Source organism: Mesomycoplasma hyorhinis ATCC 17981 (assembly GCF_000383515.1).
Taxonomy (GTDB): Bacteria; Bacillota_I; Bacilli_A; order Mycoplasmatales; family Metamycoplasmataceae; genus Mesomycoplasma; species Mesomycoplasma hyorhinis.
On sequence record NZ_KB911491.1, the window covers coordinates 1 to 41,183 of the forward strand.

The 41,183-nt window shown below is 25.7% G+C and carries 38 protein-coding genes, 1 tRNA gene and 1 pseudogene; 11 read left to right on the top strand and 29 right to left on the bottom strand.

What is annotated here, in order from left to right; genetic code table 4:
• A partial coding sequence (locus F801_RS0102060; protein ID WP_020104574.1) for an IS3 family transposase occupies nucleotides 1–194 on the top strand: 194 nt, incomplete at its 5' end.
• Between the two features lie 58 nt (nucleotides 195–252).
• Here the strand turns inward: F801_RS0102060 and F801_RS0102065 are convergent.
• From F801_RS0102065 to F801_RS0102085, 5 genes are all read right to left on the bottom strand, one after another.
• Nucleotides 253–867: a signal peptidase II gene (locus F801_RS0102065; protein WP_020104575.1), complete on the bottom strand. Its 615-nt coding sequence runs from the start codon at nucleotides 865–867 to the stop codon at nucleotides 253–255.
• Nucleotides 857–3,535, bottom strand: coding sequence for an isoleucine--tRNA ligase (gene ileS, locus F801_RS0102070; protein ID WP_027332472.1), 2,679 nt, complete (start codon nucleotides 3,533–3,535; stop codon nucleotides 857–859). Before ileS ends, F801_RS0102065 begins: the two co-directional genes overlap by 11 nt.
• Nucleotides 3,536–3,544: 9 nt before the next feature.
• On the bottom strand, nucleotides 3,545–6,211 hold the full coding sequence (locus tag F801_RS0102075; RefSeq protein WP_020104576.1) for a DNA topoisomerase IV subunit A: 2,667 nt from the start codon (nucleotides 6,209–6,211) through the stop codon (nucleotides 3,545–3,547).
• Nucleotides 6,195–8,144: a DNA gyrase/topoisomerase IV subunit B gene (locus tag F801_RS0102080; protein WP_014335397.1), complete on the bottom strand. Its 1,950-nt coding sequence runs from the start codon at nucleotides 8,142–8,144 to the stop codon at nucleotides 6,195–6,197. The genes F801_RS0102075 and F801_RS0102080 overlap by 17 nt, the downstream gene beginning before the upstream one ends.
• A 165-nt stretch (nucleotides 8,145–8,309) precedes the next feature.
• A complete protein-coding gene (locus F801_RS0102085) occupies nucleotides 8,310–8,645 on the bottom strand; it encodes a hypothetical protein (protein ID WP_013301964.1) in 336 nt (111 codons plus the stop codon).
• Between the two features lie 77 nt (nucleotides 8,646–8,722).
• Here F801_RS0102085 and F801_RS0102090 point away from each other — a divergent pair, with 77 nt between their 5' ends.
• Nucleotides 8,723–10,408: a GIY-YIG nuclease family protein gene (locus F801_RS0102090; protein WP_014335396.1), complete on the top strand. Its 1,686-nt coding sequence runs from the start codon at nucleotides 8,723–8,725 to the stop codon at nucleotides 10,406–10,408.
• Nucleotides 10,409–10,550: 142 nt separating this feature from the next.
• Here F801_RS0102090 and F801_RS0102095 read toward each other — a convergent pair whose 3' ends face one another.
• The 5 genes and pseudogenes from F801_RS0102095 to rplM all read right to left on the bottom strand — a co-directional run bounded on the left by F801_RS0102095 (nucleotide 10,551) and on the right by rplM (nucleotide 13,415).
• Nucleotides 10,551–11,117 (bottom strand): hypothetical protein, encoded by a 567-nt coding sequence (locus F801_RS0102095; RefSeq protein WP_014335395.1) that lies wholly within the window; start codon nucleotides 11,115–11,117, stop codon nucleotides 10,551–10,553.
• Nucleotides 11,118–11,160: 43 nt separating this feature from the next.
• Nucleotides 11,161–12,143 (bottom strand): annotated as a pseudogene (gene asnA, locus F801_RS04515) (aspartate--ammonia ligase).
• Nucleotides 12,144–12,456: 313 nt separating this feature from the next.
• Nucleotides 12,457–12,533, bottom strand: a tRNA-Ile gene (locus tag F801_RS0102110).
• 43 nt (nucleotides 12,534–12,576) lie between these two features.
• On the bottom strand, nucleotides 12,577–12,975 hold the full coding sequence (gene rpsI, locus F801_RS0102115) for a 30S ribosomal protein S9 (protein ID WP_013301960.1): 399 nt from the start codon (nucleotides 12,973–12,975) through the stop codon (nucleotides 12,577–12,579).
• Nucleotides 12,976–12,977: 2 nt separating this feature from the next.
• Complete coding sequence (gene rplM / locus F801_RS0102120) at nucleotides 12,978–13,415, bottom strand: 50S ribosomal protein L13 (RefSeq protein WP_013301959.1); 438 nt, start codon at nucleotides 13,413–13,415, stop codon at nucleotides 12,978–12,980.
• Nucleotides 13,416–13,592: 177 nt separating this feature from the next.
• Here rplM and F801_RS0102125 point away from each other — a divergent pair, with 177 nt between their 5' ends.
• Genes F801_RS0102125 through F801_RS0102135 form a run of 3 tightly spaced genes read left to right on the top strand, consistent with a single transcriptional unit; the run spans nucleotide 13,593 to nucleotide 16,696 of the window.
• Nucleotides 13,593–14,831 carry an ABC transporter ATP-binding protein gene (locus F801_RS0102125; RefSeq protein WP_013301958.1) on the top strand — a complete coding sequence of 413 codons (1,239 nt, stop codon included), beginning with the start codon at nucleotides 13,593–13,595 and terminating at the stop codon, nucleotides 14,829–14,831.
• Nucleotide 14,832: 1 nt separating this feature from the next.
• A complete protein-coding gene (locus tag F801_RS0102130) occupies nucleotides 14,833–15,858 on the top strand; it encodes a carbohydrate ABC transporter permease (RefSeq protein WP_014582617.1) in 1,026 nt (341 codons plus the stop codon).
• Nucleotides 15,842–16,696, top strand: coding sequence for an ABC transporter permease subunit (locus F801_RS0102135; protein ID WP_014335392.1), 855 nt, complete (start codon nucleotides 15,842–15,844; stop codon nucleotides 16,694–16,696). The genes F801_RS0102130 and F801_RS0102135 overlap by 17 nt, the downstream gene beginning before the upstream one ends.
• On the opposite strand, the gene rsmA is transcribed toward F801_RS0102135, so the two are convergent.
• The 6 genes from rsmA to msrA all read right to left on the bottom strand — a co-directional run bounded on the left by rsmA (nucleotide 16,683) and on the right by msrA (nucleotide 22,210).
• Nucleotides 16,683–17,456, bottom strand: coding sequence for a 16S rRNA (adenine(1518)-N(6)/adenine(1519)-N(6))-dimethyltransferase RsmA (rsmA, locus tag F801_RS0102140; protein WP_013301955.1), 774 nt, complete (start codon nucleotides 17,454–17,456; stop codon nucleotides 16,683–16,685). The genes F801_RS0102135 and rsmA overlap by 14 nt on opposite strands.
• Entirely contained in the window at nucleotides 17,437–18,714 is a 1,278-nt protein-coding gene (locus tag F801_RS0102145; RefSeq protein ID WP_014335391.1) for a TatD family hydrolase, read from the bottom strand. The genes rsmA and F801_RS0102145 overlap by 20 nt, the downstream gene beginning before the upstream one ends.
• A 1-nt stretch (nucleotide 18,715) precedes the next feature.
• On the bottom strand, nucleotides 18,716–19,330 hold the full coding sequence (rsmG, locus tag F801_RS0102150; protein ID WP_015084023.1) for a 16S rRNA (guanine(527)-N(7))-methyltransferase RsmG: 615 nt from the start codon (nucleotides 19,328–19,330) through the stop codon (nucleotides 18,716–18,718).
• Nucleotides 19,330–20,310: a ribose-phosphate pyrophosphokinase gene (locus F801_RS0102155; RefSeq protein WP_014335389.1), complete on the bottom strand. Its 981-nt coding sequence runs from the start codon at nucleotides 20,308–20,310 to the stop codon at nucleotides 19,330–19,332. The genes rsmG and F801_RS0102155 overlap by 1 nt, the downstream gene beginning before the upstream one ends.
• A gap of 137 nt (nucleotides 20,311–20,447) precedes the next feature.
• Nucleotides 20,448–21,704 carry a tyrosine--tRNA ligase gene (gene tyrS / locus F801_RS0102160; protein ID WP_020104577.1) on the bottom strand — a complete coding sequence of 419 codons (1,257 nt, stop codon included), beginning with the start codon at nucleotides 21,702–21,704 and terminating at the stop codon, nucleotides 20,448–20,450.
• Between the two features lie 8 nt (nucleotides 21,705–21,712).
• Nucleotides 21,713–22,210 carry a peptide-methionine (S)-S-oxide reductase MsrA gene (gene msrA / locus F801_RS0102165; RefSeq protein WP_014335388.1) on the bottom strand — a complete coding sequence of 166 codons (498 nt, stop codon included), beginning with the start codon at nucleotides 22,208–22,210 and terminating at the stop codon, nucleotides 21,713–21,715.
• A 150-nt stretch (nucleotides 22,211–22,360) separates the two neighbouring features.
• Between msrA and gyrA the strand changes: the two genes are divergently transcribed.
• The 3 genes from gyrA to F801_RS0102180 all read left to right on the top strand — a co-directional run bounded on the left by gyrA (nucleotide 22,361) and on the right by F801_RS0102180 (nucleotide 27,017).
• Complete coding sequence (gene gyrA / locus F801_RS0102170; RefSeq protein ID WP_020104578.1) at nucleotides 22,361–24,994, top strand: DNA gyrase subunit A; 2,634 nt, start codon at nucleotides 22,361–22,363, stop codon at nucleotides 24,992–24,994.
• Between the two features lie 105 nt (nucleotides 24,995–25,099).
• Nucleotides 25,100–25,771 (top strand): sugar-phosphate nucleotidyltransferase, encoded by a 672-nt coding sequence (locus F801_RS0102175; RefSeq protein WP_020104579.1) that lies wholly within the window; start codon nucleotides 25,100–25,102, stop codon nucleotides 25,769–25,771.
• Nucleotides 25,752–27,017 carry an HNH endonuclease gene (locus F801_RS0102180; protein ID WP_014335385.1) on the top strand — a complete coding sequence of 422 codons (1,266 nt, stop codon included), beginning with the start codon at nucleotides 25,752–25,754 and terminating at the stop codon, nucleotides 27,015–27,017. The genes F801_RS0102175 and F801_RS0102180 overlap by 20 nt, the downstream gene beginning before the upstream one ends.
• On the opposite strand, the gene ligA is transcribed toward F801_RS0102180, so the two are convergent.
• From ligA to F801_RS0102240, 12 genes are all read right to left on the bottom strand, one after another.
• Nucleotides 27,006–29,027, bottom strand: coding sequence for an NAD-dependent DNA ligase LigA (gene ligA, locus F801_RS0102185; RefSeq protein ID WP_020104580.1), 2,022 nt, complete (start codon nucleotides 29,025–29,027; stop codon nucleotides 27,006–27,008). The two genes, F801_RS0102180 and ligA, sit on opposite strands and share 12 nt — an antisense overlap.
• A 21-nt stretch (nucleotides 29,028–29,048) precedes the next feature.
• Nucleotides 29,049–30,008 (bottom strand): energy-coupling factor transporter transmembrane component T family protein, encoded by a 960-nt coding sequence (locus F801_RS0102190; protein WP_013301945.1) that lies wholly within the window; start codon nucleotides 30,006–30,008, stop codon nucleotides 29,049–29,051.
• Entirely contained in the window at nucleotides 29,998–30,912 is a 915-nt protein-coding gene (locus F801_RS0102195) for an ATP-binding cassette domain-containing protein (RefSeq protein ID WP_014335383.1), read from the bottom strand. The genes F801_RS0102190 and F801_RS0102195 overlap by 11 nt, the downstream gene beginning before the upstream one ends.
• Nucleotides 30,903–31,703 (bottom strand): energy-coupling factor transporter ATPase, encoded by an 801-nt coding sequence (locus F801_RS0102200; protein ID WP_013301943.1) that lies wholly within the window; start codon nucleotides 31,701–31,703, stop codon nucleotides 30,903–30,905. The genes F801_RS0102195 and F801_RS0102200 overlap by 10 nt, the downstream gene beginning before the upstream one ends.
• 16 nt (nucleotides 31,704–31,719) lie before the next feature.
• Nucleotides 31,720–32,268 (bottom strand): hypoxanthine phosphoribosyltransferase, encoded by a 549-nt coding sequence (hpt, locus tag F801_RS0102205; protein WP_013301942.1) that lies wholly within the window; start codon nucleotides 32,266–32,268, stop codon nucleotides 31,720–31,722.
• A 64-nt stretch (nucleotides 32,269–32,332) separates the two neighbouring features.
• The gene (rsmI, locus tag F801_RS0102210; protein WP_014335382.1) at nucleotides 32,333–33,070 is read right to left on the bottom strand and encodes a 16S rRNA (cytidine(1402)-2'-O)-methyltransferase; all 738 of its coding nucleotides are present in this window, start codon (nucleotides 33,068–33,070) and stop codon (nucleotides 32,333–32,335) included.
• A gap of 1 nt (nucleotide 33,071) precedes the next feature.
• Nucleotides 33,072–33,965 carry an AAA family ATPase gene (locus F801_RS0102215; protein ID WP_014335381.1) on the bottom strand — a complete coding sequence of 298 codons (894 nt, stop codon included), beginning with the start codon at nucleotides 33,963–33,965 and terminating at the stop codon, nucleotides 33,072–33,074.
• Nucleotides 33,944–34,591 (bottom strand): dTMP kinase, encoded by a 648-nt coding sequence (gene tmk / locus F801_RS0102220; protein ID WP_015084018.1) that lies wholly within the window; start codon nucleotides 34,589–34,591, stop codon nucleotides 33,944–33,946. The genes F801_RS0102215 and tmk overlap by 22 nt, the downstream gene beginning before the upstream one ends.
• A gap of 16 nt (nucleotides 34,592–34,607) precedes the next feature.
• A complete protein-coding gene (locus tag F801_RS0102225) occupies nucleotides 34,608–35,180 on the bottom strand; it encodes a toprim domain-containing protein (RefSeq protein ID WP_020104581.1) in 573 nt (190 codons plus the stop codon).
• A complete protein-coding gene (locus F801_RS0102230) occupies nucleotides 35,180–35,467 on the bottom strand; it encodes a YbaB/EbfC family nucleoid-associated protein (RefSeq protein WP_013301937.1) in 288 nt (95 codons plus the stop codon). The genes F801_RS0102225 and F801_RS0102230 overlap by 1 nt, the downstream gene beginning before the upstream one ends.
• 24 nt (nucleotides 35,468–35,491) lie before the next feature.
• A complete protein-coding gene (gene dnaX / locus F801_RS0102235; RefSeq protein WP_020104582.1) occupies nucleotides 35,492–37,630 on the bottom strand; it encodes a DNA polymerase III subunit gamma/tau in 2,139 nt (712 codons plus the stop codon).
• Nucleotide 37,631: 1 nt separating this feature from the next.
• Nucleotides 37,632–38,489, bottom strand: a complete 858-nt coding sequence (locus F801_RS0102240) for a DegV family protein (protein ID WP_013301935.1) — start codon at nucleotides 38,487–38,489, stop codon at nucleotides 37,632–37,634.
• A gap of 109 nt (nucleotides 38,490–38,598) precedes the next feature.
• On the opposite strand from F801_RS0102240, the gene F801_RS0102245 reads away from it, so the two are divergent.
• The 3 genes from F801_RS0102245 to F801_RS0102255 are packed head-to-tail and all read left to right on the top strand — an operon-like array spanning nucleotide 38,599 to nucleotide 40,730.
• The gene (locus F801_RS0102245; protein ID WP_020104584.1) at nucleotides 38,599–38,913 is read left to right on the top strand and encodes a hypothetical protein; all 315 of its coding nucleotides are present in this window, start codon (nucleotides 38,599–38,601) and stop codon (nucleotides 38,911–38,913) included.
• A gap of 19 nt (nucleotides 38,914–38,932) precedes the next feature.
• Nucleotides 38,933–39,922, top strand: a complete 990-nt coding sequence (locus tag F801_RS0102250; RefSeq protein WP_020104585.1) for a lipoate--protein ligase — start codon at nucleotides 38,933–38,935, stop codon at nucleotides 39,920–39,922.
• Nucleotides 39,923–39,926: 4 nt separating this feature from the next.
• Nucleotides 39,927–40,730, top strand: coding sequence for an alpha/beta fold hydrolase (locus tag F801_RS0102255; RefSeq protein WP_020104586.1), 804 nt, complete (start codon nucleotides 39,927–39,929; stop codon nucleotides 40,728–40,730).
• 77 nt (nucleotides 40,731–40,807) lie between these two features.
• Here the strand turns inward: F801_RS0102255 and F801_RS0102260 are convergent.
• Nucleotides 40,808–41,183 (bottom strand): IS3 family transposase (locus F801_RS0102260; RefSeq protein ID WP_020104587.1); only part of this gene is annotated, 376 nt, incomplete at its 5' end.

Consider the following 41,183-nt stretch of genomic DNA (forward strand, 5'->3'; position numbering starts at 1 on the left):
TTATTGAATCGTTTTTTGGAACATTAAAAAGAGAATGTTTTTATTGTCGCGAAAAAGAATTTTTAACTTTTAAACAATTTCACAAAGCAATTGCAAATTATATTTATTATTACAATTACAAACGAATTAAAGATAAAATAAAATGAATGTCTCCCATTAAATTTAGGGAAACATTCATTTCAAATTATAATTAATTAAAACACTCAAAAATTTTTTCAAGAAAAGGGTATCACCTCAAATTGCTACATTTTTTTAATTTTGATTTTTGTTTTCTTCATTAATTGAAGTTTTGTGTTTTTGATTTTTATATCATTTATTCACAGTGGGTCAACAAATTTCAAATACCATAATGACCACCATTCCAATAGGACCTGAAATTATAAATATATCTGCAAAATTAAAGGTTCCTTTGTCACGATAAGGAATGAAAATGATATCTTTAACTCCATTTTGATAAAGTAATCTATCTAATTCATTTCCAATATTTCCAGCTAGTAAAATAATCATAAAAGCTGCAAAAAAGTAATTTTTAGAAAGCAAGACACTAATGATTAGAATAAATAACAAAAGAAAAGAAAAAATATGAATAATTGTAAATCCAAAAACCTTAGCTAGTCCTGAAGTTACTCCTCTGTGAAGCAATGGTCTAAATCCAATTCAACCGTGATTAATTACAAGTTTTTCATCCGGTGCATATTCATTAAAATCTTCGTGTTTAAAAATTAAATTTTTAGTTAACTGATCTATTAGCAATAAAATTAATAAAAAGACAAATAAGAAGATTGCATTGTATAGAATCCGTTTTTTGGGAACTCTAGTTAAAATTGTTTTAACAAAATTCTTTATTTTTACAGAACTAATTTTCATTTATTAAATCCTTAATTACCAAATAACATCTTTGACAAACATCTTTTTTAATATATTTTGCTTCAAAATGATTTCAACAACGTAAACATTTAACTGAATTAAATGGTTCAACTTTATCTTTGTTAGCAAAGTGAACTTTTCCAACCATTAATAAGCTTTTAAGATCTAATGATTTTATAAACTCAGAATCTGTTTTTATATGGATGAATGCTTCGTTTGTTCTTTTGATTACTCCTTCTTTAATTTTTTGTTCAATTAGTTGATAGATTCGATCTTTAACAGTGAAAAATTCCTTCCATTTTTCCTCAATTTTTTCATCAAATGCTTCTTTTTTAAAGAAAGTTTCTAAATGAACTGATTCTTTTTTATTATCTGATTTTATATATGAATAAATTTCTTCTGTTGTTGTTGGTAAGATAGGAGCTAAGGAAATAGTAAGTACATTTAATAAGTTATATAAGTTATATTGGAATTGTCTACGATTTGGATTATCGAGTTTATCTGTATATAAAGAATCTTTTGCTATTGATAAGTAAAAGTTTGAAAAATCAATAATAAAATTGTTTGCTTCTTTAATAATTTTTACAAATCTAAAGTTATCGTAATTATCAATAATTGTGTTTTTAAATTTTTTAATTTTATTATCAATATATTGATGAACTGATTCTAGTTGCAGATTTGGATTGTGTTTGTAATCTTCTAAATTAGTAATTAAAAACTTAATTGTATTTCTAATTTTTCTATAAATTTCTACATTTTGTTCAAAAATGTCTTTTGAATAAACAACGTCATTAAAATATTCACTATTACTTACTCAAAGACGCAAAATGTCAGCTCCATATGTTTTAATTAAATCTAAAGGACTAACTCCATTTCCTTTGGATTTAGACATTTTGTTTCCGTTTTGATCCACAATAAATCCATGCGATAACAACCTTCGATAAGGAGCTTTGTTGTAGTAAATATAACTATTAATTAATGATGAATTAAATCAACCACGGTATTGATCAGAACCTTCTAAGTACAAGTCAAAAGGAAGCTCTGTTTTATCTACTTTTACACTAATTGATGTAGAACCTGAATCAAATCAAACATCCATAATGTCGTTTTCTTTTGTTCATCCCAAGTTTCTGTATTCTTCTGGAAGAAGCTCATCTACTTCTTTTTCGTATCAAACATCGGTTCCGTATTGTTTTACTAAATTAATAACATAATCAAATAATTCAGGTTTATCTAAAACAGGATTTTTATTTTCATCATAGAAAACAATAATTGGCACTCCTCATGATCTTTGTCTTGAAATGGTTCAATCTTGTCTATTTTCAATCATTGTCTGAAGTCTTCTTTTTATTCATTCTTGAGGAAAAATAACTTCTTCACTAGCTTTTAGAATTTCGGATTTTATTTTTTCAATAGCAACAAATCATTGAGGAGTTCCACGATAAATAACAGGTTTATTGGTTCTTCAATCATGTGGATATGAGTGTTTAAGTATGGAAAATTTTAGTAATTTTCCTTCTTTTTCTAAATCTTGTCCAATTTCTTTATTAGCATCTAAATAAAATAAACCTTCATATTTTCTTGCTAATTCATTTAAAGTTCCATCATCATTAACATGCATCACATGTTCTAAACCTGTTTTTTTAGAAATCCAAAAATCGTCCTCACCAAATAGTGGTGCTATGTGAACTAAACCAGAACCTGAAGTAACAGTAACGTGATGTCCTTGAACAACTTTTCCTTCTTTTTCCTTCATAATTGGTCTGATATATTTAACATCAACAAGTTTTTCACCTAAAAAAGTATCTACAATTTCAAAGTGATCTCAGTTAAAATCTTGAGCTAATTTCTCAACTAATTCTGTGGCTACAACAAAAAATTTGTCTTGATGTTTTACTTTTGAATATTCAAATTTTTCTCCAACTGCAACTCCTGAGTTTGCAATTAAAGTTCAAGGTGTTGTTGTTCAAATTACTAAATAATCACCTTTAGTTACTTTAGAATTTCCTTGTGAAATTTCAAAAGCTACATAAATTGAAGGTGAACGATGATCTAGATACTCAATTTCTGCTTCAGCTAATGCAGATTGGCTAGTTGGTGATCAATAAACTGGTTTTAAACCTCTATAAACTAAACCTTTTTGTACCATTACTTTAAATAGTTCTAACTGTTTTGCTTCAAATGTTGGCGCATTTGTTTGATAAATAGTACTAAAATCGGTTAATAAATTAAGTTGTTCAAATTGTTTTTTTTGTGATTCAATTTGTTCATTAGCGTAATTATTAGCTTGTTTTCTAAGTTCTAAAACAGATAATGATTTATGAGAAATATTATTTAAAGAAAGAATTTTATTTTCAATTGGAAGACCATGTGTATCTCAACCTGGAACATAAGGTGAATAAAAGCCTTGCATAGTTTTATATCTAACAACAATGTCTTTTAAAACTTTATTAAGTGCATGACCTATGTGAATATCACCATTTGCATATGGTGGCCCATCATGAAGAACAAATTGAGGGTTATTTTCGTTTAATTTTAAAGCTTTTTGATAGATTTTGTTATCTAATCAAAACTGTCTATATTCTGCTTCTTTTTGTGAAAGATTTGCTTTCATAGAAAACTCTGAAGTGAATATATTTAATGAGTTTTTATAAAAATTTTTATCCATAATTTTTCCTTATTTATCAAATTTTTTCAAAAGAGAATCAATGTCTAATTCATCAATTTCTTTGAGTTTCCCTTTGACTTTTTCAATTGCTTGATTAACATCAAAAGATTTGTTTGATGTGAGTTTAGGTTGCGGTATGTCTTGATTTTTATCTATTATTTTACTTCTTTTTTCTTCTTTTTGTGAAACATTTTCTTTAAGATTATCTTCTATTTTTTTATTTTCGATTTTTGCTTTTTCTTCTAATTTATTATTTATGTTGATTTTAATACAATCTAAATAATAAACAAAAGGATTTTTTAAACTTTCAAACTTATTGCTAACACCAGGAATCTCTAAACTTGGAACTTTAGATACTTTATTTGGTTCTTCAAAAATGAAGCAAATTTCTTTATTTTTTTGTTTTATAATATTAACAATTTTTAAATGAGTAAACTTGGATTCTAAATAAAATTTAGCTTGACTATTTTTGTTACCGTAATAAATTGAGCTCAAACTAATATTTCTTACAAAACCTGATTTAGCTACAAAAACAAAGACATCATCTGATTGACCTAAAACAAAATGATCTATATATTCACCTTCTTTGAGCTTTAAAATTCTAACTCCAGCTGTATTTGTTCCATAAATTGGAACTTCAATTTCGCTATATCTTGAAGCTCTATTTTGGTTGGTAAATAAAGCAATATCTTGATAATTATCACTTAATTTAGCACCAATTAGTTGATCATCTTGCTTTATTTTCATAGCTAAAATTGTTTTTTTGAACCTGGAAACTTCTAAATCTTTTAAACTGATACGCTTGCCCATTCCGTTCTTAGTTATTAAACAAACAAATTGATTTTCACTAAAATCAGCTATTTCAATTGCTGAAATTATAGTTTCATCTTTTTTTAATAAATAATCAATTTGTAAATCAGATCAAGTTGCTTTAAAAGTTGCATCTTCAATAGTGTGTAAAGGAATAAAAATATAATTTCCTACTGAAGTAAAAATCAATAATTTATTTTTTGTTTGAATTTTGTTAACAAAAACAAAATAATCTTTTTCTTTTAAACTTATATTTGAAATATCATTTGATTCAAAAACTTTGTTAGACATTTTTTTGTATAAACCTTGTTTGGTTATAACAAAATAGGATTCTTCATTTTTAATAAGTTCTTCTTGATTAATTTCAATTTTGAAATTTTGATTAATAATTTGGGTTTTCCTCTCTCGTCCAAATTTTGTTCTAATTTCTTTTAAAATTGAGACTAAATATTGATTAAACTCTAAATCATTTTCTAATAAAGTTGTTAATTTAGCTACTTGATCAATTAAAGTATTTTTTTCATTTAAATAATTTTGTTGATCAATTCTAGATAATCTATACAATCTCATTTCAGCAATTGCAGTAGCTTGCAATAATGTAAAATCAAAGTTTTGAACTAAAGCTTCTATTACACCTTGTTTGGAATTATCTGAATTTCTAATTATTTTAATTACTTCATCAGTAATGTCAGCAACCTTTAAAAAACCTTTAACAATTTCTAATCTTTGATTATTTTTTTTCAAATCAAATTCAATTTCTTTTGTTTTAATTTCTTTTAAATGATCTAGATAATAATCTAACATCTTATAAATAGATAGAAGCTTGGGTGTGTAATTATGAATTGCTACTGAGTTGTATGAGTAACTAATTTGCATTTGTGTTTTTTGAAGTAAATAATTTAAAATAAGTTCAATATTTGCTTCTTTTTCTAATTCAATTAAAATAGAAATTCCAGTTCTATCTGATTGATCAATTACGTCTAAAATTCCTTCAATTTTCTTCTCAAATCTAATTTCATCAATTTGTTTTACAAGTTCTGACTTAACAACTGAAAAAGGAATTTCTTCAATTTCAATAGCTTTGTATTTTGGTTCGTTAATTATTTTGTATTTAGAAACTAAAACTACTTTTCCTTGTCCTGTTTCAAAAGCTTCATCTATTCCTTTTGTATCATAAATAATTCCACCTGTTGGAAAATCTGGACCTTTAATTATTTGGCGAATTTTAGAGTATGGAGTTGCTTTATTTTTTAATTTTTCTATACAAGCATCAATTAATTCTGCTAAATTATGAGGAGGAATATCTGTAGCAAAACCTGAAGCAATTCCTTTAGTTCCGTTCACTAATAAATTAGGAAATAACACAGGTAAAACTACTGGTTCTTTTTCAGAATCATCAAAATTAGGTACAAAATTTACTGTTTTTTTATTAATAATTTCCAACATTAAATTAGTAACAGCTTCTAAACGTGTTTCAGTATAACGCATTGCAGCTGCTGGATCATCATCGATTGATCCTTTATTTCCATGCATTTCTACTAATGGTAAATTCATTTTTCATTCTTGAGCCATCCGAATTAAGGCTTCATAAATTGAAGAATCTCCATGTGGATGGTATTTACCTATTACATCACCCACTACCCTTGCTGATTTTTTAAATGCTTTATCATTTTTTAAACCCAACATTCACATTGAGTACAAAATCCGTCTTTGAACTGGTTTTAATCCATCTCTAACATCAGGAATAGCTCTTTGTTGAATAACATATTTTGAATACCTAATAAAACGTTCTGATACTATAGAATCAAGTGAATTAACTATTAATTGTTCTTCATTTTTCTTCATATTATTATCTAGTTTCTTCATTTGTTATATCTTCCTTGTCAGTAAAATTAATAAAAAAATCATCATCTAAAGAAAAGTGAACATTGTTTTTAATTCATTGTTTTCTAATGTCTATTTTATCTCCCATTAAGGTAAAAATTCTTCTTTCAGCTATAGCTAAATCTTCTATTTTTACTTTAATTAATGTTCTTTTTTCAGGATTCATTGTTGTATCTCAAAGCTGTTGAGCATTCATTTCACCCAAACCTTTATATCTTTGTAAATCAAAATTGGATTTGTTTTCAATAATTTGTTTTAATTCATTTTCATTTCAAGCATAAACAGCTTCTTTATTTTTAAAGCTAATTTTGTAAAGCGGAGGTTGAGCTATGTAAACATGACCTTTTTCAATTAGTTCTTTCATATATCTAAAAATAAAGGTTAAAAGCAAAATTTGAATGTGAGCTCCATCTGTATCAGCATCAGTCATGATAATAATTTTGTCATACTCTAAATTATTAATGTTGAAATCTTGACCAATTCCTGTGCCTAAACTACTAATGATAGCTACAATTTCGTTGTTTTTTAATAAATCAATTAATCTTGTTTTTTCAGCATTAATTATCTTTCCTTTTAAAGGTAAAATGGCTTGAAATTTACGATCTCGACCTAATTTTGCGCTTCCACCTGCTGATTCACCTTCAACAATAAAAAGTTCTTTTTCTGCTTTGTTTTTTGATTGTGCAGGAGCTAATTTACCTGATAAGATTTTCTTCTCTTTTGAAGCATCTTTTGATTTTTTAGATTCAATTTTAGACAGCTTTGTGCTCATTCTTTGATCAAAAGCATCTTTGATTTTATTAATAATTTTATTAGCTTCTTGTTGGTTTTTGTTTAATCATAATAGCACTTGTTTATAACAAATATCTTCAACAACTGATTTTGCAATTTGAGTTCCTAATTTATCTTTAGTTTGACCTACAAATTCAAGTAAAAATTCTGGTACTTTTAAAGATAAAACCAATGTTAACCCTTCTTTGATATCTAAAATGTCTAAAGTATGTGTTTTGTTCTTAAAAATTGATTTTTGTTGTGCAAAATCATTAAAAACTCTGACCAAAGCTTGTTTTAAACCTAATTCATGTGTTCCACCAGATTTAGTTTTAATGTTATTGACAAAAGAAATAATTGAATCAGAATAACTATCTGTGTATTGAAAAGCAATTTCAACATTAATTTTTTCTTGTGTTTCATTGATTAAAGCTGCTTGTTTGTTTAGAAGTGTTTTACCTTGATTGATGAATTCAACAAAATCCTTGATGCCATTTTTGAAAAAAAATGCTTCTTTTTGAAAGGTAATTTGATCTTCAAGAGTGATTTTTAATTCCGAAATTAAAAAACAAGTTTCTCGTAACCTTTCTGAAATCATATCAAAAGAAAATTTATTTTGAGCAAAAATTTTTTTATCCGGTCAAAACTGAACACGTGTTCCTTTTTTGTTAGAATCACCTACAACTGTTGTTCTTTGTTCTATTTGGCCCCCATTGATGAACTTTGTTTGATAGTTTTTGTTGTTTTTATAAACATTTACAATCAATTTACTACTTAAAGCGTTCACAACTGAAGATCCAACACCATGAAGTCCTCCAGAATTTTTATAAACTTCATCAGAAAATTTACCTCCTGCATGAAGCTCTGTGAAGACTAATTCGACACCTGATAATCCACTAGTATGTTTTTCAATTGGTATTCCTCTTCCATCATCTTCAACAACAATAGAACCATTTTCTTCTAAAGAAACATAAATGTTCTTGGCAAAACCTGCTAAAGCTTCATCTACTGCATTGCTAACAATTTCTCACACTAAATGGTGTAAACCTTCAAAATCTGTTGATCCAATGTACATTCCTGGTCTTTTTCTAACTGCGTCTAGACCCTTTAAAACTTTTAAATTTTCAACTGTATATGATGACATTATTTTCCTTTACTTTCAACATTTTTAAAAACAAACAAAAAAACAAATTACTAAAGAAAATAGTTTAATAATTTATATATTATATTTTCTTATTTAAAAAGAAGAAAAAAAGAGAATAAAATAGTAAAAAACCAAGAACTTTTTCTTGGTTTTTTACTATTAAACTTAAGCTGTGGAAACTTGCTTAGTTTCTTCTGCTTTTGTTTTTAAAACTTTGTTTTTAATATAATCTCTATCTTTTTGCTGTTTTTTATATTTAATTAAATCTTTGTGATAAACATAAAATCCTGCAAAAAAAGCAGTACCAATTATGAATAAAATTAAAAATCCAACTACAATTATTCCCTCAACTATAAAGCTTTTAAAATCAATATTTGCAGCTTTATAGTAAATATAATAAGCTAAAATTGCAATAAAAGCTAAAAAAGCAACTACAGATAAAACAAAAAAGTGAATAGCTGTGTTTTTATATTTTTTTGCGTCTAATTGATTGAGTATCATTTTTTCCTTTGATAAATTTAGTAAAATTATACAACAATATTTTAATAAATATTTAATTTAATAATAAAATTAGAAAAATGGAAAAATTTAAAAAATTGATAGAAAAAAAAGACTTTCCAAAGACATTTGGTGTTTATAAATTCTTAGATGAGTATAAAAATGTGCTATATGTTGGTAAAGCAGAAAACATCTATAACAGAATGAAACAATATGCTGCTGGGCACATAAATTCTTACAAAACACATTCATTAATTAATCAAACAGATGATATTGAATTTTTTATCACTAATTCAAAAGCAAATGCTTTGATTTTAGAAGATAAATGAATCAAGCTCTATAAACCAAATTTTAACATTTTACTAAAAGATGACCACACTTATCCTTATATTGAAATTAATAAGAATTTAGATATTAAATTAGCTTACAAAATTGCTAATAAACGAAATTTTTATTTTGGACCTTTTGTAAAAAAATCTGATGCTTGAAACTTAACAAGATTTTTAGAAAGTAAAGTTAAATATGAAAACGGTTTACCAATAAATAGTTTATCCCCAGAAGAAAAAAATCAAAAACTTGAAATTTGCAAAAAGATTCTAAAGCTAAAAAATGCTTCATTTTTAAAGCAAATTTTAGAAGAAGAAGCTTTATTTGTACAACAAGAAAATTATGTAAGAGCTAATGAATTAAAACAAATTCGCCAGGCTCTAAGTGATTTACAACAACAAAAAGAAAGCATTACATTAGCAAATAACAAAGATGTTGATTTCATTTTTGTCGCTCAGTATCAAGAATTTGTCTTCATTTCACTTCTTTTTTACAGAAATGGCTCTTTATTTTCCTACAAAAACTTAAATTTAAGTTTAATTTTTAACTTAGAAGAAACATTTATTATGTTTTTAAAAAATTATTACAAAAATAATTTAATTCCAGATCAAATTGTTTTAGACAATCTCTGAGAAACATTGGATTTTAAATCTGAATTATCTAGTTTAAATATAACTTTTTCAAATAATAAAAAGCTTGATTTAATTATGCAAATGGCAAAAGATAATAATCAATTTTTTGTTCAAGAAAGATTAAAAATACTTCAAAAAGAACAACAAAAAGAAAATATTGTTCTAGAAAAATTATCACAAGATTTAAAAGTTGCCAAAGCAGATAAAATTATGATTATTGATAACTCTCACTCTAATCTTCAAAATATTGTTACAGGAGTTATTTTCTTTATTAACGGCGTACATCAAAGCAAATTTAATAGATTTTTTAATGTTTCAAAAAATTTAAAATCTGATATAGATTTTATGTATGAAAGTATCAAAAAATATTTTTCAATTAAAAGTTTTTTAAAACCTGATCTTATTTTTGTAGACGGCGCTCAGCAACAAATAAAAAAAGCACAACAAGCTTTAAAGGAATCAAATATTTATGTTCCTTTATTTGGAATTGTAAAAAACAAAAACCATAAAACTCATTATGTATTAGATCAAAATCTTCAAAAAGTTGAAAATATTAGTCAAGAATCCTTCAATTTCCTTTCTAATATGCAGATTCAAGTAGATGAATTTGCAAAAATAAAGCACAGAAATAAAAACATCAAAATTTTAACTTCTTCCTTTTTAGATCAGTTAAATATTGATAAAAAAACTCAAGATAAACTTTTAACTTACTTTAAAACTTACAAAAAAATTAAAGAAGCTACCGAAGAAGAACTTAAATTATTCTTAAATGCTCAACAAATTAAAAAACTAAAAAATTATTATTAAAAAATTTAAATTGTAATCAAAATCTTAATTTATGTTTTTTCTAATAAAACTATTGAATTTATTTTTTTCACAAAAATACCACAAATAATTTGTGGTGTTTTTGTGATTATTTTGTAAATTTATTATTATATTTAGATAATTTTTAATATAAATATTTGATTTTTAACTTTTCTATATATTCTTTTTCATCTTTAATAAATGGAATAAATATTAAGTTGGTTATTAACATTGTAATCAATCACACCACTACAATCATTACTAATCCTATATATATTTCATTCACAGCAGCTGATGACCCGACGAAAATTTCACTCATTAAAACAACATATAAAAACACAATAAAAGCAAATATTTTTGAAAACAATAATGTTATAAATTGGAATTTTTTAAAATTTGTGTTTTGTTTTACAACATTAAACTCTTTTTGATTTTTCAATCCAAAAATAAAAGGAAAAATTCAAAATAAAATTCTATTTTTTGTTCCTGAGATATATTTTACTGAAAAAAATATTTGATATATAAAAGTAAAAATGGAAATTAAACCAACAGTAGGAAGAATAAATAAAGAAGAAATAAAAGTTAATCTACCTGGAGGTTGTGGTAGTATATTTGCAAATATGAGTAGAAAAACAAGTAAATAAATTAGAAAAAATCATCTAAAAAATGAAATAAAAAAGAAAGTTATTACTTTTGTTTTATTTTCTTGCATAGAATCTCCTATTTTTATTCTATTACAAAAGCAAAAAATTTTACTACAATAAAATAATATTTTCTTTTTTGGCTTCTTCAAGAATTTTTTTAGGTCAGTAACTAGATTGAACTTCTCCAATATGTGCTTTTTCTAATAAAAACATACAGAGTCTGCTTTGACCTATTCCGCCACCGATAGAAAATGGTAAGTTTTCGTTTACTAAATCATGGTGAAATTGTGATTTTTGTTCTAATTGCGGCTTAGTTAATTTACTTTGCTCTAATAAAGCTTTAGCATCAACTCTTATACCCATTGAAGAAATTTCGATTGCCTTATCTAAGGTTTCGTGATAAAAAATTAAATCACCGTTTAAATTTCAATCATCATAGTCAATGGCTCTTCCTGAGTGTACTTGTCCAGACTTAAGTTTTCAACCAACTCTGATAACAAAAAATGCTTTTGCTTTTTCTTGTGCAAATTTTGTTTCTCTTTGTGATGGAGTAAGTTCAGGATATAAATCTTCTAGTTCTTGAGAATCAATAAAAATCAATTCTTTTGGTAATTTAATTTTAAGTTGTGGAAATTTTTTTACTAGTTCTGCTTCAGTATTTCTTATTTGATCATAAATTGTTCTAATAGTTTGTTTTAAATAATCAAGATTTCTATCTTCTTTTTTATAATTTTTTCTCAATCTCATTGATCTACATAATAAGAATGAAATGGGGAAAGAATTTCTTCTTTTCTAATTGCGTTCATATCAGTATATAAACCTTTATAAAGGTAAAAATCATATTCTCTCAAAGCATATCTTTTTCATTTCGCTAGTGAGTGAACAATTTCTAATTTTGTGTCTTGATCTTTTGGAATAAAAGAAACAGCAGCTTCGCCATTTAATGTATCATTTAACCCAGTTAGTGGTTCGACAAATAAAGGTGCGGTAACTCTTGTAAGTGATAAAGCTTCTGATAAAAATTTTGGAAAAATAATTTTTATAGACTCAATTGCTTTTTGTGTTTCAAAAATGTTTAATTTAGATGTGTACATTTTGCCTTTCTATATTAGATATCTAAATAGAAACTTTTTATTAATAGCAAAAAATTATCTTGATAAAAGAAAGATTAATCAAAACTTATAATTTTAATAACTATTAATATAAAAGTTTTGATTAAATATTATTTATATTAAAAAAATTATTATTAAAATTTAAACCATTTAAAAAATGATTATTCAAATTAGCGTTTAAATTTAATAATAATTTTTGCATAATTGCTATAATTATACTCTTTTGTTAAAAAAATAATAATAAAAAATACACTAACTTTTTAGTGTATTTTTGAAAAAGTGGTCAAAAATGAAATGGTGGGAACGAATGGGATCGAACCATCGACCTCACGATTATCAGTCGTGTGCTCTAACCATCTGAGCTACGCTCCCAATAACAGGCAACAAAGTTGCCAATATAATTATACTATAAAAACTAACGTTTTGAAAATTGTCTTGAACGACGTGCAGCTCTGAGTCCGAATTTTTTTCTTTCTTTTGCACGCGCATCACGAGTTAACATACCTTTAGATTTTAATTCTGGACGGTAATCTGCTGAAGCTTCTAATAATGCTCTTGCAATTCCTAACCTAATTGCTCCAGCTTGTCCTGAAAGTCCACCACCTGAAGCGTTAACACTAATATTTCATTGATCTGTTGTTTTAGTGATTTCTAATGGTTGTAATGCATCTTGAATTAATAAATCTAATTTTAAGTAATCTTTTGCTGCTCTTTTATTAATTTTAAATTCACCTGTTCCTGGAGTAATTATGACTCTTGCTACAGAAGATTTTCTTCTTCCTAATCCACGATAAGTAATTTTTTTATCTGCCATAACTATTTACCTACCTTTAAAATTTCTGGTTTTTGTGCTTCATGTTTATGTTCTGGACCTGCATAAACAAATAAATTTTTTCTTTGTTTATCACCTAATTTTGTATGAGGTAACATTCCTCAAACAGCTTTTTCAATTAAAGCAATTGGTCTTTTAGCTCTTAAATTTTTAGCATTAATAGTTTTTAATCCGCCAGGATATCCTGAGTGTGAGTAATAAATTTTTTGTTCTTCTTTTTTAGCTGTTAAAACAACTCTATCAGCATTTATAATAATAATGTTGTCACCCATATCTACATTTGGTGTAAATGTAGGACTAGTTTTACCTCTTAAGTGAGAAGCTGCTAATGTAGCTACTCTACCAAGAACTTGTCCAGCAGCGTCAATAACATATCACTTTTTAGTAACTTCTTTATGTTTTACTAATGTGGTTTGTCTCATCACAATTCCTTTTATATTTTTTAATTAATTTTAAATAATGTAACAGGTTTAAGCAAGTTTTTAAATTATACATTTTTATTTAAATAACACAAGAAAAATTTTTATTTTTTATTAACCAATAATTTTTTAAAATTTTCAATTAAGAATTATATTTTATTATAATAATTTTTAATTATCATGAGCTCAACAAATTATTTAATTAATGTCAAAAATTTAAAATTTCAATATGATAAAAAACAGGTTTCTTTAGATATTGAAAAATTGACATTTCCAAAAAATAAAATAATAACTTTACTTGGACCAAGTGGTAGTGGAAAGACTACTTTCTTAAACTTACTAATTGGTTTTTTAAAACCTACAAAAGGAGAAATACAAATTAATCAAGATCCAGAATTTTCTAATTTTGGATTCATTATGCAAGATAACAACCTTTATGAAGAAATAAGTGTTTTTAAAAATGTTTATTTAAGTGCTAAAAACTCTAGCAAATGAAAATCTGAAGTTAGAAATTCTTTATGAATTGAAATTAAAAATAAGTTTTTAGCTTCAAAAACGAAGGATTCTGATGTTGTTAAATTAGACAATTTATTTGCTAAATATTTAAAAAAAAGTATACATGTAGCAAAGCATCAAGTTTTTTTTGTTAAATTGATGTATACTAAAATTTTATTTTATTTACTTAAATTAAGTTTTAAAAATATAAAAATTCTTTTATTTTTATTAGAAAATAATTATTTAATTCAATTTTTTTTCAAATCCTTTATGCCTATAGCAAAAAAACTTCAAATTGAAGAAATTATCAACAAAAAAGCAAATAATATAAGTGGCGGACAAAAGCAAAGAGTAGCATTTGCTAAAGCTATTATTAAGAACACAAAATTAATTTTTATGGATGAACCTTTTGCTGCTTTAGATGCAAAAATCAAGGAATCTACAATTAATTGGTTAGAAAAAATCAAAAAAGAATTTGATTTATCAATTGTTTTAGTAACACATGATCAAACTGATGCTTTAAAAATAAGTGATTACATCACTGTGTTAAATCAAGGAAAAGTGATGCAATTTGGTGAATCAGAACAACTTTATAACAATCCAGCTAACTTGTTTGTAGCTAAATTTTTAGGCTTTCCTGAAATCAATTTTTTTAAAAACCAAAATGGTATAGATTTCTATGTACGAGCTAATAAAATCATTGTATCTAGCAACAAACAAGAAGGATTTTTACCTTTTAAAATTGATTCAAAAAAATTAATTGGTGAATCTTTATTGTACAAAGCAACAAGCTTAAACAATGAGAATCCTATTAGTTTAAACTTTTTGCAAACAAATAATTTTGAAACCCAATCAATTATTTATCTAAAAATAAATGAAGAAGATCTTTTAAAATTTGACAAAGAAGGACAAAGGGTTTTATAAAATGAAGAAAAATAATAAAATTTTAAACAAAATGTCTTCATTTTCTGAAGCAACTTGAAAAAAACTATCTCTTAGTCTGAGAAAAAATTGAAAAGGTTTTACTTTGATAACTCCTTTATTAATTTTTTTAATTGTTTTTTCAATTTATCCTTTGTTAAATTCATTTTTTTACTCATTGAGAGACTTTGAACAATATAGCAGGATAAAATGACACTTCGGAATTAGTAATTATCATTTTCTTGTTTCTGATTATAGATTCATTGATAGTGTGAAAAATTCTACTATTTTGTTTTTTGTGGCATCCCCTATTGCAATTATCGTTGGTTTTCTTTTAGCTTTGGTTATATCTTCTTTGACCCTAAAAATTTCAAAAAATATATTCATCACTGCTCTTTATTCACAGTTTTTTATTTCTGCATTTGCTGTAAGTGTAGCTTTTGTTTTGTTATTTGGTGATAGAAATGTACTAAGTGTATTGTTACAAGAAAAATTTCATTTTGGAAAATACGATTTTGTTAGTGGAAACCAAAAAACACCTTTAATTATTTTATTATGTATATTTCAACTTTGAAGAGCAATTCCGTTTAATACTGTTTTATTTAGTTTTGCAATCAATAAAATTAATCTTAAATATAGTAAAAATCTAAAAATAGATTCTTTATCTTTATTCGATAAAGTTAAAAATTTGTATTTTCCTGAAATGAAAATAACAATTTTTAACATTGTTTATACAAACTTTATTTTTGCTGCGTTGCTGTATCCTCAAGTTTTAATAGGAAATAAAAATTTAAAAGATTTTCATGGAGACACACTAGCTTCTTACATTATTTCTAGAATAACACAAGATGCTAATGCACCTGTTGCAATGGCAGCATCATTTTTTACCTTCATTTACCTTTGCTTTTTGCTGTTATTTATTTATTTACTGCGTTGAAAATTTATAAAGTTATACATAAAAGCTGCAATATTTTTAATCACAAAAATAAAAAAATCAATTAAAGGAGTAAAAAATGAACTCACTAAGTAGCAAACATTTTTATCTCATTTATAAACTAATTTTTGAAGTTTTAAAATATGCTTTGATTAGCTTTGTAATTATTTTGATTTTGTTTCCAATTTATTTTTTAATTGTTCAAGCATCTTTGAATAATAGTGAAGCTCTTTCAAATAATGTTTTTTTAGCTCCTAAAGATAGTTTATGAACTAACATAAAAGAAGTAATGGATCAATTATTTTTAAATGGATTTAAAAATTCAATGTTAAGTGTTCTTTTAATTAATTTTTTAAGAATTAGTTTATACTCACTTGCATCTTTTGGTCTAGTAAAAGTAAGTAAATTTAGTAAAAAAGTCTTCTATTTGCTTTTTATTTTTGTATCTTTAACTCCTGAAATTTCTTTATATATGGGATATAAAATTTTATTATACAAAAGCAATATTTTAGAATCTAATGTTATTTTTCCTTTAATAATAAACCAAATTTTTTCGTTTTTCTTATTAATGTATTTATATAAAATTTTAAGTTCAGTTCCACAGAATAAAATTAAGTTAATGACAATTGATAACTTAAATATGTTTCAAAGATTTGTTTATGTGTATTTAAAATATTTGAAAATGCCTTATTTTTTAATAATTATTTTTTCTTCAATCCAAGCTTGAAATGATTTCTTATGACCAACATATATTTTAACTTCAAGTAGTGAACAAACTATTTCTATTTGATTTCAATTTAGTGGAAGTAGAGATGCTTCAGCAAATTTTTATAATTTAAAAGCAGCAGCTTCATTTATAGCGTTAATTATTCCCTTGTGTACTTATTTGATTTTTTCTCCATTTGTTAATAAACAAATTTCTAAGAGTTTTTAATAAAATCATAAATTTGGATATATTGATTAAGACTGATTTGTTGCGGTCTTATGTTATAATTTAAATTGAATTTAACATATAACTCTTTAATTTTTTCTTGATTTAAGAAAGTAGAAAGATTATTATAAAATGTTTTTCTTTTCATAGAAAAACATTTTTTTGTAAAATCTAAAAAACCTTTTATGTATTCTGGATTTAAATTTTTTTTGAATTTAAAAGAAACTAAAGCCGAATTAACTTTAGGTTGCGGACTAAAACTAGAAGGTAGAATTTTTAACTCTTTTTTAACATCAGCTACTAATTGACAAGCAAGTGATAACTTTGAAAAAGCACTTGTTTTTTCTTTAGCTACTATTCGATCAGCTACTTCTTCTTGTACCATAATTAGCATAGATTTAAATTTATTAACATTCTCAAAAACCTTGAATAAAATTTGACTTGTTATGTAATATGGCAAATTTGCAACAAGAATTTTTGGAGTTGTAAAATCTAAATCAGCTTCTAAAAAGTCTTCATTTTTAAGCATAAATTTAGAACTTTTTATTTTATTTTCTAAACAAACAATCAAATCTTTATCAATTTCATAAGCTAATAAAGATTTTGCAGATTCTAAAAGAGGGATTGTAATAGCTCCTGTACCTGGTCCGATTTCTAAAGCATCCTCATCTTGAGAATTGGCAAGCTCTATAATTTTATTGATTACAAAATCATCTTTTAAAAAATTTTGTCCAAATTTTTTTTTAGCTTGAATGGTCTTCATATAGTTTTATATTAAAAATTCCTTCTATATTTTTTTTGACTTGTTGAGTTAAAGAGTGTAAACTAATTTCTTTGATTCTTGAAAGTAAATAAAAACTTTGTTTAATGCAAAAACTGTGATTTGGTCACAAAGATCTTTTTGGCTCAGGAGATAAATATGGAGCATCTGTTTCTAGCACAATTTTTTCTAAATCAATATGTTTTAAAATCTTTCTTGCTTCTTGGTTTTTCTTATATGTAATAACTCCTGAAAAAGAAAAAAATACATTCTTTAATTGTGCAAAATATTGATAAATTTCAAAGTTTGCAGAAAAATTATGAAAAACAAATTTAACATCCAAAAAATCACTAACGACTTGTTTTATTGTGTTGAAAAGGAAAAAATTTTTATCATTTGCATTGTCTCTTATGTGCAACATTACAGTTTTATTATATTTTTGTGCGATTTTAACTTGTTTTATAAAACACTTTAGCTGTAATTCGAAACTAGGTGATTGATCATAATATAAATCCAAACCTACTTCACCAATACCTGCTACTTTTGAATTTTTTGCAACAATTTCTTCTAATAATTGAAAATTATCTTCATTTGTAATATTATTAGGATGAATCCCAACAAGTGCAAAAAGATTTGGTACATAGTCTAAATATGAAATAATTTCTTGATTATCTTCTCAAGAAGTACCAACTAAAAGCATTGCTTTTATATTGTTTTTGTAGTTAAATTCTAATTCTTGTTTTGGTTCTTTATAATATTCTTTAAAAGGATGAGTGTGAACATCTGAAAAAAAATAATTTTCTTCTAAGTAAAAATGTAGCAAAATTGCTTCATTTTGTTTGCTAATTTCTTTAAAAATGAAGCTTTTTTTCACTAAATTGTATATTTTTTCTTCTAGTTGAATTTCTATGAATTTGTTTTTTAAATTAAGTGTATTAATAAAAAAATCTTGAATGAATTCAAAAGTTAAAATACTTCATTTTTCTTCATTTAATAAAGAATTTATTCTTAAATCAATTGTAAAAAAGTTGGTTTTTATGCTATCTTGAATTATATTTAGATAAAGACCTATTTCTAAAAAATCATCATCTTCATCTACTAATAAAAATTCTCAAAAATTTTCTTGATTTTCTAAAGTAAAAATCTTAAAACTATCTTTAGTTGATTTTGAAACTAAAGGAAATAAATTTGCTTCATTTTTATAGCTTAAATGATATTTATTTTGATATTTTGGTGTGGGTTTTACAAACTGTCAATTCATATTATTTCTTGTTGGCTTTTAGTATAAAAATTTGTTTATCAAGATCTGATTTTACTTCTTCAATTGAATAATTATAATTTTTTAGAACTTTTTTGTGTTCTAAAACTTCATCCCAAATTTTTGGACCTTTAATTCATAAAGAAGTAGTTGTAGGATTTTGCAATTTTTTAGTGATTTTAAATAAAAAATCTAGATTTCCCACCGCTCTTGCTGTAATGTAGTCAAATTTAGCTTGCAAATTAGAAGCTAAATCATTAATTATTTCAAAATCTAAATTTAATTCTTGCTTTACTAATTGCAAAAAATCACATCGCTTTTTTAATTTTTCAACAATGACTAATTTTATATCAGAATTGATAATAAAGAAAGGAATTGAAGGAAAACCAGCACCTGCCCCTACATCTAGTAAAGCAATTTTTTTGTTTTTTAAATATATACTTTGTTTTAAAGTAATAATAGATTCATAAATTCCTTCTTTTCATAATTGATCTTGAGTAAAGCCAGTGAGATTCATAACCTTATTTTTTTGTTCAATTAAACTAACAAATTTTTCTAATTGTGAAAAAATTTGTTCATTATTAACTAAATCTCTAGTTTTTTCTTTAAAAAAATACATTATTTTTTAAAGTTTTCTTTCAATTGTGAGTATATAGATGAAATTGATGTTGAAAATATACAAGCTTTTATGGTATCCGCAATAAATTCGGATAAACAAGCAACTTCTAACTTGGAATATTTTGCTTCAAGTTCTGAATTATCAATTGAATTTGTAATTATAACTTTATCTACATTTTTACTTTCTTGAAATAGCTCAAAACCTTTGGAAAAAATCCCATGTGTAGCAACTACTGTTACTGATTTTGCGCCATTTTTTTTGAGCATATCAGCGGCTTTAATAATTGTTCCACCTGTGTCGATAATGTCATCAATAATTATTGTATCTTTTGCTTCAATATCACCAATAATTCCTTGAGCTTCGACTTGATTTGTTCCTATTCTTCTTTTATCAATAATGGCAATTTTTGTATTTTCATTTAATAATTCAGCTAGTAATCTTGCACGAACAGCTCCACCGTGATCTGGAGAAACTATTGTATAATTCTTATTTTTTTCTTTAATTTTCTTCGCAAGAATATATTGACCTCTTAGTTCATCTACTGAAATATTAAAAAATCCTTGAATTGATGGATTGTGTAAATCTACAGAAATAATTTTTGTAGCTCCAGCAGTTTCTAATAAATTTGCAATTAGTTTTGCTGTAATTGGTTGTCTTCCAGTTGATTTTCTATCTTGTCTAGCATAGCCAAAATAGGAAAGGATTACAATAATATCTCTAGCATATGCTCTTTTTAATGAATCCATAAAAATTAATAATTCCATAATATTATCATGAACAGGTTTGTGTGTACTTGCAACTACAAAAACTGTGGAATTTCTAATAGTTTCAACTGATTTTAAAAGTACTTCTCCATCAGCAAACTGAGTTTTTTCAATTGGTGTTAAAGGTATTTTTAAAATTTCAGAGATTTTATTTGCTAAATTTTGGCAATTTGGCATTCCAAATAAAACAACATTTTTTTTATTTTCAACAATCATATTTTCCTTTTTTTATAATACTAATAATAAATCTAAAAATTATATTTTTAGTTATTATATTACTTTTTCTGCTTCTTATTTTGAGAAATTTAAAAATAAAAAAATCCACTTGTTAATTTGGATTTTTTATTTTTAATTTATTCGAACGAAACAACAAAAAAGTTCTTTTTACCTTTTTTAATTAATAATTTGCTAAAGTTTTGTTTTAATTTTGAGTTAATTTCTTCTTGAGACTTAATAATTTGACCATTTACTTGCAATGCAGAGTCTTTAATAAATTCATTTAGTTCTCTTTTAGATGAAAAAATTTTTAATTCAACTAATTTGTTAGCGTTGAATTCAGATTCTTGAAGTACAAAATTATCTACAGATTTTGCTAAAAGATCTAAATCTGCTTGATTTAAAAGCTCAAAGCTTAAGTTTTTAAATAACAAACTAGAAATTTTTAAACATTGTTCAAGTGTTTTTTGTCCATGAAGATTTAAAATAATTTCTTGTGTCATTTGATGTTGTAGAAACTTCTCTTTTTTATTTTGGCTATGTTTTTGAAGGATTTTTTCAATTTCACTAAATGTTTTAAATGAAGTTCATTTAAAAAATTTTTCTGCTTGAAAATCTGATAAATTTATTAAAAATTGATAGAGTTTAAAAGGAGAAGTAAGATTAGAATCTAATCACAAAGCATCACCATCAAATGTTGTTTTTCCAAATTTATTTCCATTTTCATCTGTTAAAAGTTGGGTTGTAAGTCCAAAACAAGGCGAAGAATTTTTATCTTCCAAACTTGTTTTTTTAATCATATCAAGCCCTTGAACAATGTTTCCTCATTGATCTGATCCACCAAGTTGTCCAACTATATTGAATTTATCAAATAAATATTTAAAGTCTCAAGCTTGAATTAATTGATAACTAAATTCTGTAAAAGAAAGTCCTGTTTTAATCCGTGAAGCAATAGAATCTTTGGTTAATAGCAAAGCAACATTAACATTTTTTCCAACATCACGAAGAAAATCTAAAACATTCATATCTTTGTAAATATCAAAATTGTCAAAAACTTGCAAATCAAATTTTTCCAATTGTGCTTTGATATAGTTTTTATTTTTAATAATAGCTTCATTTGAGAGTAAAACTCTTTCTTTAGAAACAAAGGAAGGATCACCAATCATTCCTGTTGCTCCACCTAAAACTGCTATTGTTTTAACTCCTGCTCTTTGAAAACGTTGTGCTAGATTTATTAAAATATAATTACCCAAATGGAGTGATTTAGCTGTTGGATCAAAACCTACATAAATTCCTTCATTTTGCCGCATATTTAACAATTTTTTTTCATCACTAATATCTTTTAAAATTCCTCTTAGTTTAATTTCCTTTAACAATTCTTCTTTTTTCTTCATTTTTACCTTTATTTTTTAAATTTTTCTGGCACTGAGTCTAAGTTAATGTGACAATATCCATTTGGATTTTTATCTAAATATTTTTGGTGATATTCTTCTGCAATAGTTAAGTTTTTAACAGGTAAAAACTCTATTGTAGTTTGAAGTTTTGCTTCATTTTCAAAGGATTTATTAAGTTGTCTAAAAATATCTAAGAGTTGTTGATCATTTGAGTAAAAACCAATACGGTATTGTACTCCTACATCGTTTCCTTGTTTATTAACTGAAAAGGGATCAACTATTTTCAAATACAAAGTTCAAATTTGTTCTTCTGTCAAAAGCGAAGAATCATAAACGAGTTCAACTGCTTCAACATGGCCTGAACCTGCACAAACTTGCTTGTATGTAGTTTGTTCTGTATCTCCATTTAAGTAGCAAACTCGAGTTTGAACAACACCTTTTACTCTTTGAAAAAAGGCTTCTACTCCTCAAAAACATCCAGCTGCTAAATATATTTTTTTTATCATTTCTTTCCTTATTTTAAATTGAAAACTTTAGCTTGATTTTTTGATTTTTTAAACAATTTTTACTTAAAAAACCAGTTGTATTTGGAAATTATATAACAATAATTTGATATAATTTTAAAATATTAAATTAAAGGGTTTTAAAGGATTATTATGTATTTCAAAAATGATGATGACGAAGTAAAAAACAACATTCAAAATGAACAACCAGAGTCAAAAGAAAATGATTATGAAACTTATGAAGATGAATTAAAAACTGTTTTTAATGAAGAAAATGAAGAAGAAATTGATGAAGATGAAGCAGAACTAGAACAAAATCAAGAAGGTTTCCAAGTAATTTCCCAATTAATTGAGTCAGAAGCTGACAACATTGTTCCTAAATATATCTCTGAAGAAGTTAGAACTTCGTTTTTAGAGTATGCAATGTCTGTTATTATTTCGCGTGCTCTTCCAGATGTTAGAGATGGTTTAAAACCTGTTCACAGAAGAATTTTGCACTGTATGAATGAACTAGGAATTACACATTCTGTAGCTTATAAAAAATCAGCAAGAATTGTTGGTGATGTTCTTGGAAAATACCACCCACACGGAGATGCATCTGTTTATGATTCAATGGTTAGAATGTCACAAGATTTTGCCCTTAGATATCCATTAATTGATGGTCATGGAAACTTTGGATCTATTGATGGTGATGAAGCTGCTGCTATGCGTTATACTGAAGCTAGAATGTCTAAAATAGCTTCATTAATGGTAGAAGACATCAAGAAAAATACAGTAGATTTTGTACCAAACTATGACGGTAGTGAACAAGAACCACAAGTTTTACCTGCTAGATTTCCAAATCTTTTAGTTTCTGGAGTCTCAGGAATTGCTGTGGGTATGGCTACTAAAATTCCCCCTCATAATTTAAAAGAAGTTATTGAAACTTTTATTTTATTAGCTCAAAATCCAGATATTTCAGTTCAAGAACTAGCAAAACATTTACCAGCACCTGATTTTCCTACAGGAGCTACTATTTTAGGAACATCAGGAATTAGACAAGCTTATGAAACAGGACGTGGAGCATTTGTTCTTCGTTCTAAAGCAAAAATCGAAACTTTTAGCAGTGGTAAAAGCAAAATAATTGTTTATGAAATTCCATATGAGGTTAAAAAACCACAAATAATTGAAAAAGTTGTTCAACTAGTTAGAGATAAAAAAATCCAAGGTCTTAAAGATGTTCGTGATGAAACTAATAGAAAAGGAATTAGAGTAGTTTTTGATGTTAAAAAAGGATTTAGTCCTGAAATTATTTTAAACCAACTCTACAAAGAAACTGATTTACAAATCACTTACAACATCAATATGTTGGCCCTTGTCAACGGTATACCAAAAGTGTTGAATTTAAAAGACATTTTATACCAATACTTATTACATCAAGAAGAAGTTGTAACTAGAGGATTACAATTTGATCTTAAAAAAGCAAAAGAAAGACATAACATTTTATTAGGTATAAAAATTGCGGTCGAAAACATAGACGAAGTAATTAAAATCATTAGAGCTTCTAAATCAGATGCTGAAGCCCAAACAACATTGGGTCAAAGATTTGATTTAAACGAAGCCCAAACTAAAGCAATTGTAGATATGCGTTTAGGAAGATTAACTTCTTTAGCTATTGAAAAACTTATTGCAGAAATCAAGGAATTAGAAGAAGAAATTGAAAGAATTACTTCAATTATTAACTCACACGACAAACTAATTGAACTCATTGTTAATAACCACAAAAAAATTATTGAAAGCTATGCAGATGACAGAAGAACAGAGATTGTTCATGGAAGCATAGGTCAAATTGTTGATGAAGATCTAATTAAAGAGCAAAAAGTTGTTCTTACATTAACTAAAAATAATTACATTAAAAGAATTAATTTAGATGAGTACAGAATGCAAAATCGTGGTGGTACTGGATCTTCAACAGCAACAACTTACAAAGATGATAATTTAAAAAATATATTAGTTGCAAGTACACATAGTGATTTACTAATTCTTACTTCAAAAGCAAGGATTTTTAGACTAAGAACACATCAAATTCCTGATTTATCCAAACAAGCAAAAGGTGTTCCTTTTATTAATTTAATTCCAATCGAAAAAGACGAAGATATTGTTTCTCTACTGGTAACTCAAGAAAATTATGAAGATGATAATTTATATTTAGTAACAGTTTCAAAACTTGGAATCATCAAAAAAACAAGTCTTTCTCTATACAAACGGATTTCAAAAAATGGACTAATTGCCTTGAATTTGAAGGAAAATGATGAACTTTTAACTGCATTTATTACCACTGAGGAATCCGAAATCATCATCGGAGCTTCTAATGGTAGATCAGTTAGATTTGATAACCAAGACTTTAGATCATTATCTAGAAAATCTATGGGAGTTAAAGGAATAACTTTAGGTGAAAATGAAGTAGTTGTTGGTGCTTCATCAACTGATCAAGGATCAACGGTTTTTGTTCTTGGTCAAGAAGGATATGGTAAAAAAACTCATATTGATGAATATAGAAAAACTGCTCGTGGTGGAAAAGGAGTAATTACTCTTAAAACTGAAAAAGCAGGTAATTTAGCTTTTATTTCCTGTGTAAAAGGTGATGAAGAAATTTTAATTTTAACTAAACAAGGAATAGTAATTAGAACTTCATTAGAACAATGTAATGATGTTTCTAGAAATACGAAAGGTGTTAAGTTAATTACTTTAAAACCAAAAGATTCTATTCAATCTGTTGCAGTTCTAGAAAAAATTTATGAACTTTAAGAACAAAAAGTTTATTTAAAAAAACTTACTTTTTAAAAGTAAGTTTTTTTAATTTGTTTATTTTAAAAAATAATATAATTCTATTTACTAAAAAGGAGTAAAATTATGAAAACTATTGTCGAAAAAGTTTATGAAAATCTTAAAAACAACGAAATAAATCATAGTATGAAAATTCTTGAAGATTATATTTCAACTTCAAAAGCAAGAAATAAAAACAGCATTACAAAAGCTTTTAACTACAAAAATGATGACGAATGATACACAACTAGAGAAGATGTGCAGTTTTTTATTGATAACGCAAATATACCCAAAGATAAAGTGATTTGGTGTCCTTTTGATGTTGAAGATTCTAATTTTGTAACTGTTTTTAAAAAAAATGGTTATAAAGTTTTGCATTCTCATATTTGAGATCAACAAGATTTTTATGAATATGAACCAAAAGAAAAATGAGACATTATAATAAGTAATCCTCCTTTTAAAGGAAAACATAGACTTTTAGCTAGACTTTTAGAATTTAATAAACCTTGAGCTTTAATTTTTGGAATTCAAGCTTTAAATAGTGAAAAATTTTGTCATGAATTGCAAAAATTTAAAAGAGTTCAATATGTACATTTAAAAAGAAGAATGTGCTTTACAAAAGATCACTTAAATTATGATATTAAAAATTTACAAAGACCTTCTTTTGCAAGTATGTGAATTGCTAATGATCTTTTTGATAAAGATATTTTAGTGTGAAATGGAGTTGATTATAAAAAAGATGGAAAAGAATTTTTCTAAAATAACAATTCAAGTTCCAAAAGAATTTATTGCAAAAAATGATATTTTAAAGTCCATTGTTGAACTCATAAATTATGATTTTAAGCAACTTGCAAATATTAAATTTGAAGATGTAATTTGAGAACAAATTAACGAACGATTTCAAGGATTTTTTATAAAAGAATTAAGTTATTTTGTTTATATTACACAAAAATTAGATTCCAAAACATTGAAAACAAGAAGTAGAAATACATTTATAAAACAAAATGCATTACCTTTTATTAGAAACTATGAAAAACATTTCAAAAATTTTCATAATGTTAAATTATTTATGAGTCTAAATCCTGTTTCATTTTCTTTAATAAAAAACAAAAATGATAAGTTTACGATAGCAGAATCCATTTATATTGATTTAAAAATATTAATATCACTGTATGGCTTTGCTATAACTAAATCTATAATTAATTTTGCTAATATTAATGAAAAATATGAAGAAAAATGAAGTAATTTAAACTTAGAAACTTTTATTGCTCTAAAAAGAGAGAAAAGTAACGTAAAAAAACGAAATAAACCTATTATTTTTGAACTTAGTCAAAATAGAGAAGAAATTACTGTTTATGCTAAATTAGAAGGCGCAAATGTAGCAGATTCTTATTTTAATTGTAAATTTATACAAGAATTAAATTCAAAAGAACAAAAAAATTTTAAGCTATTCTTATTCATTATAAAACCTAAAGTTCAAGATGTTCATATATTAAAAGATTTTCAAGATATTGGTTTTAATATTATTAATTATTATTCAGATGAAAATGATTATGATAAAGCAACATATCAATTAAACTTGAGACCAAAAAGTAATAGAAATCAAGGATTATTTAGAGCAAATATAATTAAAAAGTATAATAAATATGTTGATATTTATGAATGTTTTGCTTGTGAGTATAGATTAAATTTAGTTGCTGCTCATATTCACAGAGTTGCAGATATTAATAAATTAAAAACACACTCAAAATTTATAACCTCTGCTGAAAATGGTTTTCAATTTTGTCCAAATCATGATAAGGAATTTGAAAACGGAATGATTTATTTTGATTTAGATGACTTTCAATTCAAGGTAAATTCCATTAAAATTGATAATCCTAATGACTATAATCTTTTGAATAAAAGAATAAAAAATAAGCTGTCAAAGTTTAAAAAAGAATTATATTCTAATAACTTTAAATTTATGATTGAATTTCATTTAAGAAGAATTGGTTTAATTGATTAAAAGTTTGAAAAATTCTTCTTCTGAAAGGATTTTAACACCAAGGTTACGTGCTTTATCTTCTTTAGAGCCACCATTTTCGCCTAAAATTAAATACGAAGTATTTTTGGACACTGATGACGAAACTTTTCCTTTATTTTGAAGGATAATTGATTCAATTTGGCTTCTTGATCTAGATAAAGTTCCTGTAATTACAAATGATAAATTTTCTAAAATGTTAGAGTAAGTTTCTTCTTTTATTATTTCAAAATTTACTTGGATTAATTCATTAATAATTTGTAAATTTGCTTCATTTTTGAAGTAATTTTTCAAACTTTCAACTGTTTTTTCGCCTATATCTTTATCTTCTAAAAAAGTATCAAAATTAAAGGTTTTTAACTGTTCTAAATTATCTACTTTCTGAGCTAACATTTTTGCTGTTTTTTGTCCGATGTGTTTGATTCCTAAAGCAAAAATTAATTTATCTAAAGTAGTATGTTTAGCTTTTTCTATTGCATTTATTAGCTTTAAAATAGATTTTTGTTGGAAAGATTTTAGCTTAGAAATTTCTTCAATTTTGGTAGCTAGCCTAAAAATATCAGGTATAGATCTAATTAAATTTTGGTCTCAAAAAAGTTCAATTTTTTTCTCTCCTAAATCTTTAATATCTAAACCTTCTTTTGAACAAAAATGAATAATTTTTCTTAACTGAATACCGAGACAATTGGGATTAATACAAAACTGATCAATTCCTGTTTCGCTATCTATTAAATCGGAATTACATTCAGGGCAATTTGTTATTTTTTCAAAATTAGTTTTTTCAAATTTTTCTACTGATTGAATAACCTGAGGGATAATTTCTCCAGCTTTTTTGATATAAACCATTGAGTTAGTATTTATAGCTAAATCTTTAATGTAATTATAATTATGTAAAGTTGCTGCAGAAATAGTAGAACCTTGAAGTAAAACAGGTTCTAAAACAGCATTGTAAGTTATTTTTCCTGTTCTTCCAACTGTTGCAAAAATATGTTTTAATTTAGTTTGAACAACTTTGTCTGAAAATTTAAAAGCAATAGCACTGTGAGGGAATTTTGAAGTAGTTCCTAATTCATCATAAAGTTTAAATTCATTTACTTTAATAACTACACCATCAATTTCATAATTTAATTTGTTTTCTTTTTCTTGAATTTCTTCAATTAATTGATAGCTTTGGTGAATATTTGCTTTATGTTGTCCTAAATTATTTGTATTAAAACCAAGGGTTTGTAAAAACTGTATACTTTCTTCAACAGTTGCTAAATTATGCAATTCTGGGTTTACTACTTGATAAACAAAAACTTTTAGATTTGCTAGTTTGTTACTTTTAGAATCTAATCTTCTAAGTTGACCTGCAGCTGCATTTCTTGGATTTAAAAACAATGGTTTCTCAAGCCTTGCTTGTTCTAAATTCATATTTTTAAAGCTTTCTAAATCAAGAAAAACTTCACCACGAATTTCTATATCATCAAAATAATTAATAGATTTTGGAACATATTTTGCATCAATGTTTTCAATATTATGACTTACATCTTCACCTGTAGTTCCATCGCCTCTAGTAACTGCTTGGGTAAATTTACCTTGTTTATAGTGAAGCGAAATTGAAATGCCATCAATTTTAGGTTCTACATAAAATGAAGCATTTTCATCTATTTTTATAGCTTTTTGAGCAAACTTTTCTAGTTCTTCTAAACTATATGCTTTATTTAAAGACAACATAGGTTGTGAATGTTTGATTTTTTGAAATCTTTCATCTACTTTAGCTCCTACAATCTGTGTGGGAGAAGCATTGTTTTCTTCTAAAGTAAATAAGTAAAAATATTTTTTTTCTAATTTTTTTAATTTATTTAGTTCTTGATCATAGACTAAATCATCAACAATAGGAATATCTAAATCAAAATAATGATGATTTCATAAATGAAGTTTTTGACGAAGTTCTTCAATTTGTTTTTTTGCTTGTTTTTCTTCATTTTTATAGTCTTTTTGGTCGATATTCATAAATAATTCCTAAAAATAATTTTAAACTTTTTGATTTGTGTATTTTCATCAAAGAGGTAAATCATTCATTATATGACCTACATTTTTTTCAGTTATTATTACAATTGTAATTAATGTAATTAATGCTAATAAGAAAAGATAGTCAAATCATTGAAATCTTATTTTACGATATTTTGTTCTTTTAGCATATGGATCATAACCTCTTACTTCCATAGCATTGGATAAATCTTCTGCTCTTGAAAAAGAAAGAACAAATAAAGGAATTATTAAAGTAATCATTGATTTTGCTTTATCTTTTTTCTTACCATTTTTGAAATCTACACCACGTGAGGATTGTGCTTTCATAATTCTACTTGCTTCTAATAACAAAGTAGGAATAAATCTAATAGCTATTGAAACAATCATAGCAATTATATGAGTTGGAATAAATAATAATCTAAGTGGTCAAATTAAATCTTCAATTCCTTTTGTTAGTAAAAATGGTTTTGTTGAATAAGTTAAAATTGTTGTTGAAATTATCAAAGCATAGATTCTAAGCGAAATTATTCCTGATCTAATCAAAGATAAAGTTCCAATTTGAAACTCAATTGAAGTATTTGGAATTTTTGTTACTTTCATTCAATGAACATAGTTGTAAATTTCTTCTGTATTTAAACCTAAAAGCGAAAAGCCTATTTTTTGTGCATTGGGCGAATCAATAATATCGTTTGCATTTTGTTCTGTAATTAAAAATCCATAAATAATTAACATAAACAAAAACAAAAGAATAGGTAATTTTAAAAGTTTAATAATATCTATTCATCTTTTGGTTGTGATATAGAAAAATACAAGTGTAAAAGAAAGTAAAAACAATAATGTAATGATATGTGAAATTACAAAAAATAAAATAGCAAAAACAATATTAAAAACAATTTTTAACCTAGGATCTAAACGATGAATTATAGTATCACGTGGTACATATTTTCCGACATTAATTTGCATGTTTTCCTTTTAATTTTAAATTAATTGCTTCTGCTAACTCTTCAAGTGAAGAAACATCTTGAATATCTAAACCACGTTTTCTTAACTTTTCAACAAAATATAATAAGTTAGTTGGCATCATCTGATTATCTTTTAAAAATTGGTTATCAGATAAGATTGAAAAAGTATCTCCGTCTTTGACAATTTCTCCATTTTTGAACACAATCGTTCTTTTTGTTCATTTTAAAACATTATCTAAATCATGAGTTGCTAAAATGATTGTTTTTCCACTTTCATAAAGATTGTTCAAAATCAAAAGCATATCATCTGTACCCGCGGGATCAAGGCCAGCTGTTGGTTCATCAAAGAAAATTATATCTGGCTCCATGGCTAAAATTCCTGCAATCGCAACTCTTCTTTTTTGGCCTCCAGATAAGTTAAATGGTGATTTTGGAAGATAAGATTCATCTAAACCGACTAGTTTAATAATTTCTTTTGCTCTTTCTTTTGCTTCAGCTTTTGGTGTACCCATAGACACAGCACCAAAAATTATATCTTTTTCTATAGTTTGTTCAAAAAGTTGGTATTCAGCAAATTGAAATACAACACCAACTCTTCTTCTTATTTCTTTGATAAATTTAAGTTTTTTTTGAAAGCTCTTCGGTTTTTGAATTATGTTTTTTATAACTTCTACTTCTTGTGTTTTTGGATCTTTAGCTTTGTAGACAAATTCTACTTCACCTTCATCAGGAGTTAATAAAACATTCATATGTTCAATAAATGTTGTTTTTCCTGAACCTGTTTGACCTATGATGGCAATGAATTCATTTTCTTTAATTTCAACACTTACATTGTTTAGTGCTTTTAGTTCTGTAGGTAATTTTTTGTTGAAAATTTTAACAATATTTTTTGCTCTTATTTGCATAGTATATCCAATAATTCATCTTCATCATAAGTGGGGCTAATTCCTTGGATTAAAGAAGAAAGTTTATAAATAAAAGGAGAATCAATTTTTGCTTTTTCTATGATTTCTTTGTTATTTAAAATATGTTTTGGTTCACCTTGAGCGATTAATCTACCTTGTGAAAACACTAACAACTCATCTGCTAAAACTGCTTCATTCATATTATGAGTTATTGAAATAAGTGTTTTATCTCCTTGTTTTCGCAGCTCGTTAATAATTTTAACAACATCGTATTTTCCTTTTGGATCAAGCATAGATGTTATTTCGTCAAAAATAATTATATCTGGATTTAAAGCCAAAATTGAAGCAATTGCTACTCTTTGTTTTTGACCACCAGAGAGAAATTGAGGCTCATTATCCAAGTATTTTAGCATATTGACTTTTGTTGCTAATTCAGTAATTATATCCTTCATTTTCTTTGGATCTACACATTTATTTTCCAAGCTAAAAGCTATGTCTTCTTCTACAGTTGCTCCAACAAATTGATTATCTGGGTTTTGGAAAATAATTCCGATTTTCTTTCTTATTTCAGGCAAAGTTTTCGAAGACATTTCAATATTGTCTATAAAAACCTTTCCTTTTTGTGGTTTATAAATTCCTGAAATAATTTTTGAAAGTGTAGATTTTCCTGATCCGTTATGCCCTAAAACAGCGTAATACTTTCCTTTTTTAATATTTAGCGAAATATCTTGTAAAGCTCAAGTATGTTGTTTTTCGGAATAACTAAAAGAGACCTTTTCTAACTTGATCATGAGTGTCCTTTTTTTACTAATCTTTTATAAATTCTTTCTTTAGAATTCCAATATAAGGAAGATTTCTAAATTTTTCTTGATAATCTAGTCCATAACCTATTAAGAATAAATCAGGTACTTCAATTCCTATTTTATCTGGTGTAAATTCTACTTTTCTTTTTGCAGATTTGTTCAATAATGAAGCAACTCTGATGCTTGTTGGTTGTTTTGTTTTTAAATATTCAATAACTTTGACTATAGTAATTCCAGAATCTACAATATCTTCTATAATTAAAACGTCTTTGCCTTTGATGTCATGAGCTAAATCGGTAACAATTTTAATTGTACCTGTGGATTTGCTAGCTCCATAATAAGAAGATGCTACTATGAAATCTATTGTATGATCCACTTTTACACTTTTAATTAGTTGTGCTAAAAAGAGTATTGAACCCTTTAATAAACCTACTAATACTAAATCTTTTGAGTCTTTATAAGTTTCATTTATTCACTGGGCTACTTCTTTAATCTTGTTTTCTATAAATTCTTGAGTATATAAAATTTTTTCAACTCTATAATCTTGTTCCATATATCCCTTTTTTTAATTTTATTTTTTAATAAAAATGTATTTTTTGCTTAGTTAAATTTTCTTATTATATCACCTTTTTCTCAAAAATTTTTGAGTATTTTTCGTACTTATTTTTTTTAACTTTTAATTTAATTTCTGATTCAAGACGTAACACAAGAGTAAATTCTCCTTTAACATTTTCACCCAAAGCTTGTTTAATATCTGTAGCTGAACCTAAAAAATACCTCTCATGAATCTTGGTCATTTCTTTAATTAAGAACAATTTTGCTTCATTTTTGAAGACTTTTTCAATATCTTCCAGGGTTGCAATTAATTTATATGGTGAAACAAAAAAAACATAGGAAATATCTGGTAAAAATTGTTCTAATTGTTTAACTCTTTGCGAAGACGTTTCTTTTAAAAATCCTATAAAAATGAAGGGTAAATTAAAGCCAGATAAAGCGAAAGCAGAAGTTACTGCGCTAGGTCCTGGAATAACTTCAAGATTAATAAAATTATTATGACAATACTCTACTAAAATTTGTCCAGGATCAGAAATTAAAGGGGTTCCTGCATCTGAAATTAAAGCAATTTTTTTGTCTTGTTCAAGTAATAAAGATATTTTAGATAAAGATTTGTACTCATTGAATTTATGATAGGAAATTAAATGTTTATTACTTATTTGGTAGTGATTTAATAACTTTGAACTAACACGTGTATCTTCACACAAAATCACATCTGCATCTTTGAGGATTTCTAAAGCTCTTAAAGTAATGTCTTTGAGGTTTCCTATAGGAGTTGAAACTATAGAAATTTTTTTCATTTTATTTTAGACTTTCGTAAAAATTTACTAAAAAATTATTTTTTTGTAAAGTAAAGTTTTGAGCTGTTTCTAATGATTGAATAAAGTTTTCAATTAAAGAAATAATTTCAAAATGCTTCGGAGCAAATTTGTCCTTCTGTTGCTTCAATCTGTTTTCTCAATTTCTAAAAATATCCTTTCAAAATGAAGGAAAAATAGAAAAATCTTTAGCAAATATGCTAAAGAAAAAGAGTTTTAAAATTGAGAGTAAAAACAAAGCATTTTCTTTTGTTAACTTCTTATAAAAAAAGTTAATCAGTTCCAAATTGCTTTTATAATGTTTGTTTAAAGTTTGTTGAATTTCTTTTAATAATTTTAAATTTTCATCATTAATATTTCTTTTAACTTGTTCTAAACCAGAATAGATGTTAACAAATAAAGTGTTGTATTCAAAAGCTTTATTTTCTTTGTTTAAAATTTCAAGAATTTCTTTTTTATTATCTTCGTAAAAATTAAAAACTTGACATCTAGACCTAATAGTTGGCAATACTTTATCAATATGTGTAGTAGTTAAAATTATTAATGTGTTTTTAGGTGGTTCTTCAAGAGTTTTTAAAATTGCATTTAAAATGGAAGTATTTGCTAAATCAATGTTTTTTATTAGTAAAACTTTTTCATCTTGTTGCGTAAATGAAGAAAAATAAAGGTCATTAAAAGCGCTTAGTATCTCTGATTTGTGTAAAGTTTTTTTAACATCAAACATTTGAAAATTTAAATTATTTTTATTAGGATTAACTCCTACTTTATGAAGCAAAATTTCTACATTTTTGTCTATATTGTCTTCATTTAAACTAGCAATTAAAAAAGCATGAAATAATTGTTCTTGGGTAGCGATTATTTTTGAAAAGTGTTTCATTTTTTAACTAATTTTTCTCTTTTTTCTTCAAAAGCTTTTTTAATTTGTTCAAAAACTTTATCTTCATTTTGAAGTGCATCAATACGAATTATTCTTTCTGGATATTTTTTTGATAAATATTCATATCCACTACAAACTTTTGAAAAAAACTTGTTTCCTTTATCCTCTATTCGATCATTATCAGAAGTTTTTCTTTCAAAAGCTTGCTGAATTGGAACATCTAGCCAAAAAGTCAAATCAGGTTGGGTTTTATTAGAAATCCAATCATTTAATTGTTCAACTTGATTAATATCAATTTCATTTCCAAAAGCTTGATAAGCAATAGAAGAATCAATAAATCTATCAGAAATAACAATTTTTCCTTCTTGTAGTGAAGGTCAAATAAGTTTTTCTAAATGTAAACGACGAGAAGCTGCAAATAAAATTACCTCTGTAAATTTGCTAATTTCATATTTTTTATCCAATAATAAATTCCTAATAATTTCGGCTTCACGAACTTGAAAACCACCAGGCTCTCTAGTTAAAATTATCTCTTTTTTTGGAAATTCATTTTGTAAGTAATGATACAGTTTTTTAATTAACGTTGATTTTCCTGAACCATCAATTCCTTCAAAAGTTATAAACATTTTGACTCACTTTTCTTTATTTTCTGTTCTTTATTGCTTCTTTTAGTGTTAATTCATCAACATACTCAATTTGAGCTCCAAGAGGTATACCACTTGCTAATTTGCTAATTTTAACGTTTTTTAAATCTTTATGATTCATAACAAAATTAGCTAAAACTAAACCTTCAATGTTAAATGAAAAAGCTACAATTAATTCTGTATTTTCTCTAATTAAATTTTTTAATTTATTTATTTTGGCAGTTAAATATTTATTGTCAACACCTTTTTTATAATCAAAAACAAAGTATTTTCCTTCATAAAATCTTAGATTTTCAAATTTAATTACATCGCTTGAATTTTCAACCAACATAATTTGTGAACTTCGATCTGGATCTAAACAAATTGAACAAACAACATTTAAAGATACAAAATTACAACGCTCACAAGGTTGGAGATTTTGTTTTAATTTAATAATTTTTTGACTAAGATCTTGAAAAAATTCAATATCTTTGTTCAATAAAAAATAAAAAAATTTTTCAGCTTGTTTTTTGCCAACACCAGGAAATGTTTTAAAAGTAGAAATTAGCTCTTCATATTCCTTACCAAACATTAAAAGGGTGTTCCTTCTTGTTTAGGCATAAGTGCTTCGTGTTTTTTATTAAGTTCTAATAATGCTTCATTAATTGTAATAATTAAGAGTTCTTCTAGAGTTTCCATATCATCTGGATCAGCTAGTGCTGGATTTATAGTTAGTTTTTTAATTTCTCTACCACCTGAGATAACTAATTCAATTCCGTGTCTTGAAAATGTGAATTCTTCTTGATTTAGTCTTTTTTCTTTTTCTTTAATTTCTTTTTGCATTTTTTGTGCTTGTTTCATTAATTCTTGTATATTCATAATAGTCTCCTTATATTTATTAATTTATATGATTTTTCTTTTTTTGTTAGGAAAAATTTCAGATAATCTGTTTTCATCACTTAAAGAATCAGCATTGATTTTCGCCAAAGGAACAATTTGCACCGATTTTAAAGTAGCTGAATTTGCTTTTCAATTGCTAATAGTTTTTTGACTTAACTTGTTAGAAGCAACAAATAAGTGCATTGGGGTTTGAAACATATATTCTAACAATTTTCTTGAAAGTAAAGAATTGTTTTTTACTTCTTTGATTAACAAATTTTCTAATTCATTATTTTCTTCTGTATTAGAAATCAAAATAAATTCTGATGAACTCACAACAATTTTAGTTGTTTTTAACAAATGAGCAAAAGAAGAAAATTCTGTACTAGCTGTTGCTAAATCCAATTTATCATTTCATTGTTGTTTTAATTTAGCATTAATACTTTTTGCTGGTTCACCTTCTTTTATATAAATACGGAATAAATTATAAATTTCTTCTTCTGTTAAATAATCTTCTGCTTCTTGTACAGAAACAGGTGATTGGAAATCATTTGGATTAAAAAATTCTTGATTTTCAAGGATACTAGCTGTATTCTCTAAAGGTTGTTCTGTTTCTGAATTAGTTTGATCTGCTTCATTGTAGTCAAAAAGCGACATACCTTGTGGATTGTTTACAGCAATAGTTTTTTCGACTGTTGCAGTATCTAAATTATTTTTTATTTGTTCAACTAATTCTTCTTCATTTAACAAACCTAAATCTTCAAAATGTTCTTCTTGAGTGTTTATATTTTTGATTTTTTGTGAAGGAGTTGAACTGGTTTGAAAATCTTCTTTTCAACTGTTTGTTGCTAGTGGGTTAGTATTTTCTATTGTTAGTTTTTCTACAACTGGCTTAGTAGGGGGTTTTTGAGGATTTGATCAAGAATAATTATTTTTAGTTTTTGTTGCTAATTCTGTGGCTGTTGAAATATCTTTGATCGAATTTATAACACTTTCGTTATTCGCTTTTAAATCTTTAGCTTCATAAAGACGTTTTATGTGCAAATCTCTAGCATCAAAACCAGATATTGATGAGTTTGCGTCATTTGATTTTTCAGCTACTGCAAATAATTTTATAATTGCAATTTGAATACTCATTGCTGGATTATTAGAACTTATTAATTCTTTTTGTGTTTTGACTAAAACATCTTGAAGTTTATATGCTGTTAAAAGAGAAAGAGGAATTTTTTCTATTTGTTCAACTGAAAATCCTTCTAATAAAGTAATATCTTTTGTTTTTTGATAAATAATAAAATTTTTAACTAAACTAATTAAAGAACTAATTAAAATATTTGGATTAGCACCTTGTTCTAAGATAGTGGAAATTAGGTGGAAAATTTGTTGAAGATTTTCATTATGAATTTCTTTTAATAAATTAATAAGTTTTTGAGTTGAAGTAAGACCAAAAAGATTTTCAACATCAATCATATGAATTTTTGATCTTGAAAAATTATTTAGTTGTTCAACCATTGCTAATGCATCACGTAAGCTTCCAGATGAGAGCTGAGCAATTGCTCATAGCGCTTCTTTTTCATAGGAAATTTCTTCTTTTTCAAGCACATATTCCAGTCTTGAAACTATTTCTTTTTCACTAATTTTTCTAAAATTAAAACGTTGAACTCTAGATAAAATTGTCAAAGGAATTTTATGAGCTTCTGTTGTTGCTAAAATAAAAATCACATGTTTTGGTGGCTCTTCTAAGGTTTTTAAAAAAGCATTAAACGCACTAGAAGACAACATATGAACTTCATCTATTATGTAGATTTTATATTGTGAATTTGTAGGCAAATTGTTAACATTATTAATTAATTCTCTAATTTCATCAACACCGTTATTAGAAGCTCCATCCATTTCAATAATGTCAAAAGAATTGTTCACAGAATCTTGACATTTTTGACAAGGAATAAACAAATCGGTTTTATGTGAACAATTTAGTGTAGTTGCAAATATTTTAGCAACTGAAGTTTTTCCAGTTCCTCTAGGTCCTGAAAATAAATAAGCGTGAAAAATTTGGTTTGTCGAAATAATATTTTTTAGCGTTTGAATAATAAAATCTTGACCAACAACATCTACTAAAGTTGTTGGACGATATTTACGATAAAAAGCTAAGTAATTTTTTGACATACTAATTAAAAATCTCCACTATTTGCTTGACATATTTATCTTCTACTTTTAAAACTGCAAAAGCTATTGCTTGTGGCCCTGTGTGAACAGAAATAACATCCGGAATATTAAAAGTATGAATAGTTTGTTGTGAATAAGTTTCCATTTCTGTTCTAATTTTTTCTATATTTTCATTGTAAGAATGAAGTAAAACTATTTGATGACCTGAGCCAAATTTATCAACTGTTTGTTTAAAAAATTTCAAAATTGTTTTATGAAAAATGTTTCCTTTTCCTTCTTTATGAAGCTTTCCTCCTTCAAATTTTATTACCGGAACAATTTTTAGTAACTTAGTAAGAACAGCTGCTGAAGACGAAAGACGACCTGAATTTACTAAGTAAGAATTATCATGTGGAAAAAGTAAAAATTTTCCTTCAACTTCTTGGTTCAATATTTCAAATGCTGTGTCAAAATCAACACCGGATACAATTTGGTCTCTAAATCTTAAAATATCTAAAATTATAAGAAGAGTTAACTTTGTTGAACTCACTACTTTAACATTTTCAAAATCCTTTGCTAAATTAACAAAATTTTGATACTGTGAAGAAAGATACTGACTAATTGGATAAAGAATAACTTTATCATATTCTTTGCTTAATTTTTCAATTGTTTCTTGAACTTGTCCTAGTAATGTTGTTGATGTTTTAACCTTACTTTTTTTGCTAATTAATTCAAAAATTTCTCCTTCTTGCAAATCAATTCCGTCTTGATATTCTTTGTCATTGATGTAAATTGTTAAGGGTAAAAAAAACACATCTAATTTATGTGCTAATTGTGGATTTAGTCCAGTAGAAGAATCTACTACTATTGCTATTTTCATAATATTGGAAATTATAATAAATTTTCACATTTCTACTAAGGGAAAAAAATAGAAAACTAAAAAATCTTTTCTATAGTTTAAATAACTAAAAAAATATATAATTTTAATTATGAACACCTTGCAAACTAAAAACAGTAAAGAATTAAATTTATCATTTGACTTTATTGTAAAAAAACACGAATACAGAATTCTCGATATTGAACTAAACGGAGCACTAAGACAACTAGAATATTCAAATAGATATTTTGAATGATTTATTGAAGATTTACTTTATTTTTTAGATATGAATAGATATCAAAAAAGATGGGATTATGAAACAATAAACATTTTTAATGTACAAAGTTTGAAGCTAAATGAAGAAAATTTGAAGAACTTTTTAAAATATTTTTCAAGTGTAACTAATTTTAATCTAATAGCAAAATAAAGAAAAAGAAGGAATTATTATGATAATTTATGTTACAAAAAAAACTTCGCCATTTTATACCCTAGCAATGGAAGAATTGCTTTTAAAAGACGAAAGCATCAAAGAAGACATTATGTATTTTTACCAACATGATAATGCAATTATCATTGGTAAAAACCAAAATATCTACGAAGAAGTAAAACTAGACGTTGTGGAAAAAGAAAAAATTGAAGTTTATCGTAGACTCTCAGGTGGTGGCGCAGTTTATCATGACCTCGGAAATATAAACTTTTCTTTTATAACTAAAAAAGAAAACAACAATTATGAAAAATTTCTATCACCAATTATTGAATTTTTTCAATCTTTAGATTTAGATGCTAGATTTAAAGGCAGAAACGATTTAGTTGTTAATGGAGCAAAAGTATCCGGAAATGCTCAAATTGTTTACAAAAATAGAATGGTGCATCACGGAACCATTTTGTTTGATGCTAACTTATCAAAACTTTCTGAAGTCTTAATTCCGAACAAATTAAAGATAGAATCTAAAGGAATTAAAAGTATAAGACAACGTGTAACCAATATTTTATCTGAATTAGATTTTAAAATGTATCACGATGAGTTTATTGAAAAATTAATTTCTTTCTTTGAAAAAAAATATCAAAGCAAAAGACAAGAACTACCTTCTAAGTATGACAAAGAATTAAAAGAACTAGGTGAATTCAAAAAATCAAAAGAATGAGTTTATGGAAAAAATCCTTCTTTTTCCTTCAAAATTCAAGCAAAAACAGATGGTGGGATTTTGAAAATTCTTGCTAATATTGAAAATAATAAAATTTATGATATTGCTTTTGAAGGTGATTTTTTATCACAAAAACCAGTGGAAGAAATTTATCATTTGTTTATTGATCAAGAATTTTCCAAAGCAAATATAGGTAGAATTTTAGACTCAATTGAACTAGAACATTATTTTGGAGCTATTAAAAAAGAAGAAATAATTGCTTTGTTTTTTGGTGAACTAGGAGGTGAATAAAAATATGTTTACAAGAAAAACTATGGATATTGATGGTGAATTAATTTCTTATATTGAAGAAAATAATGACAAACCTAAAATTTTATTTTTACATGGTTTTGCTTCTTCTAGTGAAGCAGCACAACAAGTTTATAATTTAACTAATCGAAGCTATGGAATCATAGCACTTGACTTTCCGGGTTGTGGGCATTCTAGTGCAAAAAAAGATATAAATATTGAATATTATCAATTTATTGCAAAAAGATTTGTAGAAGAACTTAATTTAAAAGATTTTATTGTAATTGGCCACTCTTTAGGTGGTGCAAGTGCACTTCATTTATTAAATGAAAAATTAGCAAAAAAAGCAATTTTAGCAGCACCTATAAACTATGATATGCTTCATTCTACAAATCAAAAAGTCAAACTAAAATGATTATTACCTGAAAATCTACAACAAGCTTATGAAAGTGTGGATTCACTTGTTTTTGTAGATAGATTAAATTACAAACAGAATCTGGACAAAACTGCTCAAAGATTTTTCAACTTTATGAGCATAAGAAAACCAGTATTTTTAGATATGGTGGTTAACCAAATTCTAAATCCTGATTATCTTAAAAATAGCATTAAAAATCTTTATTTAGCAAACAATGATTACGAATTTATTATAGGTGAAAAAGATTTGTTTGTAACTTATAATTCTATTTTATCTGTTGCTTTAGAAAATCACAAAAAAATTAATTCAATACCTGATTGCGGACATGCATTATTTTTTGAAAAACCTGAAGAAGTAAATCAAATTATTGAAGACATTATTAAACAAGTGAATTAGTTACGTTTAATTTAATAAAACAAAAAGAGCCCATTGAGGTGATACCCTTTTCTTGAAAAAATTTTTGAGTGTTTTAATTAATTATAATTTGAAATGAATGTTTCCCTGAATTTAATGGGAGACATTCATTTTATTTTATCTTTAATTTGTTTGTAATTGTAATAATAAATATAATTTGCAATTGCTTTGTGAAAGTGTTTAAAAGTTAAAAATTCTTTTTCGCGACCATAAAAACATTCTCTTTTTAATGTCCCAAAAAACGATTCAATAACGCTATTATCTAAACAATTTCCTTTTCGAGACATGGACTGAGTTATTCCTTTTTGTTTTAATTTTTCTGAAAATTGTTTATGTTGATGTTGTCAACCTTGATCACTGTGAAAAATTAAACCTTCAAGATTTTTGTGCTTTGAAAATGCTCTTTGAAGCATTTTTCTAATTTGCTGGTTATTA